Origin of the sequence: Lentzea sp. DG1S-22 (assembly GCF_036321065.1) — a bacterium.
GTDB lineage: Bacteria > Actinomycetota > Actinomycetes > Mycobacteriales > Pseudonocardiaceae > Lentzea > Lentzea jiangxiensis.
On record NZ_CP143276.1, the window covers coordinates 5,239,590 to 5,294,343 of the forward strand.

Below are 54,754 nucleotides of genomic sequence, written 5' to 3' on the forward strand. Positions count from 1 at the left end.
TTCTCGTCGTAGGTCACGACGACGTGCGGGCGGAAGTCCCTGATGGCCTCGACCAGCGACGGCACCGACTCCTCCAGCGGCACCAGGGCGAAGCAGCCCTCGGGCAGCGGCGGGAGCGGGTCGCCCTCGGGCAGACCGGAGTCCTTGAAGCCCAGCCAGCGGTGCTGGATGCCGAGGATCTTGGCTGCGCGGGCCATCTCCTCGCGGCGGACCTCGACGATGTTCTCGAGCACGTCCGGCTTGTCCATCGCCGGGTTCAGAATGCTGCCCGCGCCACCGTCCGTGCAGGTCACGACCATCACGTCGTGCCCTTCCGCGACGTAGCGGGCCATCGTGGCCGCGCCCTTGCTCGACTCGTCGTCGGGATGTGCGTGCACTGCCATAAGGCGCAGCTTGTCGGCCATGACCCCCGTGGTCCTCCTGTGTGAACGGTCCTGCGACACTCAACAACCGAATGCCGGGCACCATTGTTCCCCAGAGGCGAGGAGGGCGCGGACAAGTGGCACAGCGCGTGCTCCCCGAGGGGCGCTACAGCAGGCAGAGCCGCAAGCAGGGGTCGAAGTGGACCCGCTGGGCGTTACTCGCCGTAGCCGTCGCGGTCGGTGCCCTGGTCGCCTTCGTCGGTTACCGAAATCTCGGCACAAAACCGATCGAGGCGAAGCAGACCGCGTTCACCATCCTCGGCGACGACCGCGTGCAGGTCAGTTTCGAGGTTTCCCGCGATCAACCGGATCGTGCCGCCGTCTGCATCATTCGGGCCCGGTCCAAGGACGGGGACGAAGCAGGCCGGCGCGAAGTTCTGGTGCCTCCGGGAAATGCGCTCGTCGTCGAGACAACTGTTCTCCGCACCTCCAAACCCCCGGTCACCGGCGAGGTCTTCGGGTGCTCCTACCAGGTTCCCGCCTACTTGTCCACGACCTAGCGGCCAAGCGGGTGATCTGCGGTTTAAACGGCGAGACGGGGAACAAATCGCCGTCGCTGAACGTTGTCTTCGTGTTACTATTGCAGCTCAAGCACGGCCCCGGCGCGGGCCGTGTTTTTCCGTTCCGGGCCAACGGCCCGGGAACTTCTGGTGTACACGCGTGCGTCAGAGCAAGACGAGGAGTTGGTGACCGTGAGCGACACCCAGGTGACCTGGCTGACCCAGGAGGCCTACGACCGGCTCAAGGCTGAGCTGGACGAACTGATCGCGTACCGCCCGGTCATGGCTGCCGAGATCAACGCCCGTCGCGAAGAGGGCGACCTGCGCGAGAACGGCGGCTACCACGCGGCTCGCGAGGAGCAGGGCAAGCAGGAGGCGCGCATCCGCCAGCTGCACGAGCTGCTCCAGGCCGCGAAGGTCGGCGAGGCCCCCACCACGAAGGGTGTCGCAGCGCCGGGCACGGTGCTCACGATCCGCTACGAGGGCGACGACGAGACCGAGACGTTCCTGCTCGCCACCCGTGAAGAGGGCGCGCACGGCGAGATGGAGGTCTACTCCCCGGTTTCGCCGCTCGGCAAGGCTCTGAACGGCGCGAAAGACGGCGAGACCGTCGAGTACGAGCTGCCCAACGGCAAGCTCCAGAAGGTCACGTTGATCTCCGCGGTTCCTTACCAGGCGTAGTCACGCCACATGACGTGCGAAGGGCCGGTCACCTCGGTGGCCGGCCCTTCACGCGTTCCAGGAGCGGTCGCACGCGCGGGGGCACCGGCGTCGACAGGGCGATCGACGTCGAGAGCCGCCTCACGTGGGGCACGTCCACGACGTGGTCGACCACGCGCTGCAGGTCCGCGTTCGACCGGGCGACCATTCTCACGAAGAGATCTCCCTGACCCGTCGTCGCGTGCACCTCGCACACCTCGGGGATGGCGGCCAGCCCCTCGCACACCTCGGCCCGGCGTCCCTGCGCGATCTCGACGACCGCGAACGCCGTCAGCCCGTACCCCATCGCACCGAGGTCGAGCGCCGGCGGGAACCCGCCGAGCACGCCCCGGTCGGTCAGCCGGTCCAGCCTGGCCTGCACGGTTCCGCGCGCGACGCCGAGCCGGCGGGAGCATTCGAGGACGCCCAGGCGCGGCTCGTCCGTCAAGAGCAGGAGCAGCCTGGCGTCCAGTTCGTCCACGAGCTGGTCAGAGTGCTCACCCTGTTGATCCGAAGGCATAGATCACTATACAAATTGCACAGCTAAATCGCTGACTATTGCTCACCCTGTTGGGTCGACTCATGCTGTTCGACATGACTCAGCAGCTTGACGACGTGAGCTACGACCAGCTCCGGCAGCTCGTGGGGTTGGTCGACTACGACGCGACCAAGGACCCCTTCCCCGTGCGCGCCATGGACGCCGTGGTGTTCGTCGCGGGCAACGCCACGCAGACCGCGTGGCTCTACCAGGTGGCGTTCGGCATGGAGCTCGTGGCCTACGCGGGTCCCGAGACCGGCCAGCGCACCCACAAGTCGTTCGTGCTGAAGTCGGGCTCGGCCCGCTTCGTGATCAACGGCGGCGTCACGCCCGACTCCGAACTCCTCGACCACCACCGCCGCCACGGCGACGGCGTCGTGGACCTCGCGCTGGAGGTCGGCGACGTCGACCAGTGCATCGAGCACGCCCGCAAGCAGGGCGCGACCGTCCTCGAGGAGCCGCACGACGTCTCCGACGAGCACGGCACCGTGCGCCTCGCGGCGATCGCGACCTACGGCGAAACCCGCCACACGCTCGTCGACCGCTCGAAGTACAACGGCGTCTACCTGCCCGGCTACGTCGCCAGGTCGTCAACGGTCAAGCGCCCGGAAGGCGCCCCGAAGCGCCTGTTCCAGGCCGTCGACCACTGCGTCGGCAACGTCGAGCTCGGCAAGATGGACTACTGGGTCGACTGGTACAACCGCGTCATGGGCTTCGTGAACATGGCGGAGTTCATCGGCGACGACATCGCCACGGACTACTCGGCGCTGATGTCGAAGGTCGTCTCCAACGGCAACCACCGCGTCAAGTTCCCGCTGAACGAGCCGGCGATCGCGAAGAAGAAGTCGCAGATCGACGAGTACCTCGAGTTCTACGAGGGCGCCGGCGTCCAGCACATCGCGCTGGCCACCAACGACATCATCAAGACCGTCACCGCCATGCGCGACGCGGGCGTCGAGTTCCTCGAGACCCCGGACTCCTACTACGACGACCCGGAGCTGCGCGCTCGCATCGGCGAGGTCCGCGTCCCGATCGAGGTCCTCAAGGAGCACCGCATCCTCGTCGACCGCGACGAGGACGGCTACCTGCTGCAGATCTTCACGAAGCCGATCGGCGACCGCCCGACCGTCTTCTACGAGCTGATCGAACGCCACGGCTCCCTCGGCTTCGGCAAGGGCAACTTCAAGGCCCTCTTCGAGGCGATCGAGCGCGAGCAGGAGCGACGCGGCAACCTCTGATGGCGTTCCCCCGGTAAGGTGGCTTCACGGGGGCAACACATCGTGGGGAGGTGGCATGGCACTCGTACGACGCGTGGCCGCGGTCATCCCGCTGGTCGGAGCCGTGACCACGGCCGCGGCACTGACCGGCGCGGCGTTTCTGACCGTGGCCCACGCCGGCTGCGACGAGGCCGGCCGCTTCGTCCGCACGGGCGAGTCGATCCAGTTCGTCGGAGGCTGTGTGAACGGCGCCGACCTTCCGGCGGCGCCCACGGCCGAGGTCGAGAACGTCGACCGGTTCGGCGGCTCGAAGAAGCCCTAGGGCGCTGAGACGCAGAAGGCCCCTCCCCCGGCGGGGAGGGGCCTTTCGCACGCGTGGATCAGCCCAGCGCAGCCAGCAGGTCGGCCACCAGGTCGTCCCCGGACTCGATCCCCACGGAGACGCGCACCAGGTCAGCCGGAACCTCCAGCATCGACCCGGCCGTGGAAGCGTGGGTCATCTTCCCGGGGTGCTCGATCAACGACTCGACCCCGCCCAAGGACTCGGCCAGCGTGAACAGCTTCGTCCGGGCGCACACCTCGAGGGCGGCCGCTTCCCCGCCCTCGACGAGGAACGACACCATGCCGCCGAACCGCCGCATCTGCTTGGCGGCGACGACGTGCCCGGGGTGCGACTCCAGACCGGGGTAGATGACCTTCCGGACCCGGGGGTGCCGGACCAGCGCCTCGGCCACGAGCTCCGCGTTGTCGGAGTGCTTCTCCATCCGCAGCTCGAGCGTCTTGATCCCGCGCAACGTCAGGTAGGCGTCGAAGGGCCCGGGAACAGCTCCGGCGCCGTTCTGCAGGAAGCCGAAAGCGGCGTCGATCTCCTCGTCCGAGGTGATCAGCGCACCACCCACGACGTCGGAGTGACCGCCGATGTACTTGGTGGTCGAGTGCAGCACCACGTCCGCGCCCAGCTCCAGCGGCGTCTGCAGGGCGGGCGAGGCGAAGGTGTTGTCGACGACCAGCTTCGCGCCGGCGTCGTGGGCGACCGAGGCGATCGCGGCGATGTCGCCGATGTTCAGCAGCGGGTTGGTGGGCGTCTCGATCCAGATCAGCTTGGTCTCGGGGCGCACGGCCGCGCGGATCGCGTCGACGTCCGACACCGGCGCCGGGGAGTGGGTGACGCCCCACTTCGAGAAGACCTTGTCGATGAGCCGGAACGTGCCGCCGTAGGCGTCGTTCGGGATGACGACGTGGTCGCCTGGCTTGAGGAACGTGCGCAGCGCCGCGTCGGTCGCACCCATGCCGGAGGAGAACGCACGGCCGTAGCGGCCGCGTTCGAGGGACGCGAGGCAGGTCTCCAGCGCGCGGCGGGTCGGGTTGCCGGTGCGGGAGTACTCGAAGCCCTCACGCAGGCCGCCGACGCCGTCCTGGGCGTAGGTGGAAGTCGCGTAGATGGGCACGTTCACCGCACCCGTGGTCGGGTCCGGGTCCTGACCGGCGTGGATCGCCCTGGTGGCGAAGCCGTATGGGGTGCTCATGTCCGAAGGGTACTCACCCGTACGGCCGTGCGACGCGATAGTCCAGGCAGTGGGCGCGAACGGCAACAGCCCCCGGTCACGCGAGGTGACCGGGGGCTGGAGAACCTGCTGGAGGGCTTTACCAGCCCTGCTGCTGGCCGCCGTAACCCTGCTGGGGCGGCTGGCCGTAGCCACCGGGCTGCTGCTGCGGGTACCCGCCGGTGCCCGGCTGCTGGAAGCCGCCGGACTGCGGCTGGGCGTAGCCGCCCGTGCCGGGGTAGCCACCCGTCTCCGGCCAGTTGATCACGACGGTGCCGCAGATCTTGTCGGAGTAGGTCTCGTTCTTCGGCTTGTTCCACAGCGGCGACAGGTAGTTGATCAGCGAGCCGATGCCGCAGAGCAGACCGAACGCGTAGTTCAGCAGCAGGCGCAGGAAGGCCACGCCACCGCCGGGCGGCTGCTGCGTGTCCTCCTTGACGACCTTGATCTTCGCGACCTTCTTGCCGATCGACTGCCCCGTGGAACCGCCCTTGAGGACCGTGTTCCAGATGAAGAAGCCGAACAGACCGCCGTAGCCGACGAGGTAGGCGACCAGCACCAGGATCCCCGCGGAGGACGGGTCGGCCGTGGTCGCGCCGATCCCGCCGAGCACGGCGATGATGATGCCGGCCACGACGCCGGGGGCGACGTAGTCGATCAGGCCGGCGACCGCGCGCGAACCCCACTCGGCGTAGCCGGTGGGAGGCGGCGGGGCCATGCCGGGGGCGCCGTAGCCGGGCGCGCCGTAGCCGGGCTGCCCGTAGGCACCCGCGACGGCGGGCTGGCCGTACGGGTTCGACTGCGGTGCACCGTAGTGCTGCTGCGGCTGACCGTAGGCACCCGCGGCCGGCTGGCCGTACGGGTTGGACTGCGGGGCGCCGTAGCCCTGCTGGTGCTGCTGCGGAGCACCGTAGGGCTGCTGCTGCTGCGGGGCGCCGTACGCGGGCGGCTGCTGGGCGGGGAAGCCGCCCGAGCCGGGACCCTGCGCCGGGAAGCCGCCCGAACCGGGGGCCGACGGCACCTGGCCGGGGCTGACGACCTGGGTGGCGTCCGCGTTCTGCTGCGGTGCGGCAGGAGCCTGACCAGGCGAGACGACCTGCGTCGCGTCCGGGTTCGGGTTCGCCGCTGCCGGCTGCCCACCCCCCGGGACGACCTGCGTCGCGTCCGCGTTGGGCTCCTGCGGCTGACCGCCGAACTGGTGTGGCGGCTGCGGAGCGTTCATCCGGTTTCCAACCCCCTTGGCTGGGCCGTGCGAGTAAGACTGATGATCTGGGGCGTCACGCTATCGGACGCACGCCGTTCCACGCTCAGCGACCAGCCAAGAACCCCAGAATGTCCTGCCGGGTGACGACACCGGCGGGCTTGCCGTCCTCCAGGACGAGGGCCGCGTCGGCGTTCGAGAGGGCGTTCATCGCGATGCCGACCGGCTCGCCCGCGCCGAGCGTGGGCAGCGGCGGCGACATGTGCTTGTCCAGGCGGTCGGAGAGCTGCGCCTTGCCGGTGAACAACGCGTCGAGCAGGTCGCGCTCGTTCACCGCGCCCGCGACCTCGGCGGCCATGACCGGCGGCTCGGCGTTGACGACGGGCATCTGCGAGACGCCGAACTCGCGCAGGATCGCGACGGCGTCACCCACGGTCTCGTTCGGGTGGGCGTGCACCAGGTCCGGGAGCATGCCGCCCTTGCGGCGCAGCACGTCGCCGACGGTCGCGCCGGTCGAGTCCGGCGGGAGGAAGCCGTAGGACGCCATCCAGCGGTCGTTGAAGACCTTGGACAGGTAGCCGCGGCCGCCGTCCGGGAGCAGCACGACGACGACGGCGTCCTCGGGCAGGTCCTTCGCGACGCGCAGCGCGGCGGCGGCCGCCATGCCGCAGGAGCCGCCGACGAGCAGGCCCTCCTCGCGGGCGAGGCGGCGGGTGACGTCGAACGAGTCGGCGTCGGAGACCTCGACGATCTGGTCGGCGATGGTCTTGTCGTAGGCCTCCGGCCAGAAGTCCTCGCCGACGCCCTCGACGAGGTACGGGCGGCCGGTGCCGCCGGAGTAGACCGAGCCCTCCGGGTCCGCGCCGATGACCTGCACGGCCCCGTTCGAGGCCTCCTTGAGGTAGCGGCCGGTGCCGGAGATCGTGCCGCCGGTGCCGACACCCGCGACGAAGTGCGTGATCCTGCCCTCGGTCTGGCGCCAGATCTCGGGGCCGGTCTGGTGGTAGTGGCTCGCCGGGTTCTCCGGGTTGGCGTACTGGTTCGGCTTCCAGGCGCCGGGGATCTCGCGGACCAGGCGGTCGGAGACGTTGTAGTAGGAGTCCGGGTGCTCGGGCGCGACGGCCGTCGGGCACACCACGACCTCGGCGCCGTAGGCCTTGAGGACGTTGCGCTTGTCCTCGCTGACCTTGTCCGGGCACACGAAGACGCACTTGTAGCCCTTGCGCTGGGCGACCAGGGCGAGACCGACGCCGGTGTTGCCGGACGTGGGCTCGACGATCGTGCCGCCGGGACGCAGCTCACCGGAGCGCTCGGCGGCCTCCACCATGCGCAGCGCGATGCGGTCCTTCACGCTGCCACCGGGGTTCAGGTACTCGACCTTGGCCAGCACCGTGGCCTTGATGCCCGAGGTCAGCGAGTTCAGCTTCACCAGCGGCGTGTTGCCGACCAGATCGACGACGTGCTCGACGTACTCCACCGGTATCCACTCCCCTGCTCCCACACTCCGAGATAGCGGGACGAAGCCTAGCTCTAGTGGCTGCGGATCCTGACTCGAACGGCGGCGCCGACGATTCGGGGGAAGGGGGTGGTGCGGATGATCGGACTGCGGGCGCTGCGGGCGGCGGTCATGACGGCGGCGACGCTCGGCGGCCTCTCCGGCGCGCTGGCCGGCCTGCTCACCGAGCAGGGAAGACGTGCCCGCGCGGCCATCGGCGTGCTGGAACACCTCTGGCCCGCACCGGACGGCGTGTACGCCGACGACGGCGGCGACCCGCTGCGGCTGGCGGTGCTCGGCGACTCGATGGCCGTGGGTGTCGGTGTGACGCATCCCTCGCAGATGCCGGGCGTGCTGCTGGCCCTGGCGCTGGCGGAGGAGGCGGGACGGCCGGTGCGGCTGTCCACCTACGCCGTCAGCGGTTCCACCACGCGCGACCTGGTCCCGCAGGTCGACGCGGCCGTGCGGGACGAGCCGCGGGTCGCGCTGATCATCATCGGCGCGAACGACGTGACGTCGCGGATGGGCACCGGCGAGTCGGCCCGGCTGCTGGCCGAGCAGGTCCGCAGGCTGCGCGCCACCGGGTGCGGCGTGGTCGTCGGCACCTGCCCCGACCTGGGCGTCGTGCGGCCGATCCCGCAGCCGTTGCGGATGGTCGGGCACCGGTACAGCCTCCGTCTCGCGGCCGCCCAGACCGCCGCGGTGCGGGGAGCGGGTGGCATCCCGGTGTCCCTCGCGAACCTGCTGGCGCCGGAGTTCCTGGCTCGGCACGCCGACATGTTCAGCTCGGACCGCTTCCACCCCAGCGCCGTCGGCTACGAGGCGGCTGCCGGCGTCCTGCTGGCGCCGTTGTGCCAGGTGGCGGGGCTGGGGGCGGGCTGGGTGGCACCGGTGGTGCCGCTGCGGTCGGCGGCGGCCCTCGCGGTGGGGCCGTCGAGGTGGCCGCCGTGGCCGCAGAAGCGGCACGCGTGAGTTTCGGAAATCCTCGTCACTCGCGCTGGCCGGGGTGAGCGGGCGTTAACTACGCTCGACGGCAACCTTGACTCTCAACGAGGAGTTCCGTGATGCCTGAGGCCGTGATCGTCTCCGCCGCCCGCTCCCCCATCGGCCGCGCGGGCAAGGGTTCGCTGAAGGACGTTCGGCCCGACGACCTCGCCGCGCGGATGGTGCGCGCGGCACTCGACAAGGTGCCGCAGCTCGACCCCGCGCAGATCGACGACCTGATGCTCGGCTGCGGCCTCCCCGGCGGCGAGCAGGGCTTCAACATGGCGCGCGTCGTCTCCGTGCTGCTCGGCTACGACAACCTGCCCGGCACCACCGTCACGCGGTACTGCGCCTCGTCGCTGCAGACGACCCGCATGGCCCTGCACGCCATCAAGGCGGGCGAGGGCGACGTGTTCATCAGCGCCGGCGTCGAGACGGTGTCGCGGTTCGCCAAGGGCAGCTCCGACTCGTGGCCCGACACGCACAACCCGGTCTTCGCCGACGCCGAGGCCCGCACCGCCGCTACCAAGGCCGCCGGCGCGCAGGAGTGGGTCGACCCGCGCACGCTCGACGTCGTGCCGGACGTCTACATCCCCATGGGCGAGACCGCCGAGAACCTGGCTCTGCTCAAGGGCGTCTCGCGCCAGGAGATGGACGAGTTCGGCGTCCGCTCGCAGAACCTCGCCGAGAAGGCCATCGCCGACGGCTTCTGGGCCCGCGAGATCACGCCCGTGACGCTGCCGGACGGCACCGTGGTCTCCACCGACGACGGCCCGCGCGCCGGCGTCACCTACGAGGCCGTGTCGCAGCTCAAGCCGGTCTTCCGCCCCGACGGCCGGATCAACGCGGGCAACTGCTGCCCGCTCAACGACGGCGCCGCGGCCCTCGTGGTCATGTCCGACACCAAGGCCCGCGAGCTCGGCATCACCCCGCTCGCCCGCATCGTGTCGACCGGCGTCTCGGGCCTGTCCCCGGAGATCATGGGCCTCGGCCCGGTCGAGGCCTCGAAGCGCGCACTGGCGCTCGCGGGCCTGTCGGTCTCCGACATCGACCTCGTGGAGATCAACGAGGCGTTCGCCGCCCAGGTGATCCCGTCCTACCAGGAGCTCGGCATCGACCTGGACCGCCTGAACGTCAACGGTGGCGCCATCGCCGTCGGCCACCCGTTCGGCATGACCGGCGCGCGCATCACCACGACGCTGATCAACTCGCTGCAGTTCCACGACAAGCAGTTCGGACTCGAGACCATGTGCGTCGGCGGCGGCCAGGGCATGGCGATGGTGATCGAGCGCCTGAGCTGAGCTCTTCTTCAAGATCTGCAATTTGACGTCTGCAAGTAGCTCCGCTTCACCCGAACGGAGCTACTCGCAGGCACCCTTTCTGCCGATGAGATGAATCGTCGCTCATTGACGTCATCAGGCGAGGGGAGTCCGTCCCTACCGATGAGTTAGGAGGGCCGGACATGCCCTACGTGTGGTGGCAAAGCGAATACGACCTGCAATGCCATGCTTTCTCCCTCGACCAGGCCAACGGACCGCGCGCCTTCTACGAGGCCGTCTGCGAGCACTCGGTCCCCGGCGAACGGGTCTCGCGCGCCCAGGCCGGCGCGCTCTGCACCCCCTGCCTGATCAAGGTGGGCACCGAGCTGCCCGACGTCCGCTGGCGGGTCTAGCGGCGCTACATCCCGATCGAGTCCGGTGCGCTCTCCACGAACCCGTGACGGGCGTAGAGACGACGGCCCGGCGGATCGGCCAGCAGGCTCACCTGAGCCTCGGGCGCGGCCTCGCGGATCTTCTCCAGCAACGCGGTCATGACCGCGTCACCGATGCCTTTGCGCTGGTGGTCCGGCAACACCGCCATGTCGATGATGACGAAGTACGTGCCGCCGTCACCGATCACCCGCCCCATTCCGACGGTTTCACCTGATTCCACGTGAACGACGTGCGTGCTCACCCACGCGCCTTTGACGCCGATTTCGGCTTGCGCGCGAGTGCGTTCGCTCAGTCCCGATTCCCTGCCCAGGCGCAGGTAGTCGTCGACTTCCGGTGGTGCCACGACGAGCCGATATGCGGAGTCCACGCATTCCCCTCACTTGTGCGCGTTGTTCGCCCGATGGCGGTAAAGGGCGGTCCGTGCTTCTTTGGTGCCGAGTTCCCGGAGCCCGGTGACGGCCCAGGACGCCAGCGACTCGTCCTCGTGGTCCAGGTGCTCGGCCAGGACCGGCAACGCCTCCGGTGACCGGGCGTCACCGATGAGTTCGAGCAGCCACGCCTTCAGGCCCCGGTCGTCCTCCTCGGCGCGGAACGCCGCGATCAGCTCGTCGAGGTGCTCCGCCGCGTGCGGCTGCAGCAGCGCGAAGCCGTTCTCCCGGTCCTGGCCGTTGCGCCGGCGCATGAGCCGCATGGCCTCGTCGAACCTCTTCGTCATCCCCGCTCCCCCACAACGCCGAAGGGGCGCCCCGCCGCAGCGGAACGCCCCTTCACAGCACTTCCCGGGACGTCAGTCCGAGTTGAAGTACGACAGCAGTCGCAGGATCTCGGTGTAGAGCCACACGAGGGTGACGGTGAGACCGAACGCGATCTGCCACGCGAACTTGGCCGGCACGCCGGCGCGGATCGCCTGGTCGGCGGCGTCGAAGTCGATCAGGAAGCTGAACGCCGCGAGGCCGATGCAGACGAGGCTGAAGATGATGGCGATCGTGCCGCCGGAGCGGATGCCGATGCCGCCGCCACCGTTGAAGAAGCTCAGCACGAAGTTGAACAGCATCAGCACGCCGACGCCGATGATGGCGCCGGTGATCCACTTGGTGAACTTCGGCGTCACCCGGATAGCGCCGGTCTTGTAGACCACGAGCATGCCGAGGAACACGCCGAGCGTGCCGATCACGGCCTGGCCGATCACCGCGATGCCGTTGCCCGGCACCACGTTGTCGAGCGCGCGGCCGATGATGTAGCTGATGCCGCCGAGGAAGATGCCCTCTGCGACGGCGTACGCGATCACGAGCGGCGGGCTCGGGTTGCGCTTGAACATGATGATCAGCGCGAGCACGAGGCCGATGATCGCCGCGGGGAACGCGAGGAAGTACAGACCCGTCACGAACGTGGTGACGGCGCCTGCGGCCACCACACCGAGGGTGATGGCGGTCTTGGTGACGACGTCGTCGATCGTCATCGGCCGCTCGCTGGTCAGCGGCGGCGGGGCCTGCTGGTAGCCAGCCTCTGGCTGGCCGAAGCCTGCGTAGCCTCCGTACCCGCCGCCGGTCGGCAGGTTACGGAAAGCCGGGTTGCTGCTCGAGCGCACCTGGTCCTCCTGGGGCGTTGCTTTACGCCGTCACGGGGTACAACGAGCACGCTCGGTGCCATGTTCCCCGTCGGTAAAGGCGACTTTACCCCCGACGACGATCACACGTGCGCAAATACTGCGCCAACTCCGGAGCGTAGTGACGCTACGGCGTGTCGCAGCGTGTCCTTGCGGAACTGAGTAATGCGCGTCACATTCCGATCACGTTCACACGTCCTCGCAGCGCCAGACTTCCCCCTCGTGGGGGCTTGTCCCCGATGTGGGGGACCGACAAGCTCGCACGCGGGAAGTACACAGGTCAGAGGGGATCGAGATTCACCATGGGCTGGAAACGTCTGGCCGCCGTGGCGGTGGTTTCGGGGCTCGCGCTCCTGACCGCCCCCGCGACGGCGACAGCTGTCGGCGTCAAGGGCATCGGCCACAACGCGTCCGGGCTCCAGCCCAACGCCACACCGGGCAGCGAGTGGCACGGCTCATACATCTGGCAGGACAAGCACGTGTGGTGCGTGCAGTACGCGCTGCCGGCTCCGGACAGCAACGTCGGCTACAAGGAAGGCGACGCGCTGCGCACCAAGGCGGGCAAGGACCTCGCGCCGGACATCGCGGCGAACATCTCCTACCTGCTGCTGCGCTACTCCACGACGAAGTCCGCGGAGGAGGCCGCCGCTCTCGCGCACCTCCTGCACAGCTGGACGTCGGCACCCGACGGCGCCGTGCGCCTCGACACGACCGACCCGAAGTTCCTCGCCTACGACGCGGCCTTCTACGCCGCACGGCTGCCGCAGCCGGTCCTGGACACCGTCGCGCGCCTGAAGGCCGACGCCGAGGCCAACCGCGGCCCGTGGGCGCTCAGCGCCACCGCGCCGAAGGAGCCGCTGATCATCGGCACCGAGTCCACCTGGACCGTGTCGCTGCTCAAGGCGGACAAGAAGGGCGTCACGAACGCCCCGATCGACTTCACCCTGACCGACGCGAAGCTGGCCGACGGCAGCACGAGCGGCAAGGCCACCACGGGCCCGGACGGCAGCCCCGCCACGATCAAGCTCGTCGCGACCGGCCCCAAGCCGTCGATCGCGGCCGTCGCGGACTCCCCCGCCGACCGCCCGGTCGTGCACTTCCCGATCCAGACCGAGAACATGCAGCGCATGGTCACGACCGGTGGCGAGAAGAAGCTGAAGGCCGCCGCCAGCGGCCAGGCCAGGACCGCGCCGGGCGCCGTGAAGATCACGAAGATCGACTCGGAGACCAAGAGGGCGATCGCGGGCGTCGCGCTGCGCGTCACGGCCAAGGACCAGACGTCCGCGGCGAAGAAGCAGGACGACACGGACCTCGTCGGCACGGACGGCAAGCCGCTCGTGCTGCAGACCGGCCCCGACGGCACTGTCGAGGTGCCGGACCTGCGCACCCCGCAGGAGATCTGCCTCGTCGAGGTGGCCGCTCCCAAGGGCTACGAGGAGTTCTTCGACCCGAAGGCACCGCCGGCGGCCTGCGGCACGCTCGCGGCCGGCCAGACGCTGGCGCTCGAGCTGGTGAACAAGCCGAACAAGCCCGTCGTGCCGAGCACGATCCCGGCCGGCGCGGACGGCAGGACGCCCGTCGCCACGGCGTCGTTCGACACGCAGCTGCGCCCCGGCGTGCTGCTCGGGGTGGGTGGACTGGTGCTGCTCGGTGCGGCGCTGGCAGGCTTCCTGGTGTGGCGCAGGCAGTGAGTCCCAAGGCGTTCCTGACCGGTGCGCTGGTAGCGGGTGTCGCCGCTGCCGGCGCGCTGGTCGGCACGCCGGAAACCGAGGTCCTCCCCGGACGCGCGATCGCGGCCGAGATCCCGGTCGTCGGACCGGGACCGGTGGCCGACAGCCTCAGCACCGGCCGAGGGGCCGACCTCACCGGTCTCGTCGGCGGGGCGAACACGGCCAACGCCAAGCCCGCCGACCCCGCTCCCCCGCGGCAACAGCAGCCCGCGCCGCCCAAGGCCGGTCCGGGCTCCGTGCGGCTGCCCTCGGGCGGCTCGGCGACGTTGGTGCGCAAGGAGGTCAAGGACGGCGTGCTGCCCGTTCCGGACGGCATCGGCGAGGCGACGTGGTGGGGCACCGAGCTCGCGGCCCCCGAGGGCGCCACGGTGCTCGCCGGGCACGTCGACTGGAAGGGCGCGAAGGGCCCGTTCGCGGAGCTGTGGCAGGCGCAGAACGGCCGCGAGGTCGTGATCGCCGACAGCGCGGGCAAGGAGTTCCGGTTCCGCATCAAGCAGATCGAGACCGTGCGCAAGGAGGAGCTGCCCGCTCGCGCCGTCGAGTTCTTCGGCCCGCGCGGCCCGCACCGGTTGGTGCTGGTCACGTGCGGCGGGACCTGGATCGGCGGGCAGCAGGGGTACGAGGCGAACCGGGTCGTGATCGCCGAACCCGTTCGGTAGCGAAGCAACCCGTTCGGGTGACCAGTCGTCTCCTAAGGTGTGAAACGGTGGGGATGGTTGACCACGGGCGTGGCTCTGGGGCTGGTTCTGGCGGTGGTGCTGACTCTCGGGTCGCAGAAGGACCCGGTCACCGCGTCCGATCCCGGCCCCCTGCCGATGGCACCGAGACTGCCGGCCCCGAAGGACTCCGGTCCGACGCCGACGGTGCCCGCCCCCACCCGGGAGCAGCTCGACAAGCAGCCGTGGATGCACAAGCTCGCTCCCGGTGAGAAGCCCCCGCAGTTCGTGCTCTTCTCCTTCGACGGCGCTGTGTCGAAGCAGCACTGGGACAAGGTCCTGCCGATCGCCAAGGCCAAGAACGCGCACGTCACGGGTCTGCTGTCCGGCGTCTACATGCTGGCCGACCAGGACAGGAACCAGTACCAGCCCCCGGCGGGGCTCAAGCGCGGCGTCTCCGACATCCAGTTCGGCGGCAGCCGGCAGGACATCGCGGCCCGCATCGGCTACCTGAACCAGGTGATCGCCGACGGCCACGAGATCGGCACGCACTACAACGGCCACTTCTGCTCGGGCGGCACCCAGCCGTCGGTCGACAAGTGGGACAACGCGGCCTGGAACGCCGAGCTCCAGCAGTTCAGGCAGATCGTCGACAGGTCGCGCGCCGCGGGGCTCACCCTCCCCGCCGACGCCGTCCGGGGTGGACGGACGCCGTGCCTGGAGGGCAACTGGGACCAGGCTTTCCCGGCGATGGCCGCGAACGGCCTCGTCTACGACACCAGCAAGGTCGCGCTGGGCGTGCAGTGGCCGACCGTCCAGAACGGACTGTACGAGTTCCCGATGCCCGAGGTGCGGGTTCCCGCGCTGGGCAAGCAGGTCGTCATGATGGACTTCAACCTCTGGTACGCGCTCAACCAGGCCAAGGACGAACCGCACCGCGCGCCCGAGTTCACCCGGATCGTGTTCGACACCTACCGGTCCGTGCACCAGGCCGCGTTGAACGGCAACCGCGCGCCGATCGTCGTCGGCAACCACTTCAACGAGTGGAACGGGTCGGCGTTCTCGAACGCGATGGAGCAGTTCCTCGAGTACGTGTGCGACAAGCCGGAGACGGTGTGCGCCACCTACACCGAGGTGATCCAGTGGATGCAGCTGCAGGACCCGGCGGTGCTGGACCAGCTCCGCCGGATGCCCGCAGCCCGCAACTGGCAGTGAGGGCTACCCGTCGGTCGAGATGATCCGGTCGTCGTTCGCGCCGGGCTGGCCGTTCGCGTCCTGGTTGGACGTTCCGATCCACAGCGTGCCGTCCGGAGCGGGAGCCACCGAGCGCACGCGGCCGTAGCTCGTGAACACCGCCTGCGGCGTGCCGAGCGTGGTGCCGCTGACCGGGACCTTCCAGACCCGGCGGCCGGTGACGGCGCCGACGTACAGGGCGTTCTTGTAGTACGCGATGCCGGACGGACCGGCCTGGCTGTTGGGCCACGTCTTGACCGGGTTGGTCATGCCCGCGACCGAGCAGGTGCCCTCGCACGTGGGCCAGCCGTAGTTCCTGCCGGCCTCGATGCGGTTGATCTCGTCGGTGGTGTTGTTGCCGAACTCCGTGGCGTACGCGGTGTTTCCGACCCAGGTGATGCCCTGGACGTTGCGGTGGCCGATCGAGTAGACGACGCTGCCGGCGCGGGGGTTGCCGGTGGCGGGCCTGCCCGCGGTGTCGAAGCGGAGGACCTTGCCGCCCAACGAGTTCCAGTTCTGCGCGGTGCCGGTGTTCTGGCCGTCGCCCGTGGTGGCCCACAGGAAGCCGTCCGGACCCCACTCGAGGCCGCCGCCGTTGTGGTAGCGGTTCTTGGGGATGCCGGTGACGATCGGCTGGGGCGTGCCGCCGAGCTGCAGCTTGGCGACGCGGTTGTCGGTCGCCGTCGAGTAGTAGATGAAGACGGAGTTGTCGGTCGCGAAGCTCTTCGAGACGGCGAGGCCGAGCAGTCCGCCCTCACCGCCCGTCGTCTGGGCCTGTTCCACCGTGTCCAGCTCGGTCACGGTCGTGCCCGAGAGCTTCTTGATCTTGCGGGTGTCCCGCTCGGTGAAGATGCCGCTGCCGTCCGGCAGGAACTCGATGTCCCAGGGGATGTCGAGCCTGGTGGCGAGCGTGCGCTCGGCCAGGACGGAGGGGTCGTCCTGCGCTGAGGCGGGGATCACGCACAGGGACGCGGCCAGGGCAGTGCAGGCTGCCGCCGCTGCGATTCGACGAGCACGCATCTGTGCTCTCCTTCGGGTCCGCTCGGAGTTTTGGCTGCGGCGGCGGTGTTGCAGGGCGTGCTTACGCAATCACAGATCGCATGCCCCCGCAACAGTCGTCGGAGGTCCCGGTGTTCCCGGCTTCCGGACGACGGAAACTGACCATCATCCATCCGATGACTTCCGGGCACCTTCTGTACGGTCTAGACCGTGGCGGCGTGGACCACCTACCGTGGGAACCGCCGCCGCGCCCTCACGGAAAGCGCTTGCAGGCCCTCCGGGGCCCGCGGGCAGGAGACCGAGGAGTTGCGCATGAACGAAGCCGTCACCACCACCGGGACCGAACTCCCCGAGGTCAGGCGCGAGTGGGTCAAGCCCGACTTCCGCGACTTCGAGACGCCGATGGAGGTCACCGCCTACGCGGCTCGCAGCTGACGTCAGGTGGCGGGCCGGGGTTCCCGGTGGAGCCCCGGCCTCTCCGCGCGTCCTGCCCCTGGTCGACCGAGGAGTTCCCATGACTGCCGTTCCCCCGCGCAGTTCGTCGCCGAACTGCGCGCCCTCGCACCCCGGTACTGGGACAGCCACCCGTTCCACCTGCGCATGCACGCCGGTCAGCTGAGCAAGCACGAACTGCAGTCGTGGGCCGCGAACCGCTGGTACTACCAGCGCTGCATCGCGCAGAAGGACGCCGCGATCCTGTCCAACTGCCCGGTGCCCGAGATCCGCCGCCGGTGGCGTGAGCGGATCGTCTGGCACGACGGCACGCAGCCGGGTGAGGGTGGCGCGGAGAACTGGATCCGCCTCGCGGAGGCCGTGGGCCTGACCCGGGAGGAGGTGCTCGACGAGCGGCACGTCCTGCCCGGCACGCGGTTCGCCGTGGACGCCTACGTGACCTTCGCGCGCACCAAGCCGTGGGTCGAGGCCATCGCGTCCGGGCTCACCGAGATGTTCTCGGGCGCTCTGATGCGCAAGCGCTTGGCGGCGTTGCGGGAGCAGTACCCGTGGATCACCGAGGAGGGTTTCGCCTACTTCACCAACCGCATCGAAGCGGTGGCCGGTGAGGGGAAGGCCACCGTGGACATCGTGGTCGCGCATTCGCTGACCCGTGAGCAGCAACTGGCCGCCGTGGCCGCGTTGTCGTTCAAGTGCGACGTCCTGCGCGCCGTGCTGGACGCGGTCGACTACTACTCGGGCAAGGGCAAGCCGTGACGTCCGCGGTCGCACTGGACGCCGTGCCGCGGATCCGGCGCGGCGTGAAGCGCACCTACGACCAGATCCGGTCCGCGCACGTCGTGCTGTTCCCCGAGGGGGTGCTGGTGCTCAACGAGACCGCCGCCTCCGTCGTGGCGCTGTGCGACGGCGTTCGTTCCGTCGGCGACATCGCCCTCGCGCTGGGCGACGAGTACGCCGGCGTGGAACCCGAGGACGTGGCCTCGCTGGTGGCCCGCCTCGTCGAGCGGAGGGTGGTGGACGTCGATGGCTGAGGCGCCCTTCGGCCTGCTGGCCGAGCTGACGCACCGGTGCCCGCTGCAGTGCGGCTACTGCTCGAACCCGCTGGAGCTGGTGCGCCGCGACGCCGAGCTGCCTACCGAGGACTGGCGGCGCGTCTTCGACCAGGCCCGCTCACTGGGCTGCCTGCAGATCCACCTGTCCGGCGGGGAACCGCTGCTGCGCCAGGACCTCCCCGAGCTGGTCTCGCACGCGAGCGGCCTCGGCTGCTACGTCAACCTCGTCACGTCCGGGATCGGTCTCTCGCGCGACCGGTTGCGCTCGCTGGCTTCCCTGGGCGTCGACCACGTGCAGCTGTCGTTGCAGGACGCGACCCGTGCGGGCAACGACCGGATCGCGGGCATCAAGGCGTTCGACCGGAAGGTGGAGGCCGCGGCTCTCGTCCGCGAGGAGGGCTTGCCGCTGACGGTGAACACCGTGCTGCACCGGCAGAACCTCGACCACGTCGCCGGCATCATCGCGATGGCCGAGGAGATGGGCGCCGAGCGCCTGGAGCTCGCGAACACCCAGTACTACGGCTGGGCGCTGCGCAACCGCGCGGCACTCCTGCCCACCCGGGACCAGCTCGCCGCCGCCGACCCGGTCGTCGCCGCGGCGCAGGAACGCCTGCGCGGGCGGATGGAGATCGTCTACGTGATCGCGGACTACCACGAGGCCCACCCGAAGCCCTGCATGTACGGGTGGGGCGCCCGGCAGCTGACGGTGGCGCCCAACGGCGACGTGCTCCCCTGCCCCGCCGCCACGGTGATCTCGTCACTGCGGATCGAGAACGTGCGCGAGTCGTCGTTGCACGACATCTGGCACTCCTCGTCGTCGTTCAACGCGTTCCGCGGCTTCGACTGGATGCGCGACCCGTGCCGGTCGTGCCCGCGCAAGGAGGTCGACTTCGGCGGGTGCCGCTGCCAGGCCTTCCAGCTGACCGGTGACGCGGCGGCGACCGACCCCGTCTGCTCGCTGTCACCGTTGCGGTCCACTGTGGACACGATCCTGGCGACCGAGATGGCGCCGGCCGACGTTCCCGCGATGGCGATGAGGAAGATGCGGTGAAGGCGGTTCTGTTCGGCACGGCGGCCGGTGGCGGGTTCCCGCAGTGGAACTGCGCCTGCTCGTTGTGCGTGCGCGCCCGGTCCGGCGCGTTGCCCTCCCGGTCGCAGGACTGCCTGGCGATCACCGGCAACGGCACCGACTGGTGGCTCGTCAACGCTTCTCCGGACATCCGCACGCAGATCACCTCCTGTGCGTTGCTGAACCCCGGACCCGGTGCGCGGGAGACCCCGTTGCGCGGTGCGTTGCTCACCGACGCGGAGCTCGACCACACCCTCGGCCTGCTGACGCTGCGCGGCGGGGCGGGGTTGACGGTCTGGGCACCTTCCGCGGTCCTGCACGCGGTGAAGGACCAGTTCGACCTGCGCACGGTGATCGACGGGTACTCGCCGCTGTCGTGGCGCGAGGCCGGTTCCTTCGCGGTGGACGGCCTCCGCGTCACGGCCGTCCCGATCAGCGACAAGCGCCCGAAGTACGCCCGTTCCTCCACTGTGGACGGCCCCTGGGTGGTCGCGTACCGCTTCGAGGACGTCGTTTCCGGTGGTGTGCTGGTCTACGCGCCCTGTCTCGCGTCGTGGCCCGGCGGTTTCGACGAGGTGGTGGCCTCGGCCGACTGCGTGCTGCTCGACGGCACCTTCTACGCCGCCTCCGAGATGGGGTCGGCGACCGGCAGCTCGTCCGGCCAGGCTTCGATGGGCCACCTGCCGATCACCGCGAGCCTGCCCGAGCTGCGGCGGTTCCCCTCCGTGCGGCGGATGTACACGCACCTCAACAACACCAACCCGGTGCTCGACCCGTCGTCCCCGGAAGCGGCTTCCGTGCGCGAGGCCGGCGTCGAAGTGCCTTGGGACGGCACGGTGATCGAGCTCTAGGTGGGAATCGGCGGATGTCCTGCGTGATCGGGGCCGACCGCTGGCCGCGCGGCTCGTCGCGGAGATGCCGTCGTTCGTGCGGCAGGTGGCCGCGGCGCTGGTGGAACGCGTGCCCGCGTACTCCCAGCTGCCTGCGGAGGAGCTCGCCGGCGACATCCACCGCGTCACCGAGCATGCCCTGCGCGCGTTCGCAGCCGTGCTCGACTCGGGTGCGTGAGCTCATCGTGGTGGCACAGGTCACCGGCGCGGGTGGGACGTTGCCCGGAGTCGTCCGGCCGGGTTCGTGACCGATCAGAATGGCACCCGTGACTCCCGGCGCTCTCCTCTCGCTGGCGGTGCAGTCCTGCGTGGACGCCGCCAAGCTCCTGCACGGCCTGACCGTCGACGTGGCGGCGAAGGGCGCCTTCGACCAGGTCAGCAACGCCGACCTGGAGGTGGAGGCGTTCTTGCGGCGTTCGCTGACCGACGGCGCCCCCGGCTCGGCGGTCGTCGGCGAGGAGCTCGGCAGCTCGTCGGCCCCCGTCACCTGGTTCGTCGACCCGATCGACGGCACCCGGAACTTCGTGCGCGGCATCCCGCTGTCGTGCATCTCGGTCGCCGCGGCGGTCGACGGCACGCTGGTCGCGGGCTGCGTGCTGGACCCGTTCCGCGACGAGCTCTTCACCGCGGCCGTGGACGTGCCCTTCGCCGTGCGGTCGTCCGGCCTGGTGATCACGCCGGGGGTGAGCCCGCGCCCGCTGGTGCTGACCGACATCCCGTTGCCCGGCAGCCCTTACAGCGGCGAGATGGACCTCCTGAGCTCGCTCCTGACCGTCGCCGACGTGCGCCGCGTGTACTCGACGGCCCTGTCGCTCGCCTGGGTCGCCGCGGGCCGGGCCGACGCCGCGGCCAACATCGGCACGCACCCGTGGGACGTGGCCGCCGGCACCGTCCTGGTCCGCGCGGCCGGCGGCCAGTTCCGCGAGATCAGCGCGAACGCCTTCGTCGCCGGCCGGGGTGAGATCGTCGACTGGTTGGCCCCGCGCGTGGAAGGCATCGTCTCGTGATCGATCTCAACGGCAAGGTCGTGCTGGTCACCGGAGCCGGCGGCACCATCGGCGGCGGCATCGTCCGCCGCTTCACCGACGCGGGCGCACGCGTCGTGAGCCACAACGGGGCGGACGACGGCGACCTGCGCACCTCGGCTCGTCGCGTGGTCGACGACGCCTTCGCGCGCTACGGCCGCTTGGACGCCGTGGTCAACAACGCGGGCATCCAACCCGTGGAACCGTTGCCCGGCATGACATCCGAGCAGTGGCAGTCCGTGGTGGACACCAACCTGACGGCACCGTTCGCCGTCACCCAGGCCGCCGTGGCACACCTGCCGCCAGGCGGCTCGGTCACGCACATCGCGTCGATCGAGGGCAGGCACCCCGCCCCCGGACACGCCCACTACGCGGCCTCGAAGGCGGGTCTGGTCATGCACGCCCGCGCCGCCGCACTGGAGTACGGCCCGCAGCTCGGCATCCGCGTGAACACGGTGTCGCCCGGGCTGATCGCGCGGCCCGGCATCGAGTCGCAGTGGCCGGAGGGCGTGGCGCGGTGGCAGGCCGCGGCACCGCTGGGCCGGCTCGGGACGCCCGCGGACGTCGGGGACGCCTGCGTGTTCCTGGCTTCGGACCTGGCTCGGTGGATCACCGGGCACGACCTCGTGGTGGACGGGGGCGTGACGGCCCGCCCGACCTGGTGAGGCGCGGGCGGCTGAGGGAATCAGATGCTCGTGACGAACACCACAGCGATTGGTACACCAGTGCCAACCGAGCGGCTCAACGCCGCTCACCCCTGGAAACCGGCCTGAGCAAAGCTCCCGACCTGCTGCTACGGCGGCTGTGCAAGATCGTCCAGCCCGGCGTCCGCCCGAACGATGACCATGATCATCTTTTGGTTACTCTCCGACTCCCCTCCCCGCATCGTTGGAGGTAGTCGAAGCAGCCGAACGGATCGCCGAAGCGACCTGCGAAACCAGTGAAACGCCTGACCAGGTACCTGATCCTGGTGCGGATCCGGTTGGTACCCCCGACGGGATTCGAACCCGTACTGTGATCCTTTTAAGGGACCTGCCTCTACCGATTGGGCTACGGGGGCGCGGTGAGCCTAGGCCTTGATCGTCGGCTTGTGTGAGCGGATGGTCGTTTCTCGCCCGAGCGGCCCAGTGAATTGGACTGGAGCGAGCATCCGGGTAAGCGTCGAACGGACCCGAACATCAGCGGGTCCTCCCGGCTCCGAGCAGTTCCTTGAAGCGCAGCGCCACCCAGTCGTGCACGGCCGCGGAGACGCTGTTGTCGCCTGCCCTGTGCTCGAACCAGCGCCAGTCGCAGTTGACGTTGATCTCCAGGAACACGTGGTCACCGCCGGTCACGAGCAGGTCGAACGCCGCCACCTGGACGCGCCAGTGGCGGGCCAGGGCGAGCAGCTTGTCCGAGAGGGACGTCGGGACCTCGGTGGGCGTGACGCGGACGGCGTCGGGATCCACCCAGAGTTGTGCCGGGTCGAGCTTGTCGACCTGGTACGCCAGGCAGCGTTCGCCGACGACGAAGACGCGCAGTTCGGTGTCGGAGGGGACGTACTCCTGCACGATCACCGGGGCGGGTTCCGGGGTGTCGGAGGCCCTGGACGTTTCCAGGGGGCGGGGGAAGAGGCCGTGTTGCACGCCCGGGCGGGGCTCCAGCAGGTGCCTGCCGGCCGTTTTGACGATGCAGTGGCCTCCGCCGGGGCGGGTGCGGCCCGGGCGGGTCGTGACGGCGGTGCGGGGGACGCGCAGGCCGAAGGCAGCGGCGTCGGAGAGCTGCGTCAGGCGGTCCAGGTGCGTCGAGAAGCGCGACGGGTTCACGTGGGCCCAGTCGGAGCGCGAGGACAGCCAGTTGGCCACTGAGGCCCACTGGTCGACGGCGTAGGCGCCTGCCAGGGTTCCCGGTTCCACCGGGACGGCGGAGAGTTCGAAGTGGCGGCGCCAGACCAGCAGGGGGCGCAGGAGCCAGCGGTCCAGCTCGATCAGCGGCTGGTCGGTGTAGACGGAGAGCGGGAGGTCGACGCAGCGGTCGGCGTCGATGCGGGCCATTCGGATGCCGCGCTCGGCCAGGGCGATGGAGAGCTCGTTCATCTCCATGTCGGCGGCGCGGGCCAGGACGAGCACGCAGGGTTGCGGGTTGCCGTCGCCCTCGTCGACCATGCCGAGGCGGTGGACCTGCTCCTGGAAGTCGAGGCACTTGGGCGGGGAGCGGAAGAGGTAGTCCTGCCCCTGCAGCAGCAGGGGTCTGGCAGCTTCGGACGGGGCACCCGGCACCCGCCCGTCAGCCGACCTGGTCAATCGTCCTTCTTGCTGCGGAAAACCTGCCCCGCCTGCGCGTACTCTGCGGCGTACTGCGCCAACGCGGGGTCCTCGATCTCGCCACGACGAAGCTGTGCGGCCAGCTCCTCGAGAGACATCGGGATCACCTCTCTCCCCACATGGCGAATCACGCATTCAGGTGATGCACCAGCCGTAGTTTCCGAAACACGTAACGCAATGTCAAGGCGGCCTCGGGAGCTTACTCCGATTGGGCGCTCAAGTTCCGCCTCTAGATGTTCGAAGTGCCCCGAACGAGGTTACGTTCGGGGCACTTCCATACTCACAACGAGTAACGGCGGCGCGGGTTACGGCTCCCGCGTGCGCGTGTTCGTCAGCTCTGCACCGCGCGGTCGAAGTCCGACTTCGGGTCGTTGATCTGGCCGAGCGCCACGACCTCGCGGCCGTAGAACAGCGCCTGCGTCCAGTCCATGAGCACGCGCAGCTTGCGGTTCACGGTGGGCATGAACATCACGTGGTAGCTGCGGTGCATGAACCACGCCGGCACGCCCTTGAAGCGCAGGCCGAACACGTCCGCGACGCCCTTGTAGAGGCCGAGGCCGGCGACCGAGCCGAGGTACTTGTGGAAGTAGTCCTTCGGCTTCTGGCCGCGCAGCGACGCGACGATGTTCTTCGCGAGCAGCTTCGACTGGCGGATGGCGTGCTGCGCGTTCGGCACGCACGTCGCCGTCGGGTCCTCCTCGATGCGCGAGAGGTCCGGCACCGCGGAGCAGTCACCGGCGGCCCACACGCCGTCGAGGCCCTGGACCTGCATGGCGGCGGTGCACCGGACGCGGCCGCGCTCGTCGAGCGGGAGGTCCGTGTTGCGCAGCACCGGGTTCGCCTTCATGCCGGCGGTCCAGATGATCGTGTCGGAGTCGAACTCGGTGCCGTCGTCGAGAACGACGTGGCCGTTCTCCAGCGACTTCACGCGGGTGTCGAGGTAGATCTTGATGCCGCGCTTCTCGAGCGCCTCGACGGTCCAGGCGCCGAGCTTGGCGGACACCTCGGGCATGATCCGGCCGGCGGCCTCGACCAGTACCCAGTTCATCTCTTCGGGCTTGATGCCCTCGTAGTACTTGAGCGCATACCGCGTCATGTCCTCGAGCTCGGCGAGCGTCTCGATGCCCGCGAAGCCACCACCGATCACGACGAAGCTCAGGAGCTTCTTGCGCAGGTCCGCGTTGTTGGTGCTGGCGGCCTGGTCCAGGCGCGAGAGCACGTGGTTGCGGACGTAGATCGCCTCGCCGATCGTCTTCATGCCGATTCCGACCTCGGCCAGGCCGGGGATCGGGAGCGTGCGGGAGATCGCACCCAGCGCGGAGACGAGCACGTCGTACTCGATCTCCTCGACGTGGCCGTCCGACAGCTCGGCGGTCACGATCTTGCGCGCGTGCTCGATCTTGGTGACGCGGCCGGTGACGACGTGGCAGCGCTTGAGCACCTTGCGCAAAGGAGCGACGACGTGGCGCGGCTCGATCGAGCCGGCCGCCGCCTCGGGCAGGAAGGGCTGGTAGGTCATGTGCGGCTGCGGGTCGATCACCGTCACGGAGGCCTCACCGGAACGCAGTTTCTTCTGCAGACCGAGAGCCGTGTACATCCCGACGTACCCACCGCCGACAATGACGATTCGTGTGGGTTGCGACTTCACAGCAGCCATACACACATGGTGGCACCACGACCCCCTTTTTCGCGCGTCCGGAAGGGCCGTTGTGACTACCGTCGCCGGGTGATGCCGGACACCATCCCGGCTGACCTGCGCCTTGACCGGTTCTCGAGGAGTTCTCCCTGAGAGTACCGATTCAGATCCTCAGCGCGACGACCCCGATGACGACCGTCAGAGCACCCAGTCCGAGCACCTCCGCGAGGCCCGTGTTCGGCCCCGAAGGAAGTACGGCCGCGAAGGCCGCGACAACGAATGTGATCGCCTGGACAATGGCGAACCGGCGTGCCGGTGCTTTCAACGCCGCCGGCTCGATTTTCGTTTTCACCGGAACGACCGCCGCGAGTGCCGACGTCACGTGAACCAGGTGCAGCGCCGGAATCAGGACCAGCACGCCGAGCCGCAACGGATGCCCTTCCCCGAACGCCATCGCCAGGGCCGCGTAGCCGATCAGCAACGCCGCGCCCGCGCTGCCCGGCATCAGCACCGTGACCACCGTCAGCACCGTGACGACCAGCAGCGGTGCGATCGACTCCGACTCCAGGTGCAGGACCAGCGCCACGGGCAACGCCGCGAGCACGATCGCGAGGCGCATCAGCATTCGCGGGTCACCGCCACCCCGTGCTCGGCCATCCTGCGCAGCCTCAGCCGGTGCTCCGCGGCGATCATCTCGGCCGCGACCTCGCCCCACGGCGTGTCCGCGTCGGGCCGCAACGGCAGCGGCAGCGTGTTGACCGCCAGCACGACGTGCCCGTTCCTGCGCGTCTGCACGGCCAGCTCCGCGATCTCGTCGTCGAGGAACGGCGACAGCAGCACGACCACGCATCCGTGCGGCAGCTTGCGCAACGCCACGCGCGACGACCACCCGGCGGCCTGCACGCACACGACGAGCTGCGTGCGGATGCGCATCAGGTGCCGCCGCCCCACCCCCGAACGCACGTTGAGCTGGGGACGCGACAGGTCCACCAGTCCCACCCGGTCGCCCTGCCGCAGGTACCCGGCGGCCATCGACGCCGCCCGCCGCACCGCCCGGTCCAGGCTGCCGTCCGGCCGCGTCGTGGCGCCGTGGTGCGGTGACGACCACTCCGCCACGTCCGCTCCGACGTCGCTGCGGGTGTCGAGCGCCAGCACGACCTCGGCGTCGGCCTCGGCGTGCCGCTCGCGCACGTGGACGGTGCCGGTGCGGGTGGTGACGCGCCAGTCGATCCGGCGGAGCCTGTCCCCCGGCTGGAACGCCCTGATGTCGCGCAGTTCGGTGGAGTCGCCCGCGCGCGGCGAGCGGTGGATGCCGACCAGGCCAGCGGGACGGGGCGGCAGCGGTCCGGACGGGTGGTGCTCGACCGGCGGCAGGATCGTGCGCACGTGCTCGGCGCCGACGACCGGTCCGTAGACGTGCATGCCGTCCGGACCGGCGAACAGGTGGTCCAGGCGCAGGTCGACGCCCGGTCCCCACGCGTCGCGCCGGATCCGCACCGGCAGGTCGGGCGAGTGCGCGGGGACCGCCCGCATGCCACCGGGCAGCCGCACGACCGCGATCTCCGCGTCCGCGCCGTCGAGGTGCGCGACGGTGTGCACGACGCCCGCGCCCGCACCGCGCGGCACGGGCTTCACGCTCACCTTCGGCACGCCGCGGGGTTTGTTCGTGAGCAGGACGGACAGGACGAGCGGCACGCCGAACAGCACCAGCTCGACCTGGTGCAGGAACATCCCGCACACGACGAGCCCGACACCGAGCCAGACGGCGCGCGAGTACGCGTCCGTGGGGTGCCAGTGGGCGCCGTGCGACTGGGCGAACGCCTCCCGGAGCTTGTCCGCCCTGCTCATGAGCTGGGCGGGCCCGGGACCTTGGCGAGCAGCTCGGTGACGACCTGCACGCCGCTGACCCCGGACGTCCACGTCTCGGGCTTCATCACGAGCCGGTGCGCGAGCACGGCGACCGCGCACTCCTTGACGTCCTCGGGCGTCACGTACCCGCGGTCGTCCAAGGTGGCCAGTGCGCGGGCGACGAGCACGAGCGCCTGCGCACCTCGCGGCGACGCACCGACCTCGACGGACGGGTGGCGCCGCGTCGCGACGGCCAGGTCGACGCAGTAGCGCAGGAGGTCGTCGTCCACGGTCGACCGTTCGATGGCGGCCTGCAGCTCGGCGAGCCGCCCCTCCGCGAGGACCCGCGGCACCTCGGCCTCCTCCCGCTGCCGCGCGATCCGTCGGCGCAGGACCTCGACCTCCTCCTCGGCGGGCGGGTAGCCGATGTCGAGCCGCACGAGGAACCGGTCGAGCTGCGCCTCGGGCAACGGGTAGGTGCCCTCGTACTCGACGGGGTTCGAGGTCGCGAGCACGTGGAACGGCCTGGGCAGCGCGAACGTGCGCCCCTCGACCGTCACCTGCCGCTCCTGCATGGCCTCCAGCAGCGCCGACTGCGTCTTGGGCGGCGTCCGGTTGATCTCGTCGGCGAGCAGCAGCCCGGTGAAGACGGGGCCTTCGCGGAACTCGAACTCGCGGGTGCCGGGGTCGTAGAGGAACGAGCCGGTGACGTCCGCGGGCAGCAGGTCGGGCGTGCACTGCAGGCGGCGGAAGCCGAGGCCCAGCGCCTGCGCGAGCGACCGCGCGATCAGCGTTTTTCCGAGGCCCGGCACGTCCTCCAGCAGCACGTGCCCGCCCGCCAGCACGGCCGCGAGCGCGAGCCGCAGCGTCCGCGTGCGCCCGACGACGACGTCGCCGATCGCGTCGAGGACCGCCTTGGCGTCGTGCGCCACCGTTTCCCGGCTGATCGTCACTCGACCCTCCTGAGCCTGTCCGCGAGTTCGTCCGGACCGGGCATCTCGGACGCCTCGATCCCCAGTCGTGCGAGCCGGGCGCGGAACCGCTCCCGGTAGCGCCTCGGGTCCTTCTCCGCCTCCGCCAGCCTGCTCGCGAGGGTGCTGGCGTGCGCGGAGCTGATCGAGCCCGGCGGTGGCGGTGGAGGGCTCCAGACGATGTCCGTGGCGCGCGGCAGCCGGGTGACCAGCACTCCGAACGCCGTCGGCGGCACCGCCAGCACCGCCGCCCACGGCGGTGAGGCGCCGAGCCACCAGACGACGACGCCGATCGCCACCCCGACCACCAACGCCAGCACGGTTCTCACGCGAGCTCCCGGACGATGCGGCTCAACTCTCGCCGCGCCTGCTCGGCTTGCGCGGCCGTCACGTCCTCGTGCCCGAACCGCGCGCGCCGGTAGAGGTCCTTCAGCACGACCGCGTCCACGCCGAGCTCCTCGGTGAACTCGGTGGGCGTCTGGTGCGGCGCCCTCGGCTCCGCCGCCTCCAGCGTGAGCCAAGCGGCGATCACGGCGTCGCGCGGCGGCCGGCCGGGATGCCCGGTGAACTCCTGCAACGCCTTCTCGACGCGCCGGACCACCGGCACCTGCTCCCCGAGCTCGAACTCCTCGATCTCGACGCCGCGCACGCCACGGCGGCGGCGCCGGCGGGGCAGCTCGACCGCGAGGACCAGTCCGACCAGTCCGACCAGGACGAGCCCGGCGAGCACCAGCAGGTACGCGGTGAGCGGCGCGGCGACCACGACCGGCAGGTCGCCCGGCACGGCGAGGTCGGCGTCCGGCGAGCGGTCCTGCGGCGGCGGGCGGTCGGCCAGGCGGTTGACGAGGGTGACCGGGGACGTGCCGGAGGCCGCGACGACGACGATCAGCAACGCCGCCACCGCCACTCCGGCCCGCCACCACTTCATGCGGGTCAGCCTCGCACGCCCGCGGGGACTTCGGACGACCCTTTGGTCGGTCAGTCGAAGCTCGCCTCGGGCACCAGGCCGTCGAGGAAGGTCCGGAGGTCCGGCGCCAGTTCGAGCTCGGACTCGTCCTCGGCGTCGAGCCAGACCACGGACGGCTCACCGCCCGCCCGGTAGTCCAGCGCGATCCACGTGTGGCCGTCGCCGGTCAGCAGCACGACCGGCGACGGCAGCCCCCACTCCTCGACGAGGTAGGGGGTGTCGAGCAACGACAGCGTGCGTTCCGCGGTGCCGATGCCCATCAGGCTGTCGAACGGGACGTGGTCGGGTGCCCACGAGGTCGGTTCGGCGGTCGGGAAGGCGGACCGCTCGCTCACCACCGTGCCGCCGTTCTGGACCCCCAGCAGCTCCAGCAACGCCTCCGGCAGGCGCACGCCCAGGAGCGCCTCGGCGGCGCGGACGGCCTCGTCGGTGAGGGGTGCCTGCACGCCGTAGGTGCCGCCGGTCCAGAACTCCACCGGGCCGATCCTAAGTGGAGGCGAACAGGCACGTCCGGAAGTCCGCACCGCCCGCTGCCCGTCAGCCCTTCGCCCTCCTCAGCACGTCCTGCAGCATCTCCTGCGTCAACCGCCCGGTGTAGGTGTTGTGCGGCGACACGTGGTAGCACCCGAACACCCGCAGCCCACCCGCCTCGACCTCCACCCCGTGCCCGAACTTCGGCGGCCGGGCGACCCCCAGCAGCGGCAGGAACGCCTTCCACCCGAACCCGCCGAGCACCACCACCGACCGCAGCCGGGGCATCAGCGAGATCTCCTCGCGCAGGAACGGCGAGCACCGGTCGCGTTCCTCGGCCGTGGGCTTGTTCTCGGGTGGCGCGCACCGCACCGGTGAGGCCATCCGCACGCCGTACAGCTCCATGCCGTCGTCCCGGGACCACGCGGTCGGCTGGGAGGCCAGGCCGACCTCGTACAGGGCCCGGTACAGGAAGTCGCCGGACGGGTCGCCGGTGAACATCCGGCCCGTCCGGTTGCCGCCGTGCGCGGCGGGGGCGAGGCCCACGATCAGCAGCGAGGCGTCGAGAGGTCCGAAGCCCGGCACCGGTCTGCCCCAGTACTCCTGGTCCTGGAACGCCGCGCGCTTCACCGAGGCGACCGACTCGCGCCACGCGACCAGGCGCGGGCACGCTCGGCAGGACGTTATCCGCTCGTCGAGTTCCGTAGTGTTGCTCCCATGTCCGAGGAGAAGACCGAAGAGAAGCCCGAGTCTCCTGCTGATGATCTGGTCACCACCCAGCACAGCATCACCGTCAAGGGCCGCGAGCTGAACTACACGGCCACCACCGGGCGTGTCGTCCTCAAGGAAGAGGTGCTCAAGGACGGCGTGTTCGAGGGCCACAAGCCCAAGGCCGAGGTGTTCCTGACCGCCTACACGCTCGACGGCGCCGACCCGCTCAAGAGGCCGGTGACGTTCGCGTTCAACGGTGGGCCGGGGTCCGCCAGCGTGTGGCTGCACATGGGGCTCCTCGGGCCCCGCCGGGTGCTCAGCGGTGACGTGGGCGACCTCACGCCGCCGCCGTACGGGATCGCGGACAACGAGGAGACGCTGCTCGCCGAGAGCGACCTCGTGTTCATCGACCCCGTGTCGACCGGTTTCTCCCGGGCCGCACAGGGTGAGAAGCCCGGCGACTTCCACGGCTACCAGCCCGACATCGACTCCATCGCCGAGATCATCCGGCTCTGGACGTCGCGCAACGGGCGCTGGATGTCGCCGAAGTTCCTCTGCGGCGAGTCGTACGGCACGCTGCGCGCGGCCGGGCTCGCCGAGCACCTGCAGAAGAAGAACGGCATGTACCTCAACGGGCTCATGCTGATCTCCTCGGTGCTCGACTTCGCGTCGATCGAGTTCAACGAGGGCCACGACCTCGGCTACACGCTCTTCCTGCCGACGTACGCGGCCATCGCGCACTACCACGGCCTGCACGGCGACCGGCCGCTCGAGGAGGTGCTCGCCGAGGCCGAGGAGTTCGCGGTCCGCGACTACCCCTACGCCCTCGCGCGCGGCAACCGGCTCTCCGACGTCGAGCGCGCCGCGACGATCGAGAAGCTCGCGCGGCTCACCGGCCTGTCCGAGGAGTACGTGGACGCGGTCGACCTGCGCATCGAGCACATCCGGTTCTTCACCGAGCTGCTGCGCCGCGACCGCAAGACCGTCGGTCGCATCGACGCCCGCTTCACCGGCTGGGACACCGACTACGGCCGTGAGGGCATCTCCGCGGACCCGTCGATCGACGCGATCCTCGGCCCGTACGCGGCCGTGCTCAACCACTACGTGCACAGCGAGCTCGGGTACTCCAGCGACCTGCCGTACGAGGTGCTCTCGCGGGTCATCGAGCAGTGGTCCTACAAGGAGTTCGAGGGCCGCCACGTCACGACGGCGGGCAGGCTGTCGGCGGCGATGCGCGCGAACCCGCACCTCAAGGTCCACGTCGCGTTCGGCTGGTACGACGGCGCCACGCCGTACTTCGCGGCCGAGCACCTCCTCGCGCACCTGCAGATCCCCAGGGAGCTCACGGCGAACATCGAGTCGGCCTACTACCCGGCCGGCCACATGATGTACGTGCACGAGCCCAGCAGGATCCAGCAGTCCGAGGACCTCGCGGCGTTCGTGCGGAACTCGTCCAACACGTGATCCTCGACCTGTCCGACGACGCCGTCCTGCGCGAGCTGTGGACGGTGCAACGGCTGGCGTACGCCGTCGAGGCCGAGATCATCGGCTTCGACGGCATCCCGCCGCTGCACGAGTCGCTCGAGGAGCTCCGGGCGTGTGGTGAGACCTTCCTCGGCCTGCACGACGAGGAAGGTCTGGTCGGCGCGGTGTCCTACCGGCTCGACGGGTCCACCGTGGACATCCACCGGCTGGTCGTGCACCCGCGCGCCCACCGCAGGGGCGTCGCGACGAAGCTGCTGGACGCGCTGCCGGAGGGGCCGCAGGTCGTCAGCACGGGCACGGGGAACGAGCCGGCGCTGCGCCTGTACCGCAAGCGCGGGTTCGTGGAGACCGGCACGCGCGAGGTCGGTCCGGGCGTGTCGCTCACGGACCTCGCCCGGCCCTGAACGACGGTGAGGGGCCGCGCCCGCGGGCACGACCCCTCATCCACGCAGCTGCGATCAGACGACCGCGCGCTCCTCGGCGAAGTGGCACGCCGCGGGGTGGCCCCCGTTGCGCGGCACCAGCTCCGGGACCTCGGTCGCGCAGATGTCCTGCGCCTTCCAGCACCGCGTGCGGAACCGGCAGCCCGACGGCGGGTCGATCGGCGACGGCACGTCACCCGTCAGGCGGATGACGTCACGACGTCCGCGCTGGGTCGGGTCCGGCACCGGCACCGCGGACAGCAGCGCCTGCGTGTACGGGTGCATCGGCCGCTCGTAGATGTCGTCCTCGGTGCCGATCTCCACGATCTTGCCGAGGTACATCACCGCGACCCGGTTGGACAGGTGGCGCACCACCGACAGGTCGTGGGCGATGAACAGGTAGGACAGGCCCATCTCGTTCTGGAGCTCGCCCAGCAGGTTCATGACCTGCGCCTGGATCGACACGTCCAGCGCGGACACCGGCTCGTCGCACACGATCACCTTGGGCTTCAGCGCGAGCGCGCGGGCGATGCCGATGCGCTGGCGCTGACCGCCGGAGAACTGGTGCGGGTACCGGTTGATGTGCTCCGGGTTGAGGCCCACGATCTCCAGGAGCTCCTGGACCTTCCGCTGCCGCGAGCCCTTGGGCGCGACCTCGGTGTGGATCTCGTACGGCTCACCGACGATGTCGCCGACCGTCATGCGCGGGTTCAGCGACGTGTACGGGTCCTGCAGCACGATCTGGATGTCGCGGCGCAGCTTGCGCAGCTCCGCGCCCTTCATGCCGAACATGTCGCGCCCCTCGAAGCGCGCGACGCCGGACGTCGGCGGCTCCAGGCGCATCAGCACCTGGGCCAGGGTGGACTTGCCGCAGCCGGACTCGCCCACGACGCCGAGCGTCTCGCCCTTGTCGAGCGAGAACGAGACGCCGTCGACGGCCTTGACGTGGCCCACGGTGCGCTTGAACAGCACGCCGACGCGGACCGGGAAGTGCTTGACGAGGTTCTCGACCTCGAGGATGGGCTCAGCCACGAGCGACCACCTCTTCCGCGATGTGGCACCGGCTGGTGCGGCCCATGCCGAGGTTGTGCACGGCGGGGACCTCGGTGGGACAACGGTCGAACGCCCGCGGGCAGCGCGGGTGGAACGGGCAGCCCGACGGGATGTTGGTCAGCGACGGCGGCAGGCCCTTGATCGTCTTGAGCTCCTGGCCCTTGAGGTCCAGGCGCGGCAACGACTCGAGCAGCGACTCGGTGTACGGGTGCCCCGGCGCGCGGAACAGCTCGTAGACGTCGGCGTGCTCGACGATGCGGCCCGCGTACATGACCGAGATCCGGTCCGCGACGTCGGCGACGACGCCGAGGTCGTGGGTGATCAGGATCATGCCCATGTCGCGTTCCTTCTGGATCTCCGCGAGCAGGTCCATGATCTGGGCCTGCACGGTGACGTCCAGAGCGGTCGTGGGCTCGTCCGCGATCAGCAGCTCCGGGTCGAGCGCCAGCGACATCGCGATCATCGCGCGCTGCCGCATGCCACCGGAGAACTGGTGCGGGTAGTCCGAGACCCGGCCCTTCGCGTTCGGGATCTTGACCTGGTCGAGCAGCTCGACCGCCCGCTTGCGGGCGTCCGCCTTGGACATGCCGCGGCGGACCTTGAGCTGCTCCTCGATCTGGAACCCGACCGTGAACACGGGGTTCAGGGCGGACAGGGCGTCCTGGAAGATCATGGCGATGCCCTCGCCACGAACCGCGCGACGCTCGTCCGCCGACTTGGTCAGCAGGTCCTCACCGCGGAACTTGATGGAGCCGTTGGTGATGAACGCCGGCGGCATGTCCAGGATGCCCATGATCGTCTGAGCGGTCACGGACTTGCCGGAGCCGGATTCACCCAGCACCGCAAGGGTTTCGCCCGCCGAGACGTGGTACGAAACGCCGTTGAGCACCTTCGCGACACCGTCGCGTGTGCGGAATTCCACGTGGAGATCCTCGACCTCCAGCAATGGCTGAGTCACGGGATCTCCCCTATCGGGACTTGGGGTCGAGGGCGTCGCGAACGGCGTCACCCAGCATGACGAAGGCCAGCACGGTGATCGTGACGAAGCCCGCGGGGAACAGCAGCATGTGCGGAGCCGACTGGAAGTAGTCGCGCGACTCCGAGATCATCACGCCCCACGACACGACCGGCGGACGCAGGCCGATGCCGAGGAACGCCAGCGTCGCCTCGGCGCCGATGAAGGCACCCAGGGCGATCGTCGCGTACACCAGCACGGGCGCCACGGTGTTCGGCAGCAGGTGCCGGAACACGATCCGCAGCGGCGAGGCACCGAGGCCACGCGCGGCACGCACGTAGTCCTGCTGCTTCGCCACGAGCGTCGCGGAACGCATGATGCGCATCGCGACGGGCCACGACAGCACGGCGATCGAGAGCACCACCTGCGTGATGATCCGGACCTGGCCGGGGTTCTCCGACGGCGCGTTGAGCGTCGTCAGGATGACGATCGCACCGAGCACGAACGGGATGCCGGCGAAGATGTCGCCGAACCGCGAGAGCAGCGAGTCGAGCCACGTCTTCGCGTAGCCCGCGATGATGCCGATGATCGAGCCGATCAGCACGGTCAGCAGCGTCGCGAACAGGCCGACGAGCAGCGACGCGCGGGCGCCGTGCATCGCGCGGGCGTAGACGTCGTAGCCCTGCAGGTCGTAGCCGAACCACGCGTCGCCGGACGGCGACTGCAGCGACTTGTCGAGGTTCGCGGCACGCGGGTCGACCGACGTGAACAGCGTCGGCCAGATCGCCATCAGGACGATGACCGCGATGATCACCAGCGAGATGATGAACGTGGGCTTGCGCCGCAGCTCACCCCACGCGTCGCTCCAGAGCGACCGGGGCTTGCGCTGCTTCTGCGACGAGTCGTCGAGGTGGCTGGCCTGGTCGACACCGGCCGCCGCGGACGCCTCGAGTCCGGCTCCACCGGACACGGATCCTGGGTCACTCATAGCGAATCCTCGGGTCGAGAACGGCGTACAGGAGGTCGACGAGCAGGCTCATCAGCAGGTACACCAGCACCAGCAGGGTCACGATGCCCGTGACCATGACGCCTTCCTTCTCCTGGATGCCGCGGAAGATCAGGCCGCCGATGCCGTTGATGTTGAAGACGCCCTCGGTGACGATCGCGCCGCCGAGGAGGCTGCCGAGGTCGGTGCCGAGGAACGTGATCACCGGGATCAGCGAGTTGCGCAGCAGGTGGATGCCGACGACGCGGCTCTGCGGCTGCCCCTTCGCGATGGCCGTGCGCACGTAGTCGGCGCGCCGGTTCTCGACGATGCTGGAGCGGGTCAGGCGGGCCACGTAGGCCATCGACAGGCTGCCGAGCACGAAGCCGGGCAGGATCAGCTCCCCGAACGTCGGATCGGAGCTGACCGAGGTGTCCATGAGGTCGAAGCCCTGCGGGCCGAGGTAGAGCCGCAGCACGAAACCGGTGACGAAGACCGGCAGCGAGATCAGGAACAGGGTCGAGACCAGGACGAGGTTGTCCAGGAAGCCCGACTTGCGCAGACCGGTGAGGACACCGGCGATGATGCCGATGACGGCTTCGATGATCAGCGCGATGATGCCCATCTTGAGCGTGATCGGCCACGAGGTGCTGATCTGCTCGCCGACGGAGACGCCGTTGAAGGTGGTGCCGAAGTCACCGACGACCAGGTTGCCGAGGTACTTGAAGTACTGGAGCAGCAACGGGTCGTTGAGGTTGAGCTTCTCGCTCATCTCGGCGATGTAGGCCGGATCGCACGGCCGCTGGCCGCACTTGCCCGCGAAGGGGTCCTGCGGGATCGCCCAGACCAGGGCGTAGATCAGGAAGGTGGTCCCCAGGAAGACCGGTATCAGCTGCAGCAGACGGCGCAGCACATAGCGACCCATGAGGTCGGCTCCTTGCGTGGTGGGGGGCACCCGAGGTTCCCGGACACCGGTCCGGCCCCGCGCCCGTAACGCTCGAGGGACGCGGGGCCGGACGGTGTTGCCCAGAACTCAGGTGTCAGGCGATCAGGCCTTGACGCGGAAAGACTCCAGCACAGGCTGACGCTTGAACGACATCTTGGCCTCGAGCAGGTTCTTCGAACGGCCGCCGATGCCCTTCTCGTTCCAGGTCGGCATGGAGGGCAGGTCCTTCGCGATGAGGTCCTCCGCCTGCTGGTAGAGCTTGATCGCCTCGTCCTCGTTCGCCGTCTCGTCGGCCTTCTTCAGAAGGGCGTCGACCTCGGGGTTCGAGTAGTTCGAGTCGTTCGAGGAGCCACCGGTGCGGTACAGCGGGTTGAGGAAGTTCTCGATCGACGGGTAGTCGGCCGACCAGTCCGAACGGCTCATGCCGGTCAGCTGCTTGCCGTCGACGATCTGGCGGAACGCACCGAAGTTGGTGGCACCGACGAACTCGCACTCGACGCCCAGGGCCTGCTTGATGCTGTTGCACGCGGCCTCGAGCGGCTCCTTGCGGCCGCCGTCCTGGTTGGACTGGATGGTCAGCTTGCCGGTGAAGCCGGACTCCTGGAAGAGCTGCTTCGCCTTCTCGGGGTTGTACTTGCAGTACTCGCCGCAGGTGTCGGGGCGGTAGCCCTTGATGCCGGGCGAGACGAAGCTGGTGGACGGCACGTACGAGCCGGCCAGCACGGTCTTCGTGATCTGCTCCCGGTTGATGGCCATCGAGACGGCCTGGCGCAGCTTCACGTTCTTGAACGCGTCGATGTACTGCGGGAACGCGATGGCGCTCTGGCCGAGCAGGTTCGCGGTCACGACGGCGTCACCGAGGTCGGCCTTGTACTTCTCGCCGACCTTGGCCGACGGGGGCAGGGCCTCCATGAAGTCCAGCTTGCCCGCGACCAGGTCCTGGTACGCGGTCTCCTGGGAGGAGTAGATCTTGTAGTCCAAGGTCTTGAAGTTGACCTTGTCCTGGCCCTTGTAGTCGTCGAAGCGCTCCATCTTGATCAGCGCGTTCGGCGTGCGGGAGACGAACTTGACCGGGCCGTTGCCGATCGGCTTGGCCTCGGCGGCCTTCGGGTCCGCGAAGAACGAGTCGGCCATCGGCGCGAACGGCGTGTAGCCGATCATCGTCGTGAAGACCGAGGTCGGGCCGTTGAGGGTGACCTTGAACTCGTAGTCGCCCACCAGCTCGAGGCCGGACATCTTGTCCTTGGCCGGCTTGGCGTTCTCGTCGGCCGGGTGGACGTCCTCGAAGCCCTGGATCGGGGCGAAGAACGATGCCGCCTGCTGAGCGTTCGGCGCGTACGCGGCCCAGTTCCAGGCGTCGACGAAGTTCTTCGCCTTGACCTCGGTGCCGTCGTGGAACTTCCAGCCCTGCTTGACCTTGATGTTGTAGACCTTGGCGTCACTCGTGGTGATCGACTCGGCCATCAGGTTGTAGGGCGCGCCGTCTTCCGCCTTGTAGCCGACCAGACGCGAGAACAGCGCGTCGGTGACCTTGCCACCGCCGGCCTCGGTCGTGTTGGCCGGGAACAGCGTGCTCTTGGGCTCGGTGCCGTAGATCGACACCGTGCCGTCCGGGTTGGCCTTGCCCTCTCCGGTGGAGGAGCTACCACCACCGCCGCCGCATGCGCTGAGCGTCATGGCGAGCGCGGCTGGCAAAGCCACCCACGCAACCCGTGATCGCGACATCAGTCTCTCCCGCCTTTCCCCGGCGCCGCCGCAGATATTGCGTGCGCGCGCCTCCCCGGGAGGTCTCGTCCACCTCCCAAAACGTGAGAGGACGTTAACCGGGGTGTCCAGCAGTACGCGCATCGAAATCGGTCACAAAATTGTCACGATCACCTCAAGCAAACCCTAATTCGAGCTCAGACCAGCGAAAACGCGATGCCGTCGAGGATGTCGTGCTCGCTGCACACGAGCGTGCGAATACCCGCGCGATTCTCCAGCTCCTCGGCAATCGCGCGCAACACCACCGCTCCACCGCAGATCACGTCCACTCGGCCGGGGTGCATGGGCCCCAACGAGGCACGATCATCATGCGTCATGGAGAGGATACGGTCGGTGATTTCGTGAACATTGTCAAGTGTGATGCGGCTGAGGTGAATATCGTCGCTGTTGTACACCTCCAGCCCCTGGACCAGGGCTGACAATGTCGTCACCGTCCCGGCGACCCCGATCCACGTCTTCGCCTTCTCCACGGGGACGATCTCGAATGCCTCACGGATCGCGGCTCGCGCAAACGCTTCCGCTTGTTCGATTTCATCCTTCTTCGGCGGATCGGAGTGCAGGAACCGCTCCGTCAGACGGACGCACCCGATGTCCATCGACCTCGCCGCCTCGACCTCCGAGCCGCTGCCGAGGACGAACTCGGTCGAACCACCACCCAGGTCGGTGACGAGGAAGGGCCCCTCGTCCGAGTCGAGATCGGCCACCGCGCCGAGGTAGGACAGCCTCGCCTCCTCGTCCCCGGTGATCACCTCCGCGGGTGCGCCGAGGATCTGCTCGGTCATCCCGAAGAACTCGTCGCGGTTGCTCGCGTCCCGCGTCGCACTGGTCGCGACCATCCGTGCGACCTCCACGCCCTTGCGTTGCATCGTGCGCGCGTAGTCGAGCAACGCCTGCCGCGTGCGTTCGATCGCGTCCGGGTGCAACCGCCCGGTCGCGTCCACGCCCTGACCGAGCCGAACGATCTTCATTTCGCGGTGCACGTCCCGCAGCCAGGCGGTGCCGTCCTCCCGCCTCGTCACGTCGGCGATCAGCAGCCGGATCGAGTTGGTTCCGCAGTCGATGGCCGCAACCCGCGACATGGGCACTCCTCAGTGGTTCTTCGGTGGTCTTCGGCAAGCATCGCGCACACGAAGCTGTCGGCCCACTCGCCCTCGAAGACCTCGCTCAGGCGCGAGCACGCGCGTACTCCTCCTCCAGCACCGCGTAGACGAAGAGGTCGCCCCACTCGCCCTTGAAGATCTCCAGTTCCCGGAAGTGCGCCTCCCTGCGCATGCCGAGGCGTTCCATCAGGCGCCACGACGGCTCGTTGCGCGGGTCGCACTCGGCGACGATCCGGTGCAGGCCCAGGTGCTCGAAGCCGAGCTCCAGCATCTTGCGCGCGGCCTCGGTGGCGTAGCCGCGGCCCTGGAAACCGGGGTGGAGGCTGTAGCCGATCTCGCCCTGGCGGTCGGTCTCGCTCAGCCACTTGAGCACCGCGCTGCCGATCACCCGGTCCGCTTCGGGGAGGTGGACCGCCAGCGCCAGCCGTTCACCGGCCTTGGTCAGCTGGTGGTCCGCGGTGAGCTCGGCCAGGAGGCCGGCGCACTACCCTTTGGTGACTGGTCGCCGTAGAGGTAGCGGTAGGCGTGGAAGTCGTCGGGGTCGGTGGGCTGGAAGGGGCGGAGCAGGAGGCGGTCGGTCTCGATCGGGTAGCCAGGCCTGAGCACGCCCCGCACCTTGCCGAGAACCGCGGTCACGCGCCGCTCAATTCACCGGTATCGAACGGTGTGATGTCACGCGTCGAGCGAGCGCAGGGCCAACTCGAACCGGCCCGCGCTCGGACGCCGACAGGCGACGTCCGAGCACCTCTTCTTCAGGTCAAGCCGTCGGGCCACATCGAGGCGCGCCGATCCGAACTGATCCGCGCGATAAGCCATTCGGCTTCTGTGCGGCCACGCCAGCTGCGCGGCTGCTTCAGCACCCATTCGAGGACACCAGCGGCACCAGGTGTAGCGAGGAAGCTATCCGCCGCCGCCTGGCTTCTGGGCTCCGTCCCTCGGTACTCGGCCCATGCCCCCATTGCGGCTGACACGTCCGGTACCGATCGCACCAGTTCCAGGTCACTCGCCCGGGAACTGAGACGAAGGCGTTCGTCGCGAGTGGCGCCCAGCACCATCGCGGTGAGTTCGGCACCCACCTCCGGCCAGTCATCCCGGTTGATAGGACCATCTGCCACGTACGCGTCCTCGATGAACGCCCTGAGCCCGTCTTCAGTGCTCAGCACGAGTCCATAGGCCTGATGTCCGGTCACCGTGGCCTGCAGGAGGTCATACCTGCTCCAACTGGCTTCAGACATCTCGCACCATCCGCCGGCCCTCCTCGGTCCCAGTTCGGGCGCAGACTACTTCGTTCCTGGAGTCCACGGTGACCTTGGGAATTGATTCAGTTCACCGAATTGAGAGTTGTGGATCACGTACTCGACCTGGTCGGCGTATCCCTCCCAGATCTCCGCGTTCTGATCGATCCAGTCCTGCGGAGCATCGATCCGAAACCCGACGCTGTGCGTGCCCACATGAGACTCCGAGAAGTCGTTCACCCGATCGAGGTTGCCGAAGTGAGCCGACCGTCAAGCTCTTCATTCTCGGGGAAGTTCACCGGTCGAGGCCGTTCTCCGGTTCATCGGCACCCCGTTCTTTGGGTGACACCCGGCAGAGCGGGCAGATGTCACTGGACTTGTTGTGGTTGAGCACTGAAACAGCGCCCGCTCGACTGCTGTCCATGACGAGACCGACTTGACCTGCCCAGACGATTTAGAATCGGTCTACAGAAGGCTTCCGGCGCGCAACTCCTTGGCGAAGACCCACCGCTTCTCGTCCGGATACCAGAATGGATATTTCTCCGAAGGCGCCAAGTGACGGGACGCCACCGCCAGGTTGCCAAAGTTTCACCCCGGCGAACTTCGTGCTTCAGGTGACCAGAGACCAGCCACTTCATCCCCAGGCGTCCTATTCAAGCACAGGCAGGGCGCCCGGAAAATACGCATTAACCGTCAGGACAGAAAGAGTATCTTCATTTTGGTTGCGAGCCCTCCCTCATCCACCAGAACCCTGATTCCAACCGGCCCTTTCGGTTTGCGAACAGTAAACCGAAGCACATCATTAGCGTCATGCACAACGATTACCCCGGAGCTGACAGTGATCTCGCCATCGAAGTACACAACACCGTCATCATGCCCGGAATCAGAGTTGAAGATTCCCATCTTGACCGGCCCGTCCACCGACGGCTGAACCGACAGATAGAGCGAGTCAGGACCGACACTTACATACTCGCCGGAAGGGTCCCAGTCGTGCAGGTAGGAGCTCTGCGGATCCTCGACGATGACGAGACCATGGTCGATGAAAAGCATCGCTCCACCAATGAGCAACTCATCATCATGGTTCAATGTCAAATTCATAGTTTCCTCGGTTCATCTGCGTGACCACTCCGGCCTGTTCCCTTGCACATGCCCAACAGTGCGGGTAGCCCGTCTGATATACCTCGAACGGGGCATCGTTGACGAGTTTAGTTGCCCCCTGGTGATCGGTGATCCAGTTTCCTTGCGGCCGTCTTGGTCGCGCCTTCGCGCCAGGCACTGCAGCAGGACATATGTGGCATCCGCACTTGTCACCGGCATCATTGGTCGGACCCTGCACGCCTGGCGCGTCCTTGTCACCACTTGACAGAGCTTCGAGGCCATGCTTCCGATAACTGCCATCGGTGCACATAGGGCACACGGAAGTGGCTCGCCGGAGCAAGATTCCGGCGACCCATTCATCAATTACTCCCGCATGAACACCTGGATGGCCTGCGCCACCGAGGCAGGAGTGGATTCGTCCAGCGGATTATCCATTCCCAAAAGAGGCAAACCCAACACCAGTTCGACAGAGCAACCAAACTTATCCCTAATCGCGCGGAGCGATTGGAGTACGGCATGATAAGCCGGACTCACTTGCTCGAAGTCCTCTCTGACGATGATTTCTCCATTGCTTTCCACAACCGGTCGAAATGGCGGCACTACGATCCAACTCGGCAGACCGTCTCCTCGCAAATTCGGCAGGATCTGCGCCTTCTCCCTGTCCGGCCGTCCACCATAGCGATCGAACGCCCACACCCCGGACATGACGAGCACGTCAGCCTGGACCGTGCGGCGGCTTTCGTCCACGAACTCGATCACCGCGGAGTCGGAGCGCAGCAAACTCGCCCACAGATCCAGCGTCGACGACTGGCGCGACGTCACGTAGATCTTCACAGACTCACCTCGGGATCGGCATCGAAGGAAGGATTCTGACTCGTCCACGCCTTGTTCTCGCGGATACCGTCGGCGGTTACGCATCACAGCAGAATCTGCAAGTGACGAAGCTGTTGACACATGCAGATCGAATGATCGCATCGAAACAGCTCACACCGAACGGATAGGCGGGCTGCCGAAGCAATATGACCAGGTCCCACCGATCAAATGTCAGCGAGAGCCGGAAAGCAGTCGGCCATTAGATCGACGGCGCATCCGTCGGCCCAAGTCCGCGGATTTCCGGCCGCTTCTTCACAGCACCCACTCCAAGATGTTCGTCAGCTTGGACCAGAAAACGGCCAGGTCAACATTCACACCAGTGAAGTCGACCTCGACTGCTGCGTCAACTCCCAACGCCTCAGCGTCCTCGGGAAGGAAATCAAGGGACAGTTGCGGGCCGACGAGCTGCACCGCACGCAGCCCATCGTGGACCGTGGCCCCTCGCTCCGTCGAGATGTTGTAGGAGTCCATGTCATTCTCTACATCTTGCTCGTCAGGCTCATCAAACGAGGATCGCTGAAACGAAAAGGAACGGTGAGTTCCAGACTCGTCAACGCCCGCGACCGCTACCTAGAGCGCCTCCTCGTCCTCGTAATCCTCGAAGTAGCCCACCTGCACCGCGGTCAACCGCATGACCAACGCCTCTCTCTTCCTCTTCCTGCAATCGGTCCCGAACGCCAGAGGCTCACGGGGCTTTCACGAGGTGCAGGAACGCCGACCACGCCTCTTCCGACACGGGCAGGTGCGTGGCGGGGGCCTTGCTGTCGCGGATGCCGACTCCGTGACCGACCTCCACGCAGTCGCTTCCGCTCGCGCTGTAGCTGCTCTTGCGCCAGGTCGACATCCGGAACGCCTCCTCAGGACAGCATGCTGTTGATCAGCCTCCTCGATTGTTCCGCGTCCAAGGCGTCACGATCCAGCCCCCTCAACACATCGTCGTAGCTGTCGATCGACGCCTTGTCCTCGAGGAAGAGACCGGTGTTGTGGCTCTCCACGTAGACGACCGGCTCGAACCTGTCGTAGTCCAGCCGCACGAACGAACTGGCCAGGCCCGCATGTGCGCCGACGGCGATCGGCACGACCCGGAAGCTGATGTACTGGCGGACCAGCATCACGTTGATGTGGTTCAACTGTGGCCGCATCACGTCCTGGCCGCCGACCGGGAGCCGTAGTGCCTGCTCGTGCACGTAGAAGACGAACTCCCTGCCCGGCCGCAGGATCTCCTGGCGCCCCAGCTTCGCTCTGATCAGGTCGTCGACGTCTGCCGGCTTGAGCTTTCGGGCCGATCTCTGCGCGACCTCGCGGATGTAGCTCGCGATCTGGAGGTGCCCCGGGATCAGGTTCATCGACCAGACGGTGATCCTGCTGGCGAGCTGCTCCTGCTCCACCAGGCTGCGCAGTTGTTCCGGCACGCCGTCCTCGGGGAAGAGCAGCCAGCCCTTTTCGCGTGACTCCTTGAACAACGCGAGCATGTGCTCGACGTCGGCGGACGGGGCGCGGCAGTAGGAGAGCAGGCGCACCAGGTCGGTTTCGGTGACGCCGCCCTTGCCCTGCACGAGGTCGGAGACCTTGGCTTCCTGCCAGTCCAGGAGTTCGGCGAGTCTGCGCTGGGTCATGCCGCTCTGCTCGATGGCGTCCCGGACGCCATTGCCGAACTCCCGGCCTGCCACGCTCGAGTTGCGCTTCGGCATGGGAGCGAAGCTAGGGCCTCAGATCCCTTCCGCCCCAACGTTTCTGCCCGAATCGCCCCGAACGAGGTACGACTTGGAAGCGTCCCAACGCGACACGCCGCACTAGCTGGGCGTGCTCGTGACCAAGCTCTGCGAGGTCGTTCCCGCCGGGCTGCTGCCGCTGTCGGCGGCGGACGACTGCGCGGCGGACGACTGGGCGGTCGACGACTGGGCGGTGGACGACTGCGAGGCCACCGACGACGAGGACTGCTGCGGCGGGGCCGTGGGCTCCGTCTGCGGCGGGTTGGTCGTCGTCGTGGTGGTCGTCGTGGTCGTGGTGGTCGACGACGTGGTGGTCGTGGTCGTCGTGGTGCAGGTGGACGGCGGTGGCGTGGTCGACGTGGTCGTCGACGTCGTGGTGGAGCTGGTGGTCGACGTCGTGGTCGTCGGGCAGTTCGGCGTCGTCGTCGTGGTGGTGGTCGTGGTGGTCGTCGTCGGGCTCGACGGGTTGGTGGTGCCGCCGTTGCCGTTGGCCGGCGGGTTGCCCGTGTTCGGGTTGCCCGGCGTGGGTTCCTGCCGGTTGTTGCCCGTGTCCGGGAGCAGCGGGAGCGCGTCGACGTTCTCGCCGTACTCCTTGGCCCACTTGAGGACCGTTTGGACGTACGAGTCGGACCTGTTGTAGCGGAAGATCGCCGCGGCGCGGTCGCCCTGCTTGCTGAGGTCGCCGCCGCCCGCGCACAGGTAGCGGCCGGCGCCCAGGGCGGCGTCGTAGATGTTGTTCGGGTTGACGTTGCCGTCGTCGTTCAGGTCGCCGCCGAAGCTCGCCCACGTCTCGGGGATGAACTGCATCGGGCCGACCGCGCGGTCCCAGGTGCTGTTGCCGTCGAGGCGGCCGCCGTCGGTGTCGCGGATCGCGGCCATGCCGGGGGCGCCGTTGAGGACCGGGCCGAGGATCTTGGGGGTGGCGTCGCCGACGGCGTTCACGCGGCCGTTGCCGGCGTGGTTGGACTCGACCTTGCCGATGCCCGCGAGCAACGCCCAGTCGAGGTTGCAGCCCGGGACGAGCTCGCCCATCTTGTCCTCGGCGCGGAGGTAGGCCTCCAGGACGACACCGGGGATGTCGTGCACGCCGGGGATGTCGTCGAGCACGAGGCCGGGGTCGATGTCGCCCTCGTCGTCGAGGTCGCCGTCCTCCAGGTCGGCGAGCAGCGCGGCGCTCAGCTCCTCCGAGAGCGGCAGCCGGCCGGACGCGCCGAGCTCGGCGGGGTCGCGGTGCAGGGCGCCGAAGACGTCGGCGGGGCCGAGCGAGACAGCGATGTCATCGTGCTTGGCGAGGTTGACCCAGTCGACGAGCTTGGTACCGACGATCATGGCCGGCGCGAGCATCGCGGCCAGCGCCGCCACGGCGAAGCCCTTTTGCCTGGGACTTAACGCCGACGGACCGCGCAGTTTGGCCATTGCCACGAATACTCACCTCTCGTGCGTCATCGCGGCTCGCCGTCTCGCAGTTACGGCGAACGCCCCAGTCCGTGACCTGTTCCACCCTGCCCCACGGAGAAGCCTAGGTGTACCCAAGACGGAGTTAAGCGTGTGTTCGGTTCCGTTGACCGTTAACGGACCGCGCAGTCGCCGGTGGGCCACAGGCCCTGCTCGCCCAGGACGGCCAGCGCTTCGTCGCCCATCGGGTTCACGCCGGGACCCTTCGCGAGGGCGTGCGCGACGTGCACGTGCAGGCACTTGACCCGGACCGGCATCCCGCCGGCGGTCACCTGGGTGCCGAGCGACTCGATGGCGTCGCGCTCGGCGAGGTACGACTCGTGCGCGCGCCGGTAGGCCGCCGCGAGCTCCTCGTCGTGCGCCAGCCGGTCCTGCTGCTCCTTCATCAGCCCGCCGCTCTCCAGCGTGCTGACCAGGGAGTTCAGCTTCGGGCAGGTCAGGTAGTACAGCGTCGGGAACGGCGTGCCGTCGGGCAGCCGCGGCGCCGTCTGCACGACGTTCGGGTGCCCGCTGGGGCACCTCGAGGCGATCGCACGTGTCCCGCGAGGCGTGCGGCCCAGCTGCTGAGCGACCGTTTCCAGGTCAGCAGCACTTACTTGTGCGTCACCGATTCCCACAGTTCCTCGTACCAAGACCCTTGTGCCGCGGGCTTGCCCGACGGCCTCTCCGATTCGGTGTTGCGACTCTCGTCACCCGGCAGTTGCACGATGTAGGGAGTCTCGCCCGGCCGCACCCAGTGCAGCCGCTTGCGCGCCTCGATCTCCACGTACGCCGGGTCCTGCAGTTCCGCCTTGCGCTTCTCGAGCGCCGCGACGGTCTCGCGCAGCTTCTGCTGCTCCGCGCCCACGTCCCGCAGCTCGTCGCGCTGCGAGAGGTAGGTGCGCAACGGGACCGCGATGCTCAACGCCAGTGCGCACAGCACCATCGCGAACATCGCGGCCCGCCGCGTGCCGGTCATGCCGAACGCGCCACCCGTGCCGTCACCACGCCGCGCGGGCGCCTTCGGACGCGGAGGCTTGCGCGCGCGTGCGGGCCTCGCCTCCCGCTCTTCGCGGGGGCGACGGGGACGACGCGCGCGCTCGGCCATGCCTCAGCTTCTCAGCTCTCCGGCGTGTAGCGCGGGAACGCGAGCTCACCCGCATAGCGCGCCGCGTCGCCGAGGCTCTCCTCGATGCGCAGGAGCTGGTTGTACTTCGCGGTGCGCTCACCACGCGCCGGAGCACCGGTCTTGATCTGACCGGCACCGGTCGCGACGGCGAGGTCGGCGATCGTCGTGTCCTCGGTCTCGCCGGAACGGTGCGACATCATCGACTTGTAGCCGTACGACGTGGCCAGCGAGACCGCGTCGAGCGTCTCGGACAGCGTGCCGATCTGGTTGACCTTCACCAGCAGCGCGTTGGCGGCGCGGCGGGAGATGCCCTCCTCCAGGCGCTCCGGGTTCGTGACGAACAGGTCGTCGCCCACGATCTGGACCTTCTCGCCCAGCTCGGCGGTCATCTGCACCCAGCCGTCCCAGTCGTCCTCGGACAGCGGGTCCTCGATCGACACCATCGGGTAGTCGCGGACCAGCTCCGAGTAGTAGCCGATCATCTGCTCGGCGGAGCGCTTGTTCTTCTCGAACGTGTAGGCGCCGTCTGCGAAGAACTCCGTGGCGGCCACGTCGAGGGCGAGCGCGACGTCGCGGCCCGGCCGGTAACCGGCCTTCTCGATGGCCTCGAGGATGAGGTCGAGCGCGTCGCGGTTGCTGGCGAGGCTGGGCGCGAACCCGCCCTCGTCACCCAGGCCCGTCGCGAGGCCCTTGCTCTTCAGCACGGACTTCAGCGCGTGGTAGACCTCGGTGCCCCAGCGGAGGCCCTCGCGGAACGTCTCCGCGCCGATCGGCGCGATCATGAACTCCTGGATGTCCACCTCGGTGTCGGCGTGCGAACCACCGTTGAGGATGTTCAGCATCGGCACCGGCAGCACGTGCGCGTTCGGGCCACCGACGTACCGGAACAGCTCCAGGCCGCTGGAGGTCGCCGCCGCCTTCGCGACCGCGAGGCTCACGCCGAGGATCGCGTTGGCGCCCAGGCGGCCCTTGTCCGGCGTGCCGTCGAGGTCGACGAGCTTCTGGTCGACGACGCGCTGCTCGACGGCCTCGATGCCGACCAGCTCGGGGCCGATCTCGTCGAGCACCGCGGTGACCGCGCGCTCGACGCCCTTGCCCAGGTACCGCTTGGCGTCGCCGTCCCGCAGCTCCACCGCCTCGTGCTCACCGGTGGACGCGCCCGACGGAACAGCCGCACGCTCCAGCGTGCCGTCGTCCAGCGCCACCTCGACCTCGACGGTGGGGTTGCCGCGAGAGTCCAGGATCTCGCGTGCTCCGACCTGCTCGATGACCGCCACTTGCGCTCCCTGTTTCTCCTGCGTCTCGTCTCGCGACGAGCCTACTTGGGCCAGGTGACCGGCTGGGGCTCGACACCGTCAGATCACAGTGGTGCCCTCGCGCCTGTCGTCTGAATCGTGCCAGAAGGCGAGGTGGGTGGGAACCGCGCCTTCTCGGCCGGAACCCGCGTCCGATTCTCAGGGTCCTGGACGAACGGCGCGGTCAGCGTAGACGAACGGGCAGGTGCTTCACGCCGTTCTGGAAGTTCGACCGCAGCCGGCTGACCTCGCCGTCGAGCTCCAGCCGGCCGGGCAGGTCGAGGACGGCGTCGAACACCGCGCGCATCTGGGCCCGGGCCAGCTGCGCGCCCAGGCAGAAGTGCGGGCCGTGGCCGAAGCTCAGGTGGTCGGCCTCCCGCCGGCCCACGTCGAACCGGTCCGGCTCGGTGAAGACGCGCTCGTCGCGGTTGGCGGAGGAGAACCAGACGACGACCTTGTCCCCCGCCCTGATCTCCTGCCCGGACAGCGAGGTGTCCTGCACGGCCGTGCGCCGGAAGTGCATGACCGGCGTCCACCACCTCAGCATCTCCTCGACCGCCGTCGGGAGCAGTGAGCGGTCGGCGCGCAGGCGCTCGTACTGGTCCGGGTGCGAGAGCAGGGCGATCAGGCCGCCGGGGATGCCGTTGCGCAGGGTCTCGTTGCCCGCCACCGAGAACAGCCAGAAGAGGTTCTCGAACTCCTCCGGCGAGATGTCCTCCCGCATGAGGTTGCTCAGCACGTCGTCCCCCGGAGACGAGCGCTTGTGCTCCGCCAACGCGTGCGCGTAGGCGTAGAGGTCGGGCATGCCGTCGCGGGCGCGCGGGTCGCGGCCGTCGGAGGGGCGCAGCTCCAGCGCGGCCAGCGCCATGCCGGTCATGCCCTCGGTCGAGCTGGACGACAGCGCGTACTCGGCGTCCTGGAAGCCGATCACGCGGTTGCTCCAGTCGTGGAGCAGCGCTCTGTCGCACCGCGGGACGCCGAAGACGTCGGCCAGCGTCAGCAGCGGGAGGTCGGCGACGTCGGCGGCGAAGTCGCCGGTCAGGCCCGCGACGATCGAGCGGGCGTTCTCGCGGATGCCGTCCTCCAGGCGTGCGACCGCGCGGGGCGTGAACGCCCTGGTCAGCATGCGGCGCAGCCGGGTGTGCGAGGGCGGGTCCTGGTTCAGCATCATGCGCTGGACGTAGGCGAGGTCGGCGGGCCTCGGGTCGCGGATCTGGGTGGCGCCGCGGTGCGAGGAGAAGACGGCGGGCGTGCGCAGGACCGTGCGGACGTCGTCGTGGCGGAAGACCGCCCAGAAGTCGTCGATCCGCACCACGTCCTTTTCGCGCAGCCGGGTCAGTGCGTCGTGCGGGACTCCCGAGGTATACGTGTCCGGGTCGACGATGAGGTCGGCATCGGTCCTGGGCATAGAACGGATTCTGACGTGCTTCATGTCGAACGTGGTGGGAACGGGCCGTTGCTGGTGCTGCTGCACGGGCTGGGCGCGACCGGCGAGGTGTGGCAGGACGTCGTCGCCGGGTGGAGCGGGAGCTGGCTCGTCCCCGACCTGCCCGGTCACGGCCGGAGCGCGCCTCTCGACCGGTACTCGTTCGGTTCGATCGCCGCCGCCGTCGCGGAGGTGGTCCCCCGCGAGCCCGTCACGGTCGTCGGGCACTCGCTGGGCGGAGTCGTCGGGCTGACGCTCGCGAGCGGGTGGTTCGGCGTCGACGTGAGGACGTGCGTCGGGATCGGGATCAAGGTCCGGTGGACCGACGAAGAGCTGGCGAAGGCCGCGTCACTCGCCCAGAAGCCGGCGAAGGTCTTCGAGACGCGGGACGAGGCGGTGCAGCGGGCCTCGAAGATGGCGGGTGTGCCGATCGCGCACGGGGTGTCCGAAGTGGACGGCGGGTGGACGCCCTCACTGGACATGAGGGCCTTCGGCGTGGGCCGGCCGGACATGGCCGGGCTGGTCATGGCCTCGCAGGCCCACGTCGTGCTGGCGGCGGGCGAGAACGACCCGATGAGCCCCCGGGAGCACCTGGAGGAGCTGGTGCCCGAGCCGGTGGCGTTCCCCGGCCTGGGCCACAACGTGCACGTCGAGTCGCCCTCGTCCGTCAGCCTGCTGCTGTCCGGCCCCACTAGACGGTGACGAGGCCGCCGTCGACGTTGATCACGGCGCCGTTGATGAAGCCGGCGCCGTCGGAGGCGACGAACACGACGGTCTCCGCGATCTCCTCGGCCTCACCGGCCCGGCCGAGCGGCACGACGTTCGCGAACTGCTCGAAGATCTCGCCGGCCTGCGTCACGGCCGCCTCGGTGCGGATCGGGCCGGGCGCGACGGAGTTGACGCGGACGCCGGAGCCGCCGAACTCGCTGGCCCACGACCTGGTGAGGCCGTCCATCGCGGCCTTCGAGGCGTGGTAGACGGACCCGACCGGCGAGCCGAGCTGGCCCGCCACCGACGAGACGTTGACGATCACGCCCTTGCCCTTGGCGACCATCGCGGGGGCGAGGGCGGCCGTGAGGAAGTACGTGCCGCGGACGTTGACGGCGAACACCCTGTCGTAGTCCTCGACGGACTGCTCGGGGGTCGGCGAGAACGGGAAGATGCCCGCGTTGTTGACGAGGACGTCGACGTCGCCGACCTCCTGCGCCAGCTTGCGGACGTCGTCGAGGTCACCGACGTCGGCGACGACGAAGTGACCGGTGCCGCCGGCCTGCTCGATGAGCTCGACGGTCTCCTTGCCGAGCTCGGCGCGGCGGCCGGTGACGTAGACGGTGGCGCCCTCCTGCGCGAGCTTGACCGCGACGGCGCGGCCGATGCCCGAGGTGGCGCCGGTGACGAGGGCCTTCTTGCCGTGGAACTTCTTCGTTGACATGTCCACGACCTTGCCGACGCCTCGTCGTCGCGCCATAAATTCCAGATGAATCAGCCGGTCAGCGCGGGTGAGCGGAGTGAGAAGTAGATCCGCACGTACGACGGGACGCGGTACCGGCCGAGCTCCAGCGGCTCGATCAGGTGCACGTCCGCCAGCGCCTCCATCAGCGGTTCGATGGTCGAGATGTCACTACCGCCCAGCCGCGCCGCCTCGCACACGTCGACCACCTCGGCGTCCTGCCGGGCGAAGCAGTCGAGCAGGTGCCGTTGCTCCTCGGTCAGCTGCCGGTCGGCCTTGACCATCGGCGCGAGCACCGCGCGGCAGTCCGACGGCACCGCCTCGCCGAGCACGGTGTCCCGCTCCATCTGCCTCAGCAGCATCGCCACCGTCCAGCGCGGGCGGCTGCCGAGCTTGCCGCCGAGCACGCGGATCGGGGTCGGCAGGTGCGAGACGCGGGCGAGGACCCGCGCCACGAGCTCCGGCTCCCCCGCGGTCCTGGCGGGGTCGACGACCTTGTGGAAGAACTCGTGCGCCTCGGGCACCGAGAGCCCGGCGATCGTCAGCCACGTCACGCCGGACAGCTCGTTCCACCGCCGGACGCTGGTCAGGACCAGGGCGGAACCGGGCACGTGCAGGTCCCGCACCGAGGCCGGGTCCTGCAGGTCGTCGACGACGACCAGGAACCGCTTGCCGCGCGCTTTCTCCCGCCACAGCGCGGCTTTGTCGCCCACGGGGTTCTCCACGCCGACCGCGCGCAGCAACTCGTTCGCGACGTCGTGCCCGCGCACGAAGATCTGCCCGTCCGGGAACCGGTGCTTGACGAGGTGGCCGATGTGCACGGCCAGCGCGGTCTTGCCGCTGCCGTGCATGCCCGCGATGCCGACCGTGCGCGGCAACGTCCTCAGCGCCTGCTCGATCTCGGCGGTGCGGCCGGTGAAGTCCTCGACGCCGGGCGGCAGCTGCTCGGGCCTGCGCGACAGCGTGAGCTCGCCCCGGAGGATCTGCTCGTGCACCTCGCGCAGCTCAGGACCAGGTTCGAGGCCGAGCTCGTCGTTCAGCAGCACGCGCATCTCGTGGAACTGCTCCAGCGCCTCGACCTGCCTGCCGTCGCGGTAGAGGGCACGCATCAGCAAAGCGCGCGGGTGTTCGCGCAACGGGTACGCGGCGACGTGCTTCTGCAGCTCCAGCACGTCCAGCTCGCGTTCGAGGAAGATCTCACGGCACTGGAGCCGCTCGTTGCCGAGCCGCACCCGGTGCGCCTCGAAGTAGGTGCCGGTCAGCCCCGCGAGCGGCTCGTCGCGGCAGTCGTCGAAGATCTCGGCCTCGAGGGTGTAGCCGCCGTCCTTCGACCTCAGGTCGAGCTCGGGGATCGCCTTGCGGATCTTGTACATGTACGTCCGCAGGGCCATCACCGCACTCGGCGTGGGGTCGTCCCAGACCATCCGGACCAGCTGTTCGTTGCTCAGGCGCAGGCCGTTGTTCAGCAGCAACGCCGCCAGCACGGCCCGTTGCTGGCGCGGGCCCAGGTCGATCTCCTCGTCGTCGCGCCAGGCTCGTACCGGACCCATCAGTGAGAAGCGCAGGCTCATGCAACAGGACAACGCCGGTGCGCATTCCCGCCTTCCCGGCCCACCCGATCGGACGCAGGCCGAACACCGGTCTTTCGTGTCCGAATTGGACCCGTCGGCCCCGTGTCCACCCGTTCAGGTCCTGTCGCCCGGACGGCAGTCGAAGAACCGCCAGGCGGTGGGTACCGTTGATCGAATGACGGACGGCACCTTCGAGGCGTTTCGGAAGGCCGAGGCGTTGATGGCGCAGCGCAGGCCCCTCGACGCGCTGCGCGAGCTGAGGCAGGTGCTGGACGAGGCCGGCGAGGCTCCCTCGGTGCAGTTGCTCGCCGGGCGGGCCTATCTCGGGTCCGCGCAGCTCAACAGGGCCGAAGAGGCGTTCCGGAAGGTGCTCGACCTCGATCCGAGCGACCACTACGCGCGGTTCGCGCTCGGCAAGACGTTGCAACGGCAGGGCCGCCTCCCCGAGGCGCTCGCCCAGCTCCGGATGGCGGTCGCGATGAACCCGTCGCCGGAGTACCAGGAGGCGCTCGGCGAGGTCAAAGCCCGGCTGGCGCTGGAGAACTGACGAACTCGTCCACTGTGGACCAACCGTGGCGAACTGTGACGGTGCCGGTACTCGCCGTGACCACAACCAGGACCCACCTGCCGTCCGGCGCATCACCCGAACCACCTCTGACCTGCGCCTCAGCGCACCGGAAGCGCCGTTTCGCCCGGTTTCACCCCTTCGGCAGCAGCACGGACCACGTAACCTGGTTCTCGTGGTCCCGCCGCCTGCCGTCAAGGAACCCGTCCGCCGCAACCGCACAGGCAACATCGCCGGCCGCATCGTCCTGGTGCTCCTGCTGATCGCCGTGGTGGCCGCGGGCGCCTGGGGCCTGGGCGCCTTGAGCCGCCGGTCCGCGGCTCCCCTGGGCCCACCCCCGTTCCTGGTGCCCATCCAGGACGTCGAACCGGGTGCGGCCGCCCCGGGCAGCGCCCCGTCCCCCGGCGGCACCTCGACGGCGAGCCCGAACCCGCTGGAGGAGTGGGCGACCCGCGTGGCCGGCAAGACGGACATCCCGGTCCGCGCCCTCCACGCTTACGCGACGGCGGACCTGACCATGCAGCGAGAGGCCCCGGCCTGCCGCATCAGCTGGGCAACCCTCGCGGGAATCGGCAGGGTCGAGTCGCACCACGGCAACATCAACGGCGCCCGCCTCCAGGCCAACGGCCTCCCGTCGCGCCCGATCATCGGCATCCCACTGGACGGCGGCCCCGGCATCAAGGCCATCCGCGACACCGACGGCGGCCGCCTGGACGGCGACACCACCTGGGACCGGGCCGTGGGCCCGATGCAGTTCATCCCGGGCACCTGGAACAACTGGGCGAAGCGAGCGGCGGGCGACGGCCTCCCGGCGGATCCGCAGAACATCGACGACGCCGCCCTGACCGCCGCCCGCTACCTCTGCGGAGGCGGCGCGAGGGACCTGGGTACCGGCCAGGGCTGGTGGGCGGCGGTGCTGACGTACAACAACTCCGTGGAGTACGGCCAGAACGTGTTCAGCGGAGCCGATGCCTACGCGCGGGCCAGCGTCCCGCAGTAGCGCGCCGCCCACCCGCGAGCGACGCCGGTCCCGATCGCGCCGGCGGAGCCCCGAGCTTCCCCGGAAGGGGGCTCAGCCCGCTCCGCGGGAGGCGCGACAGGCGTGGTCACAACGGGAGCAGACCTCTCGGCCCGAGGCGAGGACGAGGGCGGCGCCTCCACGGGCGGCGGAGCCTCCACAGTGGACACAGCAGCCGAGGTGGTGGTGACCACCGGAGAGGATGCTGACGACACAACCGGTTCCGACTCCTCCACGGACGGCGCGGGCTCGTTGCGACCCGCGGCCGAAGGCTTCGCAACCGAGGACGACGCCCGAACCGTCTCGGTGACCGTGGCCACCGAAACCCGGGTGGAAGCAGGCGCGGCAGCCCCGGACCGGGCAGCCCGAGCCGCTCCCTCCACCACCACGGTCTCGGTGACGGTGGACAGGGCGACGCCGGTCTCGAAGGGCTCGGTCCACCACTGCGAGGTGGGCTGCACGGGCGGCGGGGCCACGAGGGGAGTCTCGGCGGGCCCTCCGACGAACGCGATGAGGGCGAACATCCCGCCCAGCGCCAAGAACGGCACCACGACCACGGCCCCGAAGCACCCGCGCCCGCTGCGCGGCTTCTCCCGGTGACTCATCTCCAGCACACCCCCGAACGGTGACGACTGTTCCACCTGGTTGATCGTCCACATGGAACAGTCCGTCACAGTTCTTTAGTCACACGATGGGGTGTTCACTTCAGTGGCGGCAACTCCGGAGCGTGAGCGGCAGGCGTGGCCGACAGGGACTCGAGAGCCATCGACACGGCTCGCTCCAGCTGCGGGTCACGGCCGGCGACCCGGTCCGCGGGCGTCATCACGACCTCGACATCCGGGTCCACGCCGTAGTTCTCGACGTCCCACCCGTGGCCGTTGAAGTACGACGCGTACCTCGGCTGGGTGACCATCGTGCCGTCGACGAGCGTGTAGAGCATGTCGATGCCGATGACACCGCCCCACGTCCGGACGCCGACCACGGGACCGATGCCGAGCTCCTTGATCGCCACGTTGACGATGTCGCCGTCGGAGCCCGCGTACTCGTCGGCCACCGCCACGACCGGGCCGCGCGGCGCGTCCTGCGGGTAGGACTCCGAGGCCGTGTAACCGCGGGCCACCGACCAGCCGATCACCTTGCGGCCGAGCTTCTCGATCACGAGCTGGGAGGTGTGGCCGCCGCCGTTCTCGCGGACGTCCAGCACCAGCGCCTCGCGCGCCAGCTCCACCCGCAGGTCGCGGTGCAGCTGCGCCCACCCGGCGCCCATCATGTCCGGCACGTGCAGGTAGCCCACGCGGCCGCCGGA

General features: G+C 69.1%; 64 protein-coding genes, 1 tRNA gene and 1 pseudogene (2 of these 66 only partly in view). 24 read left to right on the plus strand and 42 right to left on the minus strand.

Going from position 1 to position 54,754, the window contains the following annotated elements:
• Positions 1-404, minus strand: partial view of a mycothiol conjugate amidase Mca gene (gene mca, locus V1227_RS24175; protein WP_329787808.1) — the 5' portion only. It extends 466 nt beyond the left edge of the window; 404 of the gene's 870 nt are visible here — the first part of the coding sequence; its start codon is at positions 402-404; the stop codon falls past the left edge of the window.
• 95 nt (positions 405-499) lie between these two features.
• Between mca and V1227_RS24180 the strand changes: the two genes are divergently transcribed.
• Positions 500-922, plus strand: a complete 423-nt coding sequence (locus tag V1227_RS24180) for a DUF4307 domain-containing protein (RefSeq protein ID WP_329787809.1) — start codon at positions 500-502, stop codon at positions 920-922.
• 186 nt (positions 923-1,108) lie between these two features.
• Positions 1,109-1,603: a transcription elongation factor GreA gene (greA, locus tag V1227_RS24185; RefSeq protein WP_176959919.1), complete on the plus strand. Its 495-nt coding sequence runs from the start codon at positions 1,109-1,111 to the stop codon at positions 1,601-1,603.
• A gap of 28 nt (positions 1,604-1,631) precedes the next feature.
• Here greA and V1227_RS24190 read toward each other — a convergent pair whose 3' ends face one another.
• Positions 1,632-2,141 (minus strand): Lrp/AsnC family transcriptional regulator, encoded by a 510-nt coding sequence (locus V1227_RS24190; RefSeq protein ID WP_236220390.1) that lies wholly within the window; start codon positions 2,139-2,141, stop codon positions 1,632-1,634.
• A gap of 74 nt (positions 2,142-2,215) precedes the next feature.
• On the opposite strand from V1227_RS24190, the gene hppD reads away from it, so the two are divergent.
• Positions 2,216-3,397, plus strand: a complete 1,182-nt coding sequence (hppD, locus tag V1227_RS24195; protein ID WP_236220391.1) for a 4-hydroxyphenylpyruvate dioxygenase — start codon at positions 2,216-2,218, stop codon at positions 3,395-3,397.
• 55 nt (positions 3,398-3,452) lie between these two features.
• Positions 3,453-3,698, plus strand: coding sequence for a hypothetical protein (locus V1227_RS24200; protein ID WP_236220392.1), 246 nt, complete (start codon positions 3,453-3,455; stop codon positions 3,696-3,698).
• 58 nt (positions 3,699-3,756) lie between these two features.
• Here the strand turns inward: V1227_RS24200 and V1227_RS24205 are convergent, their stop codons facing one another.
• The 3 genes from V1227_RS24205 to V1227_RS24215 form a co-directional block, all read right to left on the minus strand.
• On the minus strand, positions 3,757-4,902 hold the full coding sequence (locus V1227_RS24205) for a cystathionine gamma-synthase (RefSeq protein ID WP_236220393.1): 1,146 nt from the start codon (positions 4,900-4,902) through the stop codon (positions 3,757-3,759).
• Between the two features lie 118 nt (positions 4,903-5,020).
• Positions 5,021-6,142: an RDD family protein gene (locus tag V1227_RS24210; protein ID WP_329787810.1), complete on the minus strand. Its 1,122-nt coding sequence runs from the start codon at positions 6,140-6,142 to the stop codon at positions 5,021-5,023.
• Positions 6,143-6,227: 85 nt separating this feature from the next.
• Positions 6,228-7,598 (minus strand): cystathionine beta-synthase, encoded by a 1,371-nt coding sequence (locus V1227_RS24215; RefSeq protein ID WP_329787811.1) that lies wholly within the window; start codon positions 7,596-7,598, stop codon positions 6,228-6,230.
• A 117-nt stretch (positions 7,599-7,715) separates the two neighbouring features.
• Between V1227_RS24215 and V1227_RS24220 the strand changes: the two genes are divergently transcribed.
• The 3 genes from V1227_RS24220 to V1227_RS24230 all read left to right on the plus strand — a co-directional run bounded on the left by V1227_RS24220 (position 7,716) and on the right by V1227_RS24230 (position 10,272).
• Positions 7,716-8,588 carry an SGNH/GDSL hydrolase family protein gene (locus V1227_RS24220; protein WP_329787812.1) on the plus strand — a complete coding sequence of 291 codons (873 nt, stop codon included), beginning with the start codon at positions 7,716-7,718 and terminating at the stop codon, positions 8,586-8,588.
• A 92-nt stretch (positions 8,589-8,680) separates the two neighbouring features.
• Entirely contained in the window at positions 8,681-9,901 is a 1,221-nt protein-coding gene (locus tag V1227_RS24225) for an acetyl-CoA C-acetyltransferase (RefSeq protein ID WP_236220397.1), read from the plus strand.
• Positions 9,902-10,062: 161 nt separating this feature from the next.
• A complete protein-coding gene (locus V1227_RS24230) occupies positions 10,063-10,272 on the plus strand; it encodes a hypothetical protein (RefSeq protein ID WP_329787813.1) in 210 nt (69 codons plus the stop codon).
• A gap of 5 nt (positions 10,273-10,277) precedes the next feature.
• Here the strand turns inward: V1227_RS24230 and V1227_RS24235 are convergent, their stop codons facing one another.
• From V1227_RS24235 to V1227_RS24245, 3 genes are all read right to left on the minus strand, one after another.
• The gene (locus V1227_RS24235; protein ID WP_329787814.1) at positions 10,278-10,679 is read right to left on the minus strand and encodes a GNAT family N-acetyltransferase; all 402 of its coding nucleotides are present in this window, start codon (positions 10,677-10,679) and stop codon (positions 10,278-10,280) included.
• Positions 10,680-10,688: 9 nt separating this feature from the next.
• Positions 10,689-11,027 carry a HEAT repeat domain-containing protein gene (locus tag V1227_RS24240; protein WP_329787816.1) on the minus strand — a complete coding sequence of 113 codons (339 nt, stop codon included), beginning with the start codon at positions 11,025-11,027 and terminating at the stop codon, positions 10,689-10,691.
• 72 nt (positions 11,028-11,099) lie between these two features.
• Positions 11,100-11,900: a Bax inhibitor-1/YccA family protein gene (locus V1227_RS24245; protein WP_090099892.1), complete on the minus strand. Its 801-nt coding sequence runs from the start codon at positions 11,898-11,900 to the stop codon at positions 11,100-11,102.
• A gap of 320 nt (positions 11,901-12,220) precedes the next feature.
• Here V1227_RS24245 and V1227_RS24250 point away from each other — a divergent pair, with 320 nt between their 5' ends.
• Genes V1227_RS24250 through V1227_RS24260 form a run of 3 tightly spaced genes read left to right on the plus strand, consistent with a single transcriptional unit; the run spans position 12,221 to position 15,519 of the window.
• Positions 12,221-13,609, plus strand: a complete 1,389-nt coding sequence (locus V1227_RS24250; RefSeq protein ID WP_329787817.1) for a SpaA isopeptide-forming pilin-related protein — start codon at positions 12,221-12,223, stop codon at positions 13,607-13,609.
• Entirely contained in the window at positions 13,594-14,307 is a 714-nt protein-coding gene (locus V1227_RS24255) for a class F sortase (RefSeq protein WP_329787818.1), read from the plus strand. The genes V1227_RS24250 and V1227_RS24255 overlap by 16 nt, the downstream gene beginning before the upstream one ends.
• A 57-nt stretch (positions 14,308-14,364) precedes the next feature.
• A complete protein-coding gene (locus tag V1227_RS24260) occupies positions 14,365-15,519 on the plus strand; it encodes a polysaccharide deacetylase (protein ID WP_329787819.1) in 1,155 nt (384 codons plus the stop codon).
• A gap of 3 nt (positions 15,520-15,522) precedes the next feature.
• Here V1227_RS24260 and V1227_RS24265 read toward each other — a convergent pair whose 3' ends face one another.
• Positions 15,523-16,557, minus strand: coding sequence for a PQQ-dependent sugar dehydrogenase (locus V1227_RS24265; RefSeq protein ID WP_329787820.1), 1,035 nt, complete (start codon positions 16,555-16,557; stop codon positions 15,523-15,525).
• A gap of 291 nt (positions 16,558-16,848) precedes the next feature.
• On the opposite strand from V1227_RS24265, the gene pqqA reads away from it, so the two are divergent.
• The 8 genes from pqqA (at position 16,849) to V1227_RS24305 (ending at position 21,690) form a co-directional block, all read left to right on the plus strand.
• Positions 16,849-16,971, plus strand: coding sequence for a pyrroloquinoline quinone precursor peptide PqqA (gene pqqA / locus V1227_RS24270; RefSeq protein WP_236220405.1), 123 nt, complete (start codon positions 16,849-16,851; stop codon positions 16,969-16,971).
• A 6-nt stretch (positions 16,972-16,977) separates the two neighbouring features.
• A complete protein-coding gene (gene pqqC, locus V1227_RS24275) occupies positions 16,978-17,745 on the plus strand; it encodes a pyrroloquinoline-quinone synthase PqqC (RefSeq protein WP_442916355.1) in 768 nt (255 codons plus the stop codon).
• Positions 17,742-18,020 carry a pyrroloquinoline quinone biosynthesis peptide chaperone PqqD gene (gene pqqD / locus V1227_RS24280; protein WP_329787821.1) on the plus strand — a complete coding sequence of 93 codons (279 nt, stop codon included), beginning with the start codon at positions 17,742-17,744 and terminating at the stop codon, positions 18,018-18,020. Before pqqC ends, pqqD begins: the two co-directional genes overlap by 4 nt.
• Complete coding sequence (pqqE, locus tag V1227_RS24285) at positions 18,013-19,092, plus strand: pyrroloquinoline quinone biosynthesis protein PqqE (protein ID WP_329787822.1); 1,080 nt, start codon at positions 18,013-18,015, stop codon at positions 19,090-19,092. The genes pqqD and pqqE overlap by 8 nt, the downstream gene beginning before the upstream one ends.
• Complete coding sequence (gene pqqB, locus V1227_RS24290; RefSeq protein ID WP_329787823.1) at positions 19,089-19,961, plus strand: pyrroloquinoline quinone biosynthesis protein PqqB; 873 nt, start codon at positions 19,089-19,091, stop codon at positions 19,959-19,961. Before pqqE ends, pqqB begins: the two co-directional genes overlap by 4 nt.
• A gap of 64 nt (positions 19,962-20,025) precedes the next feature.
• Positions 20,026-20,178 carry a hypothetical protein gene (locus V1227_RS24295; protein ID WP_329787824.1) on the plus strand — a complete coding sequence of 51 codons (153 nt, stop codon included), beginning with the start codon at positions 20,026-20,028 and terminating at the stop codon, positions 20,176-20,178.
• Between the two features lie 88 nt (positions 20,179-20,266).
• A complete protein-coding gene (locus V1227_RS24300; RefSeq protein ID WP_329787825.1) occupies positions 20,267-21,007 on the plus strand; it encodes an inositol monophosphatase family protein in 741 nt (246 codons plus the stop codon).
• Positions 21,004-21,690, plus strand: coding sequence for an SDR family NAD(P)-dependent oxidoreductase (locus tag V1227_RS24305; protein WP_329787826.1), 687 nt, complete (start codon positions 21,004-21,006; stop codon positions 21,688-21,690). The genes V1227_RS24300 and V1227_RS24305 overlap by 4 nt, the downstream gene beginning before the upstream one ends.
• A 318-nt stretch (positions 21,691-22,008) precedes the next feature.
• On the opposite strand, the gene V1227_RS24310 is transcribed toward V1227_RS24305, so the two are convergent.
• From V1227_RS24310 to V1227_RS24360, 11 genes are all read right to left on the minus strand, one after another.
• Positions 22,009-22,085: transfer RNA gene (locus V1227_RS24310), tRNA-Leu, on the minus strand.
• A gap of 118 nt (positions 22,086-22,203) precedes the next feature.
• Positions 22,204-23,307 carry an ATP-grasp domain-containing protein gene (locus V1227_RS24315; RefSeq protein ID WP_329787827.1) on the minus strand — a complete coding sequence of 368 codons (1,104 nt, stop codon included), beginning with the start codon at positions 23,305-23,307 and terminating at the stop codon, positions 22,204-22,206.
• A complete protein-coding gene (locus tag V1227_RS24320) occupies positions 23,304-23,426 on the minus strand; it encodes a hypothetical protein (RefSeq protein ID WP_256238980.1) in 123 nt (40 codons plus the stop codon). Before V1227_RS24320 ends, V1227_RS24315 begins: the two co-directional genes overlap by 4 nt.
• A gap of 233 nt (positions 23,427-23,659) precedes the next feature.
• Entirely contained in the window at positions 23,660-24,985 is a 1,326-nt protein-coding gene (locus tag V1227_RS24325) for an NAD(P)/FAD-dependent oxidoreductase (RefSeq protein ID WP_329787828.1), read from the minus strand.
• A 142-nt stretch (positions 24,986-25,127) separates the two neighbouring features.
• Positions 25,128-25,589: a hypothetical protein gene (locus V1227_RS24330; RefSeq protein WP_329787829.1), complete on the minus strand. Its 462-nt coding sequence runs from the start codon at positions 25,587-25,589 to the stop codon at positions 25,128-25,130.
• Complete coding sequence (locus V1227_RS24335) at positions 25,583-26,812, minus strand: DUF58 domain-containing protein (protein WP_329787830.1); 1,230 nt, start codon at positions 26,810-26,812, stop codon at positions 25,583-25,585. The genes V1227_RS24330 and V1227_RS24335 overlap by 7 nt, the downstream gene beginning before the upstream one ends.
• Positions 26,809-27,759 carry an AAA family ATPase gene (locus V1227_RS24340; protein ID WP_442916547.1) on the minus strand — a complete coding sequence of 317 codons (951 nt, stop codon included), beginning with the start codon at positions 27,757-27,759 and terminating at the stop codon, positions 26,809-26,811. The genes V1227_RS24335 and V1227_RS24340 overlap by 4 nt, the downstream gene beginning before the upstream one ends.
• Before the next feature lie 2 nt (positions 27,760-27,761).
• On the minus strand, positions 27,762-28,112 hold the full coding sequence (locus tag V1227_RS24345) for a hypothetical protein (RefSeq protein WP_236220418.1): 351 nt from the start codon (positions 28,110-28,112) through the stop codon (positions 27,762-27,764).
• Complete coding sequence (locus V1227_RS24350; RefSeq protein ID WP_329787832.1) at positions 28,109-28,711, minus strand: DUF4129 domain-containing protein; 603 nt, start codon at positions 28,709-28,711, stop codon at positions 28,109-28,111. Before V1227_RS24350 ends, V1227_RS24345 begins: the two co-directional genes overlap by 4 nt.
• Before the next feature lie 50 nt (positions 28,712-28,761).
• Complete coding sequence (locus V1227_RS24355) at positions 28,762-29,226, minus strand: SMI1/KNR4 family protein (protein ID WP_329787833.1); 465 nt, start codon at positions 29,224-29,226, stop codon at positions 28,762-28,764.
• Between the two features lie 61 nt (positions 29,227-29,287).
• Positions 29,288-29,908 carry a uracil-DNA glycosylase gene (locus tag V1227_RS24360; RefSeq protein WP_329794095.1) on the minus strand — a complete coding sequence of 207 codons (621 nt, stop codon included), beginning with the start codon at positions 29,906-29,908 and terminating at the stop codon, positions 29,288-29,290.
• A gap of 30 nt (positions 29,909-29,938) precedes the next feature.
• On the opposite strand from V1227_RS24360, the gene V1227_RS24365 reads away from it, so the two are divergent.
• A complete protein-coding gene (locus V1227_RS24365) occupies positions 29,939-31,396 on the plus strand; it encodes a S10 family peptidase (RefSeq protein WP_329787834.1) in 1,458 nt (485 codons plus the stop codon).
• Positions 31,393-31,821 (plus strand): GNAT family N-acetyltransferase, encoded by a 429-nt coding sequence (locus V1227_RS24370; RefSeq protein WP_329787835.1) that lies wholly within the window; start codon positions 31,393-31,395, stop codon positions 31,819-31,821. Before V1227_RS24365 ends, V1227_RS24370 begins: the two co-directional genes overlap by 4 nt.
• 54 nt (positions 31,822-31,875) lie before the next feature.
• On the opposite strand, the gene V1227_RS24375 is transcribed toward V1227_RS24370, so the two are convergent.
• The 19 genes and pseudogenes from V1227_RS24375 to V1227_RS24465 form a co-directional block, all read right to left on the minus strand.
• Positions 31,876-32,871 (minus strand): ABC transporter ATP-binding protein, encoded by a 996-nt coding sequence (locus V1227_RS24375; RefSeq protein WP_329787836.1) that lies wholly within the window; start codon positions 32,869-32,871, stop codon positions 31,876-31,878.
• Positions 32,864-33,850, minus strand: a complete 987-nt coding sequence (locus V1227_RS24380) for an ABC transporter ATP-binding protein (RefSeq protein WP_090099935.1) — start codon at positions 33,848-33,850, stop codon at positions 32,864-32,866. The genes V1227_RS24375 and V1227_RS24380 overlap by 8 nt, the downstream gene beginning before the upstream one ends.
• A 10-nt stretch (positions 33,851-33,860) precedes the next feature.
• Positions 33,861-34,835, minus strand: a complete 975-nt coding sequence (locus V1227_RS24385) for an ABC transporter permease (RefSeq protein WP_236220425.1) — start codon at positions 34,833-34,835, stop codon at positions 33,861-33,863.
• A complete protein-coding gene (locus V1227_RS24390) occupies positions 34,828-35,757 on the minus strand; it encodes an ABC transporter permease (protein WP_090099939.1) in 930 nt (309 codons plus the stop codon). Before V1227_RS24390 ends, V1227_RS24385 begins: the two co-directional genes overlap by 8 nt.
• A gap of 123 nt (positions 35,758-35,880) precedes the next feature.
• Complete coding sequence (locus V1227_RS24395; protein ID WP_329787837.1) at positions 35,881-37,503, minus strand: peptide ABC transporter substrate-binding protein; 1,623 nt, start codon at positions 37,501-37,503, stop codon at positions 35,881-35,883.
• A gap of 176 nt (positions 37,504-37,679) precedes the next feature.
• Positions 37,680-38,621 (minus strand): Ppx/GppA phosphatase family protein, encoded by a 942-nt coding sequence (locus V1227_RS24400; RefSeq protein ID WP_329787838.1) that lies wholly within the window; start codon positions 38,619-38,621, stop codon positions 37,680-37,682.
• A gap of 85 nt (positions 38,622-38,706) precedes the next feature.
• A complete protein-coding gene (locus tag V1227_RS24405) occupies positions 38,707-39,030 on the minus strand; it encodes a GNAT family N-acetyltransferase (RefSeq protein WP_329787839.1) in 324 nt (107 codons plus the stop codon).
• 53 nt (positions 39,031-39,083) lie between these two features.
• On the minus strand, positions 39,084-39,278 hold the full coding sequence (locus V1227_RS24410; protein ID WP_329787840.1) for a hypothetical protein: 195 nt from the start codon (positions 39,276-39,278) through the stop codon (positions 39,084-39,086).
• 116 nt (positions 39,279-39,394) lie between these two features.
• Positions 39,395-39,877 (minus strand): hypothetical protein, encoded by a 483-nt coding sequence (locus tag V1227_RS24415; RefSeq protein ID WP_329787841.1) that lies wholly within the window; start codon positions 39,875-39,877, stop codon positions 39,395-39,397.
• 693 nt (positions 39,878-40,570) lie between these two features.
• Positions 40,571-40,975, minus strand: a complete 405-nt coding sequence (locus V1227_RS24420; protein WP_329787842.1) for a hypothetical protein — start codon at positions 40,973-40,975, stop codon at positions 40,571-40,573.
• Positions 40,976-41,338: 363 nt separating this feature from the next.
• A complete protein-coding gene (locus V1227_RS24425; protein ID WP_329787843.1) occupies positions 41,339-41,809 on the minus strand; it encodes a hypothetical protein in 471 nt (156 codons plus the stop codon).
• A 291-nt stretch (positions 41,810-42,100) separates the two neighbouring features.
• Positions 42,101-42,391, minus strand: a pseudogene (locus tag V1227_RS24430) (Imm10 family immunity protein); the annotation flags it as partial.
• 142 nt (positions 42,392-42,533) lie between these two features.
• On the minus strand, positions 42,534-42,692 hold the full coding sequence (locus V1227_RS24435; RefSeq protein ID WP_236220432.1) for a DUF397 domain-containing protein: 159 nt from the start codon (positions 42,690-42,692) through the stop codon (positions 42,534-42,536).
• Between the two features lie 13 nt (positions 42,693-42,705).
• Entirely contained in the window at positions 42,706-43,539 is an 834-nt protein-coding gene (locus V1227_RS24440) for a helix-turn-helix domain-containing protein (RefSeq protein WP_329787844.1), read from the minus strand.
• A gap of 102 nt (positions 43,540-43,641) precedes the next feature.
• The gene (locus tag V1227_RS24445; protein WP_329794096.1) at positions 43,642-44,976 is read right to left on the minus strand and encodes a lytic transglycosylase domain-containing protein; all 1,335 of its coding nucleotides are present in this window, start codon (positions 44,974-44,976) and stop codon (positions 43,642-43,644) included.
• 152 nt (positions 44,977-45,128) lie between these two features.
• A complete protein-coding gene (locus tag V1227_RS24450) occupies positions 45,129-45,626 on the minus strand; it encodes a DUF501 domain-containing protein (RefSeq protein WP_329794097.1) in 498 nt (165 codons plus the stop codon).
• Positions 45,608-46,102 carry an FtsB family cell division protein gene (locus V1227_RS24455; RefSeq protein ID WP_236220434.1) on the minus strand — a complete coding sequence of 165 codons (495 nt, stop codon included), beginning with the start codon at positions 46,100-46,102 and terminating at the stop codon, positions 45,608-45,610. Before V1227_RS24455 ends, V1227_RS24450 begins: the two co-directional genes overlap by 19 nt.
• Positions 46,103-46,113: 11 nt before the next feature.
• Positions 46,114-47,400, minus strand: coding sequence for a phosphopyruvate hydratase (eno, locus tag V1227_RS24460; protein WP_236220435.1), 1,287 nt, complete (start codon positions 47,398-47,400; stop codon positions 46,114-46,116).
• Positions 47,401-47,602: 202 nt separating this feature from the next.
• On the minus strand, positions 47,603-48,826 hold the full coding sequence (locus V1227_RS24465) for a cytochrome P450 (protein WP_329787845.1): 1,224 nt from the start codon (positions 48,824-48,826) through the stop codon (positions 47,603-47,605).
• Between the two features lie 15 nt (positions 48,827-48,841).
• Here V1227_RS24465 and V1227_RS24470 point away from each other — a divergent pair, with 15 nt between their 5' ends.
• On the plus strand, positions 48,842-49,546 hold the full coding sequence (locus tag V1227_RS24470; protein WP_329787846.1) for an alpha/beta fold hydrolase: 705 nt from the start codon (positions 48,842-48,844) through the stop codon (positions 49,544-49,546).
• Here V1227_RS24470 and V1227_RS24475 read toward each other — a convergent pair.
• Complete coding sequence (locus V1227_RS24475) at positions 49,536-50,276, minus strand: SDR family NAD(P)-dependent oxidoreductase (protein ID WP_329787847.1); 741 nt, start codon at positions 50,274-50,276, stop codon at positions 49,536-49,538. The genes V1227_RS24470 and V1227_RS24475 overlap by 11 nt on opposite strands.
• Positions 50,277-50,326: 50 nt before the next feature.
• Positions 50,327-51,844: an AfsR/SARP family transcriptional regulator gene (locus tag V1227_RS24480; protein WP_329787848.1), complete on the minus strand. Its 1,518-nt coding sequence runs from the start codon at positions 51,842-51,844 to the stop codon at positions 50,327-50,329.
• 196 nt (positions 51,845-52,040) lie between these two features.
• On the opposite strand from V1227_RS24480, the gene V1227_RS24485 reads away from it, so the two are divergent.
• The 3 genes from V1227_RS24485 to V1227_RS24495 all read left to right on the plus strand — a co-directional run bounded on the left by V1227_RS24485 (position 52,041) and on the right by V1227_RS24495 (position 54,048).
• Complete coding sequence (locus V1227_RS24485; RefSeq protein ID WP_236220440.1) at positions 52,041-52,412, plus strand: tetratricopeptide repeat protein; 372 nt, start codon at positions 52,041-52,043, stop codon at positions 52,410-52,412.
• A gap of 193 nt (positions 52,413-52,605) precedes the next feature.
• Entirely contained in the window at positions 52,606-53,430 is an 825-nt protein-coding gene (locus V1227_RS24490) for a lytic murein transglycosylase (RefSeq protein ID WP_329787849.1), read from the plus strand.
• Positions 53,431-53,610: 180 nt separating this feature from the next.
• On the plus strand, positions 53,611-54,048 hold the full coding sequence (locus tag V1227_RS24495) for a hypothetical protein (protein WP_329787850.1): 438 nt from the start codon (positions 53,611-53,613) through the stop codon (positions 54,046-54,048).
• Positions 54,049-54,148: 100 nt separating this feature from the next.
• On the opposite strand, the gene V1227_RS24500 is transcribed toward V1227_RS24495, so the two are convergent.
• A protein-coding gene (locus V1227_RS24500) for a S41 family peptidase (protein ID WP_329787851.1) crosses the window boundary here: on the minus strand, positions 54,149-54,754 show its final stretch. The gene runs 2,565 nt beyond the window's last position; only the last 606 of its 3,171 coding nucleotides appear in the window; its start codon lies off the right edge, out of view — the gene reads right to left on this strand; its stop codon occupies positions 54,149-54,151.

What these genes read in the sequence shown, in the direction of transcription:
- V1227_RS24485 (WP_236220440.1), top strand. Translation starts at nt 52,041, where the DNA reads ATGACGGACGGCACCTTCGAGGCGTTTCGGAAGGCCGAGGCGTTGATG.
- V1227_RS24220 (WP_329787812.1), top strand. Translation starts at nt 7,716, where the DNA reads ATGATCGGACTGCGGGCGCTGCGGGCGGCGGTCATGACGGCGGCGACG.
- V1227_RS24320 (WP_256238980.1), bottom strand. Translation starts at nt 23,426, where the DNA reads ATGTCTCTCGAGGAGCTGGCCGCACAGCTTCGTCGTGGCGAGATCGAG.
- V1227_RS24480 (WP_329787848.1), bottom strand. Translation starts at nt 51,844, where the DNA reads ATGGGTCCGGTACGAGCCTGGCGCGACGACGAGGAGATCGACCTGGGC.
- V1227_RS24200 (WP_236220392.1), top strand. Translation starts at nt 3,453, where the DNA reads ATGGCACTCGTACGACGCGTGGCCGCGGTCATCCCGCTGGTCGGAGCC.
- V1227_RS24475 (WP_329787847.1), bottom strand. Translation starts at nt 50,276, where the DNA reads ATGTCAACGAAGAAGTTCCACGGCAAGAAGGCCCTCGTCACCGGCGCC.
- V1227_RS24465 (WP_329787845.1), bottom strand. Translation starts at nt 48,826, where the DNA reads ATGCCCAGGACCGATGCCGACCTCATCGTCGACCCGGACACGTATACC.
- V1227_RS24395 (WP_329787837.1), bottom strand. Translation starts at nt 37,503, where the DNA reads ATGTCGCGATCACGGGTTGCGTGGGTGGCTTTGCCAGCCGCGCTCGCC.
- V1227_RS24335 (WP_329787830.1), bottom strand. Translation starts at nt 26,812, where the DNA reads ATGAGCAGGGCGGACAAGCTCCGGGAGGCGTTCGCCCAGTCGCACGGC.
- V1227_RS24400 (WP_329787838.1), bottom strand. Translation starts at nt 38,621, where the DNA reads ATGTCGCGGGTTGCGGCCATCGACTGCGGAACCAACTCGATCCGGCTG.
- V1227_RS24205 (WP_236220393.1), bottom strand. Translation starts at nt 4,902, where the DNA reads ATGAGCACCCCATACGGCTTCGCCACCAGGGCGATCCACGCCGGTCAG.
- V1227_RS24265 (WP_329787820.1), bottom strand. Translation starts at nt 16,557, where the DNA reads ATGCGTGCTCGTCGAATCGCAGCGGCGGCAGCCTGCACTGCCCTGGCC.
- V1227_RS24385 (WP_236220425.1), bottom strand. Translation starts at nt 34,835, where the DNA reads ATGAGTGACCCAGGATCCGTGTCCGGTGGAGCCGGACTCGAGGCGTCC.
- V1227_RS24365 (WP_329787834.1), top strand. Translation starts at nt 29,939, where the DNA reads ATGTCCGAGGAGAAGACCGAAGAGAAGCCCGAGTCTCCTGCTGATGAT.
- pqqE (WP_329787822.1), top strand. Translation starts at nt 18,013, where the DNA reads ATGGCTGAGGCGCCCTTCGGCCTGCTGGCCGAGCTGACGCACCGGTGC.
- V1227_RS24295 (WP_329787824.1), top strand. Translation starts at nt 20,026, where the DNA reads ATGCCGTCGTTCGTGCGGCAGGTGGCCGCGGCGCTGGTGGAACGCGTG.
- V1227_RS24210 (WP_329787810.1), bottom strand. Translation starts at nt 6,142, where the DNA reads ATGAACGCTCCGCAGCCGCCACACCAGTTCGGCGGTCAGCCGCAGGAG.
- V1227_RS24420 (WP_329787842.1), bottom strand. Translation starts at nt 40,975, where the DNA reads ATGAATTTGACATTGAACCATGATGATGAGTTGCTCATTGGTGGAGCG.
- V1227_RS24240 (WP_329787816.1), bottom strand. Translation starts at nt 11,027, where the DNA reads ATGACGAAGAGGTTCGACGAGGCCATGCGGCTCATGCGCCGGCGCAAC.
- V1227_RS24330 (WP_329787829.1), bottom strand. Translation starts at nt 25,589, where the DNA reads ATGCTGATGCGCCTCGCGATCGTGCTCGCGGCGTTGCCCGTGGCGCTG.
- V1227_RS24325 (WP_329787828.1), bottom strand. Translation starts at nt 24,985, where the DNA reads ATGGCTGCTGTGAAGTCGCAACCCACACGAATCGTCATTGTCGGCGGT.
- V1227_RS24225 (WP_236220397.1), top strand. Translation starts at nt 8,681, where the DNA reads ATGCCTGAGGCCGTGATCGTCTCCGCCGCCCGCTCCCCCATCGGCCGC.
- V1227_RS24190 (WP_236220390.1), bottom strand. Translation starts at nt 2,141, where the DNA reads ATGCCTTCGGATCAACAGGGTGAGCACTCTGACCAGCTCGTGGACGAA.
- V1227_RS24390 (WP_090099939.1), bottom strand. Translation starts at nt 35,757, where the DNA reads ATGGGTCGCTATGTGCTGCGCCGTCTGCTGCAGCTGATACCGGTCTTC.
- pqqA (WP_236220405.1), top strand. Translation starts at nt 16,849, where the DNA reads ATGAACGAAGCCGTCACCACCACCGGGACCGAACTCCCCGAGGTCAGG.
- hppD (WP_236220391.1), top strand. Translation starts at nt 2,216, where the DNA reads ATGACTCAGCAGCTTGACGACGTGAGCTACGACCAGCTCCGGCAGCTC.
- V1227_RS24440 (WP_329787844.1), bottom strand. Translation starts at nt 43,539, where the DNA reads ATGCCGAAGCGCAACTCGAGCGTGGCAGGCCGGGAGTTCGGCAATGGC.
- V1227_RS24415 (WP_329787841.1), bottom strand. Translation starts at nt 39,877, where the DNA reads ATGTCTGAAGCCAGTTGGAGCAGGTATGACCTCCTGCAGGCCACGGTG.
- V1227_RS24435 (WP_236220432.1), bottom strand. Translation starts at nt 42,692, where the DNA reads ATGTCGACCTGGCGCAAGAGCAGCTACAGCGCGAGCGGAAGCGACTGC.
- V1227_RS24350 (WP_329787832.1), bottom strand. Translation starts at nt 28,711, where the DNA reads ATGAAGTGGTGGCGGGCCGGAGTGGCGGTGGCGGCGTTGCTGATCGTC.
- V1227_RS24250 (WP_329787817.1), top strand. Translation starts at nt 12,221, where the DNA reads ATGGGCTGGAAACGTCTGGCCGCCGTGGCGGTGGTTTCGGGGCTCGCG.
- V1227_RS24445 (WP_329794096.1), bottom strand. Translation starts at nt 44,976, where the DNA reads ATGGCCAAACTGCGCGGTCCGTCGGCGTTAAGTCCCAGGCAAAAGGGC.
- V1227_RS24230 (WP_329787813.1), top strand. Translation starts at nt 10,063, where the DNA reads ATGCCCTACGTGTGGTGGCAAAGCGAATACGACCTGCAATGCCATGCT.
- V1227_RS24455 (WP_236220434.1), bottom strand. Translation starts at nt 46,102, where the DNA reads ATGGCCGAGCGCGCGCGTCGTCCCCGTCGCCCCCGCGAAGAGCGGGAG.